We start from the raw sequence: 55,324 nt of genomic DNA, 5'->3' as shown, positions 1-55,324 counted from the left end.
GACGAGTATGCCGCGCATGCCGCCAAGTACGGCGCCAAGGGCCTGGCCTACATCAAGATCGGCGACACCGGCGAAGTCAGCTCGCCGATCGCCAAGTTCTTCAGCGAAGAGGCCTTCGCCGCGCTGGTGGCCCACGTCGGCGCCGGTAACGGCGACATCGTGTTCTTCGGCGCCGGTGGCTACAACAAGGTGTCCGACTTCATGGGCGCGCTGCGCCTGAAGGCCGGCAAGGACTTCAACCTGGTCGCTGCCGGGTGGGCGCCGCTGTGGGTCACCGACTTCCCGATGTTCGAGTACGACGACGAAGCCCAGCGCTACGTCGCCCTGCATCACCCCTTCACCGCTCCGGCGGTGGACGACATCGCCGACCTGCGCGCCAACGCCAAGACCGCCGTGTCGCGCGGCTATGACATGGTGCTCAACGGCAACGAGATCGGCGGCGGTTCGATCCGTATCCACCGCTCGGACATGCAGAGCACGGTGTTCGACCTGCTGGGCATCGGTGCCGAAGAGGCCGAGGCCAAGTTCGGCTTCCTGCTCGATGCGCTGCGCTTCGGCGCGCCGCCGCACGGTGGCATCGCCTTCGGCATCGACCGCATCGCCGCGCTGATGGCCGGCACCGAGTCGATCCGCGACGTCATTCCGTTCCCGAAGACCACCGGCGCGCAGTGCCTGATGACCGGCGCCCCGTCGCCGATCCCGGACGAGCAGCTGGCCGAAGTGCACATCCAGGTTCGCCCGCGCAAGGCCTGACCCCGCTAACGTAGTGCCGGGCTCTGCCCGGCACGCCCCACCAAACCCCGGAGATCCTGCAATGAGCGAATTCGCGTTTTCGTTGGAATGGGAAAAGCTGGGCAATGAAGGCGCCGACGCCGCCCTGGTAACCGAACGCGCCCGCGTGTTCGGTGGCTGGCTGGTGCGCGTGGGTACCAGTCCCGCCGCGATGGCCCTGACCTTCGTGCATGACGGCGAAGGTCGCTGGGATGGCGAGGACTTCGGCGTGGAAGACTACGAAGAAGACGAAGAAGACCTCGACGAGGAAGACGACGAGGAAGAGGAAGAAGAAGGCGAAGAGGACGAGGAAGAGTACGAGGACGAGGACGAAGAGGAGGGCGACGAGGAAGAAGACGCCCCCCACGGAGCGCAGGCCTGAGGCCTGCCCGGACGCCCGCCATGTACACCATCCGCCGCGCCACCGTTGACGATGCACCGACCCTGTCGGTGCTGGCCACGCGTACCTTCGTGGAAACCTTCGGCCACCTCTATCCTGCGCAGGACCTGCAGAATTTCCTCGACGAGGCCTATGCGGTCGACCGCCAGCACACGATCCTGGCCCACCCGGACTACGCGGTGTGGCTGCTGGAACGGGACGGGGTGGCCGTTGGCCATGCCGCGGCCGGTCCCTGTGGCCTGCCGCACCCGGACGTGCAGCCGGGCGATCGCGAACTCAAGCGCCTGTACCTGATCAAGGACGAGCAGAGCTGCGGCTGGGGCAGCCGGTTGCTGGAAACGGCGCTGGACTGGCTCGAACGCGACGGCCCGCACACCCTATGGTTGGGCGTGTGGTCGGAGAACTTCGGCGCGCAGCGTTTTTATGCCCGCTACGGCTTCAACAAGGTGGGTAGCTACGAATTCCCGGTCGGCAGCGTGCGCGACCTGGAATTCATCCTGCGCCGACCGGCCGGCCCGGCGCGCTGAGCGCCCGGCCCATTTCCGCCTCCATCGCACTGGACCGCAACGGCTTCACCCGCCGTTGCACGGTCTATTCGTCTAATGGCCGTGTTTTCTCCCGCAGGTCCCAAGCCAACCGGCTAGGCTGAGTGCATGAATCCCCCTGTTTTACTGCTTCATGGCATCTGGAATGCCCGCGCGTGGGTTGGCCCGTTGGCCTGGCGGCTGCGCGCGCGTGGCTTCAGCGTGGACACCTTCGGCTATTCCAGCGTCTTCGGCGGTCCCGACGTGGCGGTGCCGCAACTGCTGGAACGTCTCAAGGACAGCGGCCCGGTGTCGCTGGTCGGGCACAGCCTGGGCGGGCTGGTGGCGCTGGAGGCATTGCGCCAGCAGCCGGACCTGCCGGTGTCGCGGGTGGTCTGCCTGGGTTCGCCGTTGCGCGGCAGCGGCACCGCCCGGTCGCTGGCCGAGCATGGCTGGTCGCTGGCGCTCGGCCGCAGCAGCGACCTGCTGCTCGATGGCCTGCCGGCCTGGGAGGGCAGGGCGCAGGTGGGATTGATTGCCGGCTCGGTCCCGCATGGCCTGGGCAGCCTGCTGGGCGCCATCGGCGAGGCCTCCGACGGCACCGTGGCACTGGATGAGACCCACCTGCCGGGCCTGGCCGACCATTGCGTGGTCCCGGCGAGCCACAGCGGGCTGGTGTTTTCCCCCGAGGCCGCGCGCCAGACCGCCGCGTTCCTGCGCGATGGCCGCTTCCGGCCCGACCGCGCCGCCCACGCCGCCTGAGCCCGGGCGGCCCCCCCCGGCCACGACTAACACGGTCGCGGCGGGCGATCAGGTAGAATCCGCGCCCTGTTCCTCATGCAAGCACGGTAATACCCATGGGTAGAGGTCCCTCGATCGAGAACCGCAAAAACGCGTCTGACGCGAAACGCGGCAAGATTTTCACCAAGATCATCCGCGAGATCGGCGTTGCCGCGCGCGGCGGTGGAGGGGACCCCAACAACAACCCGCGCCTGCGGGTTGCCATGGACAAGGGCCTGGCCTCGAACATGTCCAAGGACGTGATCGAGCGCGCCATCAAGAAGGCCACCGGCGAACTGGAAGGCGTGGAATACGAAGAGATCCGCTACGAGGGCTATGCCCCCGGTGGCGTGGCCGTGATCGTGGACTGCCTGACCGACAACCGCGTGCGCACCGTGGCCGATGTCCGCCACGCGTTCAGCAAGTGCGGCGGCAACATGGGCACCGAAGGCTCGGTGGCCTTCATGTTCAAGCGCGTGGGCGTGCTGCATTTCGCCGCCGGCGCCGATGAAGAGACCATCACCGAGGCGGCCATCGAGGCAGGCGCGGACGACATCGTGGTGTACCCGGAAGACGGCGCGATCGACGTGTTGACCGCCGCCGACAGCTACCACGCGGTCAAGGACGCCATGGAAGCGGCCAAGCTGACCCCGGACCACGCCGAACTGACCTTCCGCGCCGACAACGACATCAAGGTCGAAGGCGACACCGCCCTGCAGGTCAAGAAGCTGCTGGACATGCTGGAAGACCTGGACGACGTGCAGGACGTGTTCTCCAACGCCGACCTCGGCGCGGACGCCTACGCCTGACCGGACGCGCTGCCGGTCGCCTTTGGCGACCGGTGGGCGGACAATGCGGACCATGATGACTCCCGCCGTTCCCTGCCATCGCCGCCGCACTGCTCCGTTCCGGGTCCTGCCCGGCCGCGTGCGTGCCGCATGACCCGCATCCTCGGCATCGACCCCGGTTCGCAACGCACCGGGGTGGGCATCATTGACGTGGATGCCACCGGCAAGGTCGTGCACGTGCACCACCTGCCGCTGGTGTTGCTGGGCGCCGACGATTTCCCGCAGCGCATGAAGCTGCTGGTGCTGGGCCTGAATGCCCTGGTCGAGGAATACCGCCCCGACGAAGTGGCGATCGAAAAAGTGTTCATGGCGCGCAACCCCGACTCGGCCCTGAAGCTGGGCCAGGCCCGCGGCGCGGCCATCTCGGCCGTGGTCATGCGCGACCTGCCGGTCAGCGAGTACGCGGCCACCGAAATCAAGCTGGCCGTGGTCGGCCGCGGTGGCGCGGAAAAACAACAGGTCCAACACATGGTCGGGCTCATGCTCAACCTGAAAACCAAGCTGCAGGCCGACGCCGCCGATGCGTTGGCCGTGGCCATCACCCACGCCCACGTACGGGCAACGGCGCAGCGCCTGGGCGTCAACGCCCGCATGGCCTGGAGCCGCAAATGAGGAAAGCTGCATGATTGGTCGTCTGCGCGGGATCGTGGCCTACAAGGCGCCGCCGTGGCTGCTCATCGACGTCAATGGCGTCGGTTACGAGCTGGAGGCGCCGATGAGCACCTTCTACGACCTGCCCGAGCTGGGCCGCGAGGTCACCCTGTTCACCCACTACGCGCAGAAGGAAGACAGCGTGTCGCTGTATGGCTTCCTGCGCGAGGGCGAGCGCCGCCTGTTCCGCGACGTGCAGAAGGTCAGCGGGATCGGCGCCAAGATCGCGCTGGCGGTGCTGTCGGGGGTGAGCGTGGACGAGTTCGCGCGCATGCTGCAGGCCGGTGACATCACCGCGCTGACCCGCATTCCCGGCATCGGCAAGAAGACCGCCGAGCGCATGGTGCTGGAGCTGCGCGACCGCGCGGCCAACTTCGGCGGGGGCGGTGCGCCCCTGGCCGGTGCAGCGCCGGCCACCGACCCGGTCTCCGAGGCCACCGTGGCCCTGCAGCAGCTGGGCTACAAGCCGGCCGAGGCGGCGCGCATGGCGCGCGATGCCAACGCCGAGGGCGACGATGTCGCCACCGTCATCCGCAAGGCCCTGCAGGCCGCGCTGCGCTGACCCGCGCGCTGCCTTCTTCCTGATACCGACCGCGTCCGCCCGGAGCACCATGTCCACCTCTTCCACCCAGCACGACAACGGCCACGCCGCGCACGGCCACGCGCCGGCGGCCGGCGGCATGGCCCTGATGATCGGCGCCATCGGCGTGGTGTTCGGCGACATCGGCACCAGCCCGCTGTACACGTTGAAGGAAGCGTTCTCGCCGCATTACGGCCTCAACAGCGACCACGACACCGTCCTGGGCGTGCTGTCGCTGGCGTTCTGGGCGCTGAACATCGTGGTCACGCTCAAGTACGTCACCATCATCATGCGCGCCGACAACGAGGGCGAGGGCGGCATCATGGCGCTGATGGCGCTGACCCAGCGCACCCTGCGGCATGGCTCGCGCTCGGCCTACGTGGTGGGCATCCTGGGCATCTTCGGGGCCTCGTTGTTCTTCGGCGACGGGGTGATCACCCCGGCCATCTCGGTGCTGGGTGCGGTCGAAGGCCTGGAGGTCGCCGCGCCCGGGCTGCATGCGTTCATCGTGCCGATCACGGTGGTGGTGCTGCTGGCGGTGTTTGCGGTGCAGCGCTTTGGCACCGAGAAGATCGGCAAGCTGTTCGGGCCGATCACCTCGATCTGGTTCATTTCGCTGGCCGCGATCGGCATCTGGAACATCGTCGATGCGCCGGAAGTGCTCAAGGCCTTCAACCCCATGTGGGCGCTGCGCTTCTTCATGGAGCACGGCTGGCACGGCATCTTCATCCTGGGCGCGGTGGTCCTGGCGGTCACCGGTGGCGAGGCGCTGTACGCCGACATGGGCCACTTCGGGGCGAAGCCGATCCGCCATGCCTGGTACTTCTTCGTGCTGCCGTGCCTGGTGCTGAACTACCTGGGGCAGGGCGCGCTGGTGCTCAACAACCCCGAGGCAGTGAAGAACCCGTTCTTCGAGGCCGTGCCCGACTGGGCGCTGTACCCGATGATCATCCTGGCCACCATGGCCGCGGTGATCGCCTCGCAGTCGGTGATCACCGGCGCCTTCTCGGTCTCGCGCCAGGCCATGCAGCTGGGCTACATCCCGCGCATGCGCATCACCCATACCTCGCACGACACCATCGGCCAGATCTACATCCCGGGCATCAACTGGGGCATCGCTGTGATGGTGATCGGGCTGGTGCTGGCCTTCCGCAGCTCGTCCAACCTGGCCGTGGCCTACGGCATCTCGGTGTCGGCGACCATGCTGATCGATACGCTGCTGCTGGCGCTGGTGGCCCGCGCGCTGTGGCCGACCTCGCGCTACTGGATCATCCCGCTGTGCGTGGTGTTCTTCATCATCGACCTGGGCTTTGTGATCGCCAACGGCGCCAAGCTACTGCAGGGCGCCTGGTTCCCGGTGGTGCTGGGCATCGTGCTGTTCACGATGATGCGCACCTGGCGGCGCGGCCGCGAGCTGCTCCGCGATGAGATCCGCAAGGACGGCATCCGCATCGACACCTTCCTGCCCGGGCTGATGCTTGCCCCGCCGGTACGGGTGCCGGGCACCGCGGTGTTCCTCACCGCCGACCCCACCGTGGCCCCGCATGCGCTGATGCACAACCTCAAGCACAACAAGGTGCTGCACGAGCGCAACGTGTTCCTGCACGTGGTGACCCTGCCGGTGCCGTACGCGCCGGAGGGCCAGCGCCTGAAGATCGAGTCGGTGGGCGATGAGTTCTACCGCATCTACGTGCGCTTCGGCTTCATGGAAACCCCGGACGTGCCGCTGGCGCTGATGCGCTCGTGCGACCACGGCGGGATCTACTTCGACCCGATGGACACCACCTTCTTCGCCAGCCGCGAGACCATCGTGGCCACCGCCAACCGGGGCATGCCGATCTGGCGCGACAAGCTGTTCGCGCTGATGCACCGCAACGCCGCCCCGGCGACCGGGTTCTTCCGGATTCCGGGCAACCGGCTCGTGGAGCTCGGGGCGCAGGTGGAGATCTGACTGCGTCAGATCGCCACCTGCGCCCCAAGGTTTGCTGCGCAAACCTTGGGACCCGGGCGCATTCCACCTGATCCCCGCGCCTTCGGCGTGCCCCTCCGACGCGTTCCCGGTAGTGCCGGCCGCTGGCCGGCTCCCCATGACCCCTGCATCGCGTGGAGCCGGCCAGCGGCCGGCACTACCGGGAGCGTGGAGCGCGTGGAGCCGGCCAGCGGCCGGCACTACCGGGAGCGTGGATCGCGTGGAGCCGGCCAGCGGCCGGCACTACCCGGGGCGCGGATCGCGCCCCTTTTGCCGCATAATTGCCGCATGACAGACGACCGCATCATCGGTGCCGGTGCCACCCGTGAAGACGAGGGCACCGACGCCAGCATCCGCCCCAAGCGCATGGCCGACTACCTGGGCCAGGCGCCGGTGCGCGAGCAGCTGTCGATCTATATCGAGGCGACCAAGGCCCGTGGCGACGCGCTCGACCACGTGCTGATCTTCGGCCCGCCCGGGCTGGGCAAGACCACCCTGAGCCACGTGATCGCCAATGAGCTGGGCGTGGCCCTGCGGGTCACCTCCGGCCCGGTGATCGAAAAGGCCGGCGACCTGGCCGCGCTGCTGACCAACCTGCAGCCGCACGACGTGCTGTTCATCGACGAAATCCACCGCCTCTCGCCCGTGGTCGAGGAAGTGCTGTACCCGGCGATGGAAGATTTCCAGATCGACATCATGATCGGCGAGGGCCCCGCCGCCCGCTCGATCAAGATCGACCTGCCGCCGTTCACCCTGATCGGGGCCACCACCCGTGCCGGGCTGCTGACCGCGCCGCTGCGCGACCGCTTCGGCATCGTGCACCGGCTGGAGTTCTACACCCCGGAAGAGCTGACCAAGATCGTCCGTCGCTCGGCCGCCATCCTCAACATCGACTGCACCGCCGAAGGCGCGGCCGAAATCGCGCGGCGCTCGCGCGGCACCCCGCGTATCGCCAACCGCCTGCTGCGCCGCGTGCGCGATTACGCCCAGGTCAAGGCCGCCGGCCATATCGACCAGGACGTGGCGCAGGCGGCCATGCAGATGCTCAAGGTGGACCCGGAAGGCTTCGACGAGCTGGACCGCCGCATGCTGCGGACCATGGTCGACTACTTCGACGGCGGTCCGGTGGGCATCGAGTCGCTGGCCGCGGCCCTGTCCGAAGAGCGCGGCACGCTGGAAGACGTGGTCGAGCCCTACCTGATCCAGCAGGGCTTCCTGATCCGCACCGCGCGCGGCCGCATGTGCACCCACAAGGCCTACCGGCACATGGGGCTGAAGCCGAAAAACCCGCCGGCCGATCTGTTTGCCGAGGCCATTGATGGAAATTGAGCCCCGGTTCAGTTGGCCGACACGCATTTACTGGGAAGATACCGACGCTGGCGGCGTGGTCTACCACGCACGCTACGTGGCCTTCATGGAGCGGGCCCGGACCGAATGGATGCGGGCATTGGGCTTTGGCCAGGAGCGCACGCGCACCGACCATGGCCTGGTATTCGCGGTCCGCGCGATGACCATGGACTTCCTCAAGCCGGCGCGGCTGGACGATGCGCTGGAGGTGACCGCCACGCTGGTGCAGTGCAAGCGCGCCAGCATGGTGTTCGACCAGCGCGTGTGTCGCGGCGATGAAACGCTGCTGACCGCCCAGGTCAGGATCGCGGCATTGGATGCCTCCACTTTCAAACCGCGCGGCATGGACGATGTCCTCCTTGCCGCGTTGAAACCCTACGAACTTCAAGTATCCGCACAGTGAGGAACAACGGATGATCGCAATGCTCCTGGCCCTGCAGGCCACGGTGACCGAGGCGCTGCCGCAGGAAGTGACCAGTGCTGCGGCGCAGACGGTTGCGCAGGCCGCGCATGGCGGTGGCATCAATTACCTGGACCTGATGGTCAAGGCCAGCCTGCCGGTGAAGATCATCGTGCTGCTGCTGCTGGCCGGGTCGTTCATCAGCTGGGTGATCATCTTCCGCAAGGCGCGCGTGTTCAACGCCGCCAACCGCGAAGCCGACGAGTTCGAAAGCCGCTTCTGGTCCGGCGCCGACCTGGGCAAGCTGTACAGCTCGGCCACGGACCGCAACCGCAAGGTGGGCGGCCTGGAAGCGATCTTCGAAGCCGGCTTCCGCGAGTTCACCCGCCTGCGCGACAAGCGCCGGCTGGACGGTCGCGCGCAGCTGGAAGGTGCCCAGCGCGCCATGCGCACCACCTACACCCGCGAAGTGGACCAGATGGAACGCAGCCTGGAGCTGCTGGCCAACATCGGTTCGACCGCCCCGTACGTGGGCCTGGTCGGCACCGTGTTCGGCATCATGGTGACCATGCACGACATGATCAACAGCGGTGAGCAGGCCGGTATCGCCTCGGTGGCCCCGGGCATCTCCGAAGCCCTGTTCGCCACCGCCATCGGCCTGTTCGTGGCCATCCCGGCGGTGTGGGCCTACAACCGCTTCACCACCCGCGTGGAGCGCATGTCGGTCCGTTTTGAAACCTTCGCAGAAGAGTTCAGCTCGATCCTGCAGCGCCAGAGCGCCGGCGACGAGTAAGCGCCCCGCACCAAGGACCCTGCCATGACTGCTGCCATCGGCCGCCGCAAGCGCCGCAAGCTCAAATCCGAAATCAACGTCGTGCCGTACATCGACGTCATGCTGGTGCTGCTGATCATCTTCATGGTCACCGCGCCGCTGCTGACGCTGAGCTTCGAAGTCGACCTGCCCAGCTCCCAGGCCAAGGCCCTGGAAAGCAAGCAGGACCCGGTGATCGTGTCGGTGCGCCTGGACGGCCAGCTCAGCCTGAAGCTGCCCGACGCCAAGGAACCGGCCCCGATGGACCCCGGCCAGCTGCAGGCGCAGCTGGGCGCGTTGGCCGCACAGGACAAGAACCTGCGCGTCATCGTGGCCGCCGACAAGGCCGTGGCCTATGAAAAGGTGGTCGCGGCGATGGACGTGATCAAGCGCGCCAACGTGGAAAAGGTGGGCCTGGCGACCGATGCACGCTGAAGCCCTGCCACCGCAGCGCCAGCCGGAAGAAAAGTGGGGTCTGCCGATCGCGCTGGCGCTTGGCGTGCACCTGCTGCTCGCGCTGGTGTTCATCGGCGCCTGGCTGTGGTCGCCGCAACGCACCACCGAGGCCGCCGCCGGCGACCCGGCGATCGAGGCCAGCCTGCAGTTGTCCGCGTCTGAGGCCGCCGCCGCGCGCCAGGCGCTGCGTGCCTCGGAAAAGCTGCCCGACCTGCCCGAACCGGTCGCCCAGCCCGAGCCCATTCCCGAAGACACCATGCCGCCGCCGCAGCCGATCGAGGAGCCGCGCCCGCAGGACGCGCCCACCCCGCAGCAGCAACAGGCGCAGGAGCGCGTGGCCCAGCCCGACAAGATCGACCAGGACGCGGTCAACGCGCTGGCGATCTCGGCCGAGAAGGCCAAGCAGGAACAGGAAGCCAAGCGCCGCCAGGAACAGATCGACCTGACCGAGCGCCAGCGCCAGGAGCAGGCCGAGCAGAAGCTGCGCCTGGCCAAGCAGCAGGAAGAGGCCGAGAAGAAGAAGCTGGCCGACCAGCAGCAGAAGGCCAACGACACCAAGGCCGAAGCCGAGCGCCAGCAGAAAATCGCCGAGATCCGGCGCAAGCGCGAGCAGGCCGAGAAGGAAGCCAAGCTGGCCGAGCAGAAGCTGCGCCAGGTCGCAGCGGCGCGCGCGGCCAGCGGCACCGCGGCCACCACCGGCGCGACCGGCGTCGCCAAGCCGGCGGCCGGCGCGGGCGGCACCAGCGACGACCTGCAGGCCAAGTACGCCGCCGCGATCCAGCAGAAGGTGCTGGCCTCGTGGACCCGCCCGGACAACGTGCCGTTCGGCCAGCGCTGCAAGATCGTCATCCAGCAGCTGCCCGGTGGCACCGTGAACAGCGCCAAGGTCAGCCCGGACTGCCCGTTCGACGAGGCCGGCCGCCGCTCGATCGAGGCCGCCGTGCTCAATGCCCAGCCGCTGCCGTACCGGGGCTTCGAGACGGTCTTCCAGCGCACCATCAACTTCACCTTCACCGCGCAGGACTGAGCCCGGGCCGTTGGCCTTGGGCCCTGCCTGCGCAGAGCGCCGCATGATGACGATGCTTCCCCGGATGGCCGTGGCCCTGTTGCTGCCCCTGCTGCTGCCGGCGCTGGCCCATGCCGCGCCGGTGCCGGGCCAGGTCAGCCTGCGCACCGCCTATGCGGTGGCGATCCGGGACCGGATCATCGCGTCCTGGTTGCCCCCGGCGTCGATGGCATCGGGCCAGCACTGCCGGGTGGCCATCACCCAGCTGCCGGGCGGAACAATCGTCAGCGTCAAGCTGGATGCGGCCTGCCAGTTCGATGCGGCCGGCAAGGCGGCGCTGGAGCGGGCGGTATTGCGCGCCCAGCCGCTGCCTTATAAAGGTTTCGAGGCCGTGTTCGACCGCAGCCTCACCATCGGTTTTACCTCGCCCTGATCCTGCAGGGGCACTGGCAGGGATGCCAATCGTTAATGCAATGTGAGTTTTGTACCGCGGTGACTCTGCTTTCACGTCCCTTTGGTTCATGATTGCGAAACGGTTCACCGCCGTCCTGCTATCCCTCGTTCCGGTTTTCCTTCCCTTGAGTGGTCCATGAAGAAAATGCCTCGTTGGCTTGCCGTTGTTGCGGCCCTGTTGTTGCCCTTTGCTGCCTTGGCGCAGCAGAAGGGGCTGGATATCGACATCATCGGCGGCAATGCGTCCGCAACCCCGATCACCGTGGTCCCGATGCCCTACCAGGGCTCGGCGGGTGCACCGCAGACCGACGTCGCCGCCGTGGTGCGCGCCGACCTGGAGCGTTCGGGCCAGTTCCGCACCCTGCCGGAAGCGCAGATCGTGGAAAAGCCGACCCGGGGCAGCGAGATCCAGTTCGCCACCTGGCGCGCGCTGAAGCAGAACTACATCGTGGTGGGCCGGGTCATGGACGCCGGTGCCGGCGCCTACCGGGTCGAATACGAACTGTATGACGTGCCCAAGGGCGAGCGCCTGCTGGGCCTGGCGATGACCGCCCGTGGCAATGCCATGCGCGACGTTGCCCACCAGATGGCCGACGCCATCTACGAAAAGATCACCGGCGTCCGCGGCGCCTTCTGGACCCGTATCGCCTATGTCACCGCCAGCGGCAAGGGCGATGCCATGCGCTATGCGCTGATGGTGGCCGATTCGGACGGCTTCAACCCGCAGACCATCGTGCGCTCGGCCGAGCCGCTGCTGTCGCCGTCGTGGAGCCCGGATGGCAACCGCCTGGCCTACGTCAGCTTCGAGCGGGGCAATTCGGCGATCTACATCCAGAACATCTCCACCGGCGCCCGCGAACTGGTCACCAGCTTCCGCGGCATCAACAGCGCCCCGTCGTTCTCCCCGGATGGCCGCCGCCTGGCCCTGTCGCTGTCGCGCAGCGGCAACCCGGAGATCTACGTGATGGACCTGGGCAGCAAGCAGCTGACCCAGCTGACCAACCACTTCGCCATCGACACCGAGCCGACCTGGAGCGCCGACGGCTCCAACGTCTACTTCACCTCCGACCGTGGCGGCCGCCCGCAGATCTACCAGGTGCCCTCCAGTGGCGGCAGCGCCTCGCGCGTGACCTTCCAGGGCAACTACAACGCCACGCCCAGCCTGTCCTTCGACGGCAAGAAGCTGGTGGTGGCCCAGGGCAGCGGCAATACCTACAAGATCGCGATGATGGACAGCAGCCTGGGTTCGGCGCGCTGGAGCACGCTATCCCCGGGGTCGCTGGATGAGTCGCCGAGCTTTGCGCCCAACGCGAGCATGGTGCTGTACGCCGCCCGTGAGGGTGGACGCGGCGTGTTGTACGCCGTCTCGGCCGATGCGCGCGTGCGCCAGCGGCTGGTGTTGGCCGACGGTGACGTCCGTGAGCCTTCTTGGTCGCCTTACCGTACAAAGCGCTAACAGAGTGTTAAGATTTCCACCGTATTCATCCCACATCCGGCTTTAGGAGCCTCAAAGGTATCGCCATGAACAAGACCACCCGCGTTCTGCTTGTCTCCCTGTTGTCCGTGGCCGCCCTGGCCGGTTGCTCCAAGAAGGTGAAGGAACAGCCGGCAGCCCCGGTTGACACCGGCTCCTCGACCACCACCCCGAGCGGCCCGTCGACCTCCGGCCTGTACGGCCCGGGCGACCTGGACACCGATTCCTGCCTGCGCCAGCGCGTGGTGTACTTCGACCTGGACAAGGAAGAAGTGAAGCCGGAATTCCAGGCCATCATGGCCTGCCACGCCAAGTACCTGCGTGACCGTCCGTCCTCGCGCATCACCCTGCAGGGCCACACCGACGAGCGCGGTTCGCGCGCGTACAACCAGGCCCTGGGCGAGCGTCGTGGCAACGGCGTCAACTCCGCTCTGCAGGCCAACGGTGGCTCGGCTTCGCAGCTGACCGTCGTGTCCTACGGCGAAGAGCGTCCGGTCTGCACCGAGTCGGGCGAGTCCTGCTGGTCGCAGAACCGTCGCGTCGAGATCGTGTACACGGCTCAGTAATAGATGCGCTTTCGATTTCTATCGATGATCGTTGCGGCAGCCCTCGTGGCTGCCGCACCGGCCAATGCGCAGCGCCAGAGCCTGGCCGACCGCGTTGGCGCGCTTGAGCAGCAGGCCCAGAACAACCAGTCCAACATGGACATGCTCAACCAGCTCACCCAGCTTCGCACCCAGGTGCAGGCCCTGCAGTCGCAGGTGGAGCAGTTGCAGCATGACAACGAGCAGCTGAAGCAGACCGCCAAGGACCAGTACCTGGACCTGGACAGCCGCTTGAACCGACTGGAAGGTGGCGCCCCGCTGCTGCCTGCCGCACCCGCTGCGAGCGCACCTGCGCCCGCCGCTGCAGCACCGAAACCGGCAACGGCCGCTTCCGAGCGGCCGCCCTCCGTGCATGGCGATGCCGGCAGCCTGGCTGCCAATGGTGACGAGCGTACCGCTTACAACGTCGCCTTCAATTCGCTCAAGGCCGGCAAGTACGACGACTCGGCGCAGCTGTTCCTGAGCTTCCTTGAGTTGTACCCCAACGGCGTCTACGCCCCCAATGCGCTGTACTGGCTGGGCGAGAGTTACTACGCCACCCGAAATTTCCCGCTGGCTGAGGCGCAGTTCCGCGACCTCATCTCGCGCTACCCGACCCACGACAAGGCGTCGGGCGGCCTGCTCAAGATCGGCCTCTCGCAGTATGGCGAAGGCAAGGTCGACCAGGCCCAGGCCACCCTGGAACAGGTGGTGTCCACCTATCCCGGCAGCGATGCCGCGCGTACCGCGCAGGACCGCCTGCAGTCGATCCGGCTGGGCCAGCAGATCCGCTGAACCGCCGTCCGGGCACCGCCAAGGCCGCCCCGCTATAATGATCCTTCGTAGAGCCGGGCTCTGCCCGGCTGCATGAACCGCCGGGCACGTCCGGCTGTTGTCGTTTCCGATGCCGCATTCCCAAGAATCACCGCCATGACCGTTTCCCTGTCCGCCGCCGCCGCGCTCCCCAGCGAGATCGTGCAGTCACCCCTCCCGCGCCTGAAGATCACCGAGATCTTCACCTCGCTGCAGGGTGAAGCCGATACCGCCGGCTGGCCGACCGTGTTCGTGCGCCTGACCGGCTGCCCGCTGCGCTGCACCTATTGCGACACCGCCTACGCCTTCCATGGCGGCACCTGGTGGGACATCGATGCGATCGTGGCCGAGGTGCTGGCCCAGGGCGTGCACCACGTCTGCGTGACCGGCGGCGAGCCGCTGGCGCAGAAGCGTTGCCTGGTGCTGCTGGAGAAGCTGTGCGACGCAGGCCTGGACGTGTCGCTGGAAACCTCCGGCGCGCTGGACGTCAGCGCGGTTGACCCGCGCGTATCGCGCGTGGTGGACCTGAAGACCCCCGGCTCCGGCGAACTGGCCCGCAACCGCCTGGAGAACCTGCCGTTGCTGACACGCCGCGACCAGATCAAGTTCGTGCTGTGCAGCCGCGAGGACTACGAGTGGGCGCGCGGCATGGTCGCCGAGCACCGCCTCAACGAACGCAGCATGGTGCTGTTTTCGCCCAGCAAGGACCAGGTGAGCCCGCGCCAGCTGGCCGACTGGATCGTCGAAGACCGCCTGCCGGTGCGCTTCCAGATGCAGCTGCACAAGCTGCTCTGGAACGACGAACCCGGCCGCTGAGGTCGGCTATCGAGCGCGCGACGCCCGCTCGCCACGCCTCATTTTCCAGTTTTCATCCCGGCGCGGGACAGCGTGCTGGCTCCCGCAACCCACCGGAAACACCCCCTCATGAAAAAAGCAGTCGTCCTCCTGTCCGGCGGCATGGACTCCGCCGCCGTCATCGCCATCGCCCAGGAACAGGGTTTCGCCGTGCATGCGCTCAGCGTGCGCTATGGCCAGCGCCACACCTCTGAACTGGATGCGGCCGCCGCGGTTGCCCAGGCGCTGGGCGTGGTGGCACACAAGACCGTCAACGTGGACCTGCGCAGCATCGGCGGCTCGGCCCTGACCGATGACATCGACGTACCCGAGGCGGGCGGGGAGGGCATTCCGGTCACCTACGTGCCGGCGCGCAATACCATCATGCTGTCGGTCGCGCTGGGCTGGGCCGAAGTGCTGGGCGCCAGCGACATCTTCTGCGGCGTCAACGCCGTGGACTATTCCGGCTACCCCGATTGCCGCCCCGAGTTCATCGCCGCCTTCCAGGCCCTGGCCAACCTGGCCACCAAGGCCGGCGTCGAAGGCGCGGGCATCCAGGTGCACGCGCCGCTGCAGTTCCTGAGCAAGGCCGACATCGTGCGTGAAGGCGTGCGCCTGGGCGTGGACTTCGGCCTGACCGTGTCCTGCTACAACGCCGACGACACCGGCGCGGCCTGCGGCCACTGCGATGCCTGCCGCCTGCGCGCGCAGGGCTTCACCGATGCCGGCGTGGCCGACCCGACCCGTTACGCCTGAGCGATAAGTGGTTTCGCCTGAGCGCCTTGTGGGTTAGAATGCGCACCCCCGGCAGCGATGCCGGGGCATGCAATGGGCCGTTAGCTCAGTTGGTAGAGCAGAAGACTTTTAATCTTTTGGTCGATGGTTCGAATCCATCACGGCCCACCATTGCAGCAACGAATCAGGCGCCCATCGGGCGCCTTTTTTGTGGCCTGGGGCCATCACTGCCCGCTCGGCAATACCGCCGCGCGACGACCCGGTCAGGGATCCAAAGCGTGCCGCCGCTACCGCAGCGCAGCTCATCCCCGCTACCAGCCAGATGGCTCGCCATCCTCATCGTCCACCGACATCCCGGTGCGGGCGCGGACCCAGGCAAACAGCCGCGCAAGATCCGCTTCGATGATGGTCGGGTGAGCGCTGATCTCAAGAAACACACGTTCCTCTTCCAGGAACACGCGTACGTCGTAGCACCACGCATCCGCGTCCCTCGGCTCGGTGCCTACCAGCCGGAACTCGTGCGCGCCAACACAGCGGGAAAACGTCTCAAGCTGGGTGATCTGCTGCTTCACCTCGTCACGATGGGACGCATACCACCCCCTATCTTCAAACGACAGCACGAACTCCGCTGACATCTCCATCTCCTTGCTGCTGTGATGCATCCCGCTGGGAGCACGTCGCGCCCCCGCAACTCTATGCCGCGCCTTCCTGGGTGGCCTGATGGGCGCTGAGCACGCGTGGACGCAGGTCTTCCACCAGCCGCTTCCTGCTGCTGCGCGCGTACTCGGCGGGCGAGAAGGGCATGGCGGAGTCGGCGTAATCATCGATCAACGTCAGCAGTTCGCCAGCGGCGATGCCGGGCGGCGCGGGGTCGCTTCCGTTGCAGGTCAACGCAACCAGGGTTTCCTGCAGCACCTCTTTTTGCACAATGCCCCTGCCACTGGACGGATCGGCGACGCACAGGCCGAATGTGCCATTGAAGAAGTGGGGAAGCAGCGCTGCTACCTTTGCGTCCACCCGGTGCGCGTCGTCGCCGCAGGTGCGCAGATGCGCCGCCAGTTCGCCCGCCAACGTCGAGACCACTGCCGCGCGCTCCTCGCCTGCGGCGGCGTCTGCGGCGATGCGGACCCAGCGTGTGCACTCGGGGCGGAAGAACGCACCGGATACCCGCGAATCGGTGTCGATCGATCCGAACGCGGCGGAGTGGATCGTCCCCGCGTTACAGCGGTACGTCGGCGCGGGAATGGCCTCTGCGGCGATCAGCGCATCCAGACGCTGCACGGTGATGCCTGCCAGCGCTGCGCAGGTGGATCTGTCGACAAAGTAATCGCGCAGGTACGCATCCAGCAGCATGGGATCTCCATCAGGAAAAAGTTGCAGCGTACGGAGGGTAGCCCAACACGCGCGCGCACGGAGGGCACCCGCCGCCTGCCCCCTGCCGCATCGGCGGGCAACGCGTATCCATGGCGTATCGCTGAGCGCCGCACGGCACGCTTTCGTGGGGGTGGCCGGAGCCCGTTTACCGCCACGGCCGGACCATCCTTCGTCTTCCACGGGGATTATGTATAGTCGGTTTTGTGATCAAGCGCGCGGTTTGGTGTTCAATCGGCGTGATAAAGCAGTAGATGATTATTCGCTCCATTTACTCTGACGAATCCAAGGATGGCGCCATGGCACGGAACTGGATTGTGATGGGAGACCCCACCAGCAGTGGCGGGCAGGTCATCACGGCATCGAACGAAACCGACATCATGGGAATGGGCGTTGCGCGGATAGGCGACAAGGCCACTTGCCCGAAGCTGCACAAGGGTATTTTCCCCATTGTCGATGGGGATATCACGATCCTGGTGGATGGACAGCCCGTGGCCTTGCACGGTTGCGCGCTGGCCTGTGGGTGTCGCGTACTGTCTGGCCAGCAGGCCAACGTCTTCGCTGAAAGTGGTGCGGCCGCGGGAGGCGCCGCCGCCGCTGGCGCAGGCACCGCTGCCGCCGCCGGGGCGGGCAGTGCGGCGGCTGGCGCAGCAGGTGTCCTGAAAGCGGTGTTGGCCTCGGCGGCGACGTTCGATCAGGCAATCCGCTTCGTCGGCAAGGGAGGCACGCCGTTGGCCGAGGTGCCGTACACCCTGCACCTGGCCGATGGCCGCACGGTGTCTGGAACCACCGATGCCCAAGGAGAAACCACGCGCGTCTCGACAGAGCAGAGCCAGTCCATCATGCGCGCGGAACTGCGCGCACCTGCACAGCCGGTCGGTTGCTGCGCGCGCGTGGCGCCGGACGACGCCGATGACGTGGAGGTCTTCGACGTCGACGGCGTGGTGACCACATCGGAGGCGCTGGGCACCTCGATAGCCCCGGTCACCGCACCCGGCCACGAGCGCGGCCTGACGCCGGGAGAGATCGACATGGCCCGCCTGGTCTTTGGCGATGCGGTCGACTACGCCCAGGTGAAGGTCCACGACCATGGCTACTGGATGTTCTTCGGGTTCCAGAACAAGGACACCGCAGTGACACCCAACGGGGAGATGTATTTCCCCAAGGGTATCTACAAGGACGATTATTCGACCGACAGCGTCGGTTTCCAGCAGTTCTTCATCCATGAAATGACGCATGTCTGGCAATACCAGCTCGGTTACAACGTCAAACTGGTTCGTGCCCCGCGCCCCAACATGAGCTACGACTACGTGCTGGATGAGATCCGCCTGTTCCCCGACTACAACATGGAAGCGCAGGGCGACATGCTGGCCGACTATTTTCTGGTGGCTTTCCGCGGCTCCCAGTCACGCATGAATAATGTGCGTTACCGTACCGTGCCCGATATCGGTGCGCAGCTCGAGCGTACCCTGCAGCCCTTCCTTGCCGCGCGCAGTGACAAAAACAACCTGCCCAGGACGACGCAATGAGCCGTTTGCATGTTTCCCTGCTGTTGATCGGTGTGCTGGTGCCGGGCCTGGCAAGCTGCGCCTCGCCCGCCGGCCGGTATCAGCAGGCGCTGGTCAAGGAACAGCAGGGCGTGCCCTGTTTTGGCTTGCCGGCAATCCGCACGGGCGACGCGCCTGCGAAGATAACCGGGGTGTCGGTGATGGAGGTCGGCTCGGGCGGCGCGGCGATCTGGGAACGTGATTTCCTGCGGGATGGCCAGGCCGAACCCACGCTCGCCCCGGATCAATGCCTGCGTTACGGCGACGGTGGTACGTCGCCACCGCCGCGCCTGCAGCCTGGCAAGCGGTACCAGGTGGAAATGTGGGGCAGTGCGCCGGCACAGCGCGGGGCGCCCCAGTCGCGCTGGTTCAACGGCTACTTCTGCGTAGTTGACGCAGGCGGCGCACCGAAGATCAACGCGGTCCAGCAGGGAAAGGACGGCGCGCTGCGTTGGGACACCTGCGGGTCCACTGCACAGCCGGTAGGCCAGGCCGGGCGCTGAGCACGCGCAGGTTGCAACGATTCCGACGCCTGGCCGGCCGCAGCCGTGGACGCCCGGGCGCCGACTCTGGCTACAATCAAATCATCCCGGTAGCTCCCGGGCGCTGACCAAGTGCCACACAGTGAAGATTCTCCTGACAGGAAGTTCAGGCCGGGTGGGGCGCGCGATCTTCGGCGCGCTGTCCGCACGGCACGAGGTGGTCGGGGTTGACCGCAGCCCCTTCAACACCACCCGGCACGTGGCCGATATCACCGATATGCGCACGCTGCGCACGGCGCTGGTGGGCGTGGATGCGGTGATCCACTGCGCGGCGCTGCACGCCCCGCACGTGGGGCTGATGCCCGACACCGAATTCCATCGCATCAATGTCGAAGGCACCCGCACCCTGGCGATGCTGGCCCGCGATGCCGGGGTGTCGCGCTTCGTGTTCACCAGCACCACCGCGCTGTACGGCCATGCGATCGTGCCGGGCCGTTGCACGTGGGTCGACGAGCGCACCCCGCCGCAACCGCGCACGGTCTACCACCGGTCAAAACTGGCGGCCGAGCACTGGCTGGAGGAGGCCGCCAGCCCCGCGTTCCAGGTGCGGGTGATCCGGATGTCGCGGTGCTTCCCTGAAACCGCCCAGCGCATGCTGCTGTATCGCCTGCACCGTGGCATCGACGTGCGCGATGTGGCCGATGCGCATGCGGCGGCCCTGCGTAACACCGGGCCGATGTTCCAGCGCTACATCGCCAGCGGCGCCACGCCGTTTGGCCCGGAAGACTGCGAACGGCTGGTCAGTGACCCGCGCGCGGTGCTGGCGCGGCGCTGCCCGCAGTGGCTGGCCGAGTACGACCGCCGCGGCTGGGCGCTGCCGGTGATCGACCGCATCCACGACGCCACTGCGGCCAGCATCGGCCTGGGCTGGCGCAGCCAGCGCGGGCCGGAAGCGGTGCTGGCGCAGTTGGCCGAGCACTCCATCGAAGTGCTGCCGCATCCGATGCGCGACGCAGACTGCACGGTGGACTGACCGCTGCAGGTCAGTGCCGGGCCAGGTCCATGCTCACCGCATCCAGCACCCGCTGCGCGCGGGCGCGGGCCGATTCATTGGCGCGCATGTCGATGGGCAGGTCCGGTGAGATGCCGGCCACTTCGTCGCTGCCATCGGCGCGCAGGCGCACGCAGTTCGGGATGCGCATGCGCAGCTGCGCGTGCGGCAAGGTGCGCGGTGGCGGCGGGCTCATGAAGCCGCAGCCATAGCCGCCGGTGGTGCTGCCGACCACGCGTGCGATGCGGTTGTCCTGCAACCGTGCGGCGAACATTTCCGCCGAAGAGGCGGTCTTCGCATCGGTGAGCACATACACCGGCCCCTGCCAGGCGGCCCAGTGCCGGCGCAGGTCCTGCGCCCAGTCCAGGCGGTGGGCAATCAGGAAATCGGGGATCGCGTCCACCGCCGGGGTGGCAAGGGGGCCGCCCGAACTACCGGCGGCGACCAGGTGCCGACAGGGCAGCGCCTGCCAGTCGCGCGGCGACTGCCACACCCACGTCATGTCGCAGGGCGGCGACTGCGTTGCGCGCAGGGACGCGGCGAAGCGGTCGCGCTGCTGGACCAGCAGCGGCCGTGCGGTGGCGTCGGGATGATGGTGGCGCAGGGCATCGTCGATGCGCTCGTACTGCTCCTGCAGGTAGTCGCGGCCGGCCGCCGACTGGCTGACCCACAGTGGCGCCGACTGCACCGGTGCGCCAGTGAACAGGCGCGTGAGCGTGTCGCCGCTGTCGTCGCCGCCCGGGTTGGTGCCCACATCCACCAGCACCGCATCCACGCCCTGCTGCTGGAAGCGCCGCAGCGTGGCGGCGATCTCGGCCACCCACGCATCATTCAACGTGGCCCGCATGTCGTTCACCGCGTCGGCATGCCGCAGTTGACCCCACAGGCGGTGGCACAGGCCGGGGTAACGCAGCGCATCGAATTCGTGCAGGCGCAGCAGACCCAGGCGGTGGCCATCGGCCAGCGCGATCACGCCGCTGCGCAGCGCCGGGTCAGCCCCACCGGCTGTGGCGTGGTAGCCGGGCAGGGCCTGCAGCGGCACGCTGTAGTCGTGCCGGCCTTCGTCCAGCACGCCCAGCGCCGCGCAACCGGTGGACGCATCCAGCGTGCGCGGGTCCACCGCGGCAGGGGCGGGTGCGGACGCGCCGGCTGCCTGCCGATCCAGCAGTTTCAGGTGGCCATCGTGAAACCCGGCCAGGAACGTGCGCAGCGCCTGTTCCGCCTGCGCATCGCTGCTGGCGGTGGTGATGGCCTGCTGCGCATCGCGTTCGAGCGCGGGCAGGTCCACGCCGCTCTGCGCGGAGGCCACCCACGCCAGGTGCGCATAGTCGTCCTGCAGGGTCTGCTTCAGTACCGCCAGATCGCCGCGCCAGGCATCGCGATCAATGCCGGGGGCGGCGTGGCTGGCAAACGCCATCGACAGCGCCATGGCCGTCAGCGCCCCTGCCTTCGGTGTGTGTCCTGCCGACATCGCCGTGCTCCCTGCCAAGGCGCTGCCTGCGCCTGCGAACCCCGATCCTAGCCAACCCGGCCCGGTGGCGAAAGCGCGCAGGGGCGCGGCATAACATTGGCCTCACATTGCCGTTCCACTGCCGGGCGCAGGTTGGAGGCGATGGAAAAGCTGGGGCCGTACTCCAGCGGAGCCGTGTGATGTCGACGCACACCGTGAGCCGCCAACACTACATCCGCCTGCTCAACCGCATCATCGCGGTGGCGCACGACGGCCACGCCCTGCATGCCCGTGCCGTGGCCCGGACGCAGGGCGAGGATGCTCCGCTGTGCGCGGTGATGATGCGCATGGCCGGCTCAAGCGCGGCCATCATCGGTACGCTTGGCAGGCACGTGCGTCAGGCCGGCGGGCGCCCCGCACGGCATGGCACCCTGCTCGGTGGCGTGCGCGCGGGCTTCGGCTGGTTGGGGACGGTGCTGGGGGATGCCGGCATTCAGTACGTCAGCGAGGGGCAGGCGTCACGGGCTCGGCTGATCCGCGTCCTGCAGGCTGCGTTGCACGACCAAACACTGCCGGGTGATGCACGGCAGGTGCTGGAAGAGATGGAGCGTCATGCGCAGCACGACTGGCAGCAACTGCATGGTCGGCTGAACGGTCTTCGCGCGCGCCAGGTGTAGCGCTGCTCACCAGAAGGTGCCGGGAAGCGCCACCGGCAACATGAGGCTGCGCGCAGCGCGCAGCCCCACTATGTGCGCCGCGGTTACTTCTGCTGCGGGTTCTTCGGGGCGTCTTTGTTGTCCTGTTGCTGCTTCTGCTGCTTGGCCAACGTGTCCTTGCGCTCCTGCTCCTTCTGCTGGTCGGTCTGCGCGGCGGCATTTTTCTGGACGTTGTTTTCGTTGTTCTGCATGGTGGACATTGCGGTACTCCAGGACGACGTGATGTCGTGCGATCCACACTGGACCGGGTGCTGTTACGCAGCGGTCGCACTCGCATGAGGGTAGGGTCAGGGTGGCCGTGAGCATTGCCTGGCGTTCATGCGCGGTGTCGTGTTCATGTCCACGATCGATCTGTTTGTGCACACCCAACACGCGGCGGCGGGCGCACAATAGCGCGTCTTTTGCTGACTGTTGTTGGAGGTGCCATGAACCGATTCGTCCTGCTGGGTGTGGGGGCGCTTGCGCTCGCGGCCTGTTCCAAACCGGCCCCGTCCGATACCGCCGCGCCGGCGCAACCGCCCGCCGCCGCTACGGCTGCGCCGACGCCAAGCGCGCCGGCCGCCGCGACCGATGCCACGTTGCAGCCGCCGTCGTTTGATTGCGCCAAGGCGCAGTCCGAGTCGGAGAAACTGGTCTGCGGTGACGCCCGCCTGGCCGCGCTCGACCGTCAGCTGGCCGCGCTCTACAAGCGCGTGCAGACCAGCCCGGATGAACTGGATATCGCCGCCGAGCAACGGGGCTGGGTCAAAGGCCGTGACGCCTGCTGGCAGGCGGTCGACCGGCACCGGTGCCTGATCGAGTCCTACCAGACCCGCATCGTTGAACTGAACATCGGCAATGGCGGCGTGCCCACGCCCACGCCGGTGCACTACCAGTGCGATGACGCCAGCAAGCCGGTCAGCGTGGTGTTCTACAACGAACTGGACCCGCAGGCCGCGGTGGTCAGCCTGGGCAAGGACCAGGCCATCGTGTTTCCGGCCCAGGCCGCAAGCGGCAGCCGCTACACCCGCGAAGGCGTGGAGTTCTGGGAACACCAGGGCGAGGCAACGCTGGACTTCTACGGCACCACGCTGAGCTGCAAGGCCGGCGGTTGAACCCGGTGCGCTACCGCACCCGGCGGTAGCGCACTTCGTTCTGGCGGTCGCCCACTTCGGTGGTGACAAAGCCGTCCCGGCTCTGGTTGATGTCGAACACGCTGCTGCCCACGTTGAGCTGGCCGCCGTTGACCCAGCCGCTCAGGTTCTGCCCGCGGGCCTGGGCAGACATGCGCCCGTCGCTGTCGATGCGCATGCGGATGTCGGCGCCGTAGATGGGGTTGTAGCCTTCGAACTCGCCCACCATCCAGCCCGGCACATAGGAGCTGTGGCGCGGCCCCTGGTAGGAGTCGTCGTCGTAGCGGTCGTCCTGCTTGTTGGCGTTGTGCACCAGCGCGCCAAGGATGGCCGCGCCGATCAGCACACCGGCGGCCACTTTGGCATCGTGGTTGTCGCCATGGTCGTCGCCGTCGTGCGAACCGCCGTCGTGTACGCGGAAGGTGGCGCGGCACCCGTCATCCACCCACACCTGGCGGCGGTCGTAGTCCCAGCTTCGGCCTTGACGGCAATCGGCCCCGGACAAGGTGCGCTCCAGGCTGACGTAGCCGGCGCGGGGCAGCGTGCACGACTGGTAGCGGTTGTTGCGGCTTTCGCAGGTCACCACATCATCGGCGCGCGCGTCGGCCATCGACGCGGTAAACAACAGCGGAGCGGTCAGCAACAGGCGGATCTGCATGGTGTCGGTTCCGGTGGCAGGGAAGCTGTGCACCGCTGGCCCGGGCGGGCGCGACAGCGGGCTGTCGAGCCGGACGATGACAGTTGCCGATGAAAACCGGATGAAGACCCGCCGATCAGGCAGCCTGGCCGACGTCCTGCTGCTGGAAGCAGGCACGGATGGCGTCCAGCAGTTCGCTCATCGAATACGGCTTGGGCAGGAAGTGGATGCCCGGGCGCAGCTGCGGCAGGACGTCGGACGGTTCCAGTCCCGAGGTCACCAGCACCGGCAGGCTGGGCTGGTACTGCTTTATGCGGTGCGCCGCTTCGATGCCGCTCACCCCGCCCAGGCACACATCGGTGAAGACCAGGTCGAACCGTTCGCCAGCCTGCAGCAGGCCGAGCGCGGCTTCTGCCGAACTGACGGCGGCGACATCACAGGCCTGGCTTTCCAGCACCATGCGGCTGAGTTCGCGGGTTTCTTCGGTGTCTTCGATCAACAGCACGCGCGGTGCAACGTGGCGCTTGGACAGCAACATGACGCAGTGTTCCCTGGCAGTGGTTCGGAATGGCGCGCAAGTATGCGGCGGCACCGGGTGAGGGGATCGTGCACGTCAGGCGCGGCGGCATTCCGCGCGCTGCCGCAAGCGTCGCAGTGCCAGCAGGCCCAGTACCGCCAGCAGCGCGGCGGACAGCCGCAGGCTGTTGCCCTGCCAGCCGATCGCCGTGGTTTCGCTGACCTGCATGACGTTCCAGGCCATGTTCAGTGAGTCGTGGGGCATAGGTCTGGGGGGACCCCGGTCATGCGCACGTTGCGCGGCGCTCAGGCGCGGCAGGGTAGAGTCGGGGTTTGAACCATGGAGCCGCGACGATGCAATGCCCCGTATGCAAGACCCAGGCGCTGGTGATGTCCGAGCGCCAGGGCATCGAGATCGACTACTGCCCGCAGTGCCGCGGCGTGTGGCTGGACCGCGGCGAACTGGACAATATCATCGAGCGCTCGACCGATGCGGCCGCCCCGGTACGGGCCGCCACGCCGCCACCGCCGCCGCAGGCCGTGCAGCATCGCGATACCCGCCACCTGGGCCAGCAGCAGTACGGCGACCAGCACGGCTACCGCAAGAAGAAGAAAGAGGGCTTCCTGTCGGACCTGTTCGATTTCTGAGCCGGGTGCCGGCCCTGTCTGATCAGGGCCGGCGCAGGATGAATTCCAGGTCGCGGCTGTCGCCCACCACAAAGTAGTAGGTGCCGACCTGGACGCAGCCGTAGCGCGCATAGAAGCGCTGCGCGCCGAAGTTCTCCGACCACACGCCCACCCACAGGGTGCGGCGTGCCGGGTGATCCAGCCACTGCAGGAACGCCTCCATCAGGCGTGCACCGTGGCCACCGGACTGGTGGCTGGCCAGCACATACAAACGTTTGAGTTCGACGTCACCGTCGACGGCATCGGCGTGCGCGAGGGTATTCGCACCGGCGGCCAAGTAGCCCACCGCGCGCCCGTCCTCTTCCAGCAGCCATACCGCACTGCGGGGATCCTCCAGTTCGCGCCGCTGCGGTGCGGGGCTGTAGTGCTCTTCCAGGAACGCGTGCAGGTCCTGCGGCGGGTAGGAATCGCCGAAGGTTTCGGTGTAGGTGGCGATGGCGATCGCCGACACAGCCTGTGCATCGGCCGGGGTGGCGCGACGGATCTGCAGGGACATGGCAGGGGGAGAACTGAAGGGGGTGGCAGCGTACGCCATCCGGGGTGCCCCGGACAAAAACCGGGCGGGGATGGCGGAACCCTGGCCCCGGCGCATCACATCACTATCCGGGAGCGCCGCTGAGCACGGCACCCGGGTGTCGGGCAGGGCGCGCCGCTGTACGCGCGCGTCCTGTGACGCCCCGTTCGGGCCCGTCGGATCCGGCTTGCACCATCCCTGTTGTGTTGTCCCGGGCGCATGCCGCGCCCGGGACTTTTTTACGCCGGTGCCGGCCTCAGAACCAGACGCGCACGCCGGCCACCCAGCGGGTATCACGCGCACGCTCGCCGGCGGCCTGGTGGTAATCGGCGGTATCGCCGAAGAGGCGTTCGTGGCTGATGCCGATGTACGGCGCGAAACGCCGGTTGAACTCGTAGCGCAGGCGCAGCCCGGCTTCCACTTTGTTCAAGCCGCTGCCGGTGCCATGGCGCGGATCGTCCTTGGCCGCGAGCGTGGCCTCCAGCAACGGCTGCAGGATCAGGCGGTTGGTCAACAGCAGTTCGTACTCGATCTCGGCGCTGGCCATCACCTGACCCCCTTCGCCCACATAGGCGGTGGCCGAGGTCTCGAACTTGTACGGTGCCAGGCCCTGGATACCCAGCGCCGCCCACGTGCGCGAATCGCCGGGGCCGAGGTCCTGCTTGACGCCCACCAGCACATCCCACCACGGTGACACGCTGCGCCCGTACAGCACTTCGACATCGGCCGCTTCCGTACGCCCGCTGCTGCGCTCGCCTTCGCTGCGCACCCACACCCGGTGGATGTTGCCGCCCACCCAGCCGCTGGCTTCCCACGCCTGGCCGTTGCCGTGCTGGCCATCCCACTGCTCCAGGCGGTTGACCAGCAGCATGCTGTGGATCGTCGGGGGGTGTTCCATCGCACCATGTTCGATGGGCGGGAACGCGGCGAGGCGGTCGGCGGCGGTGACGGCGGGAATCGGCTCCCGCGGTTCACTCGGCGCGGCCGTCTTGTGCGCGGCGTGGTCCATGCTCCCGTGATCCATTTTTGAATGGTCCATCTGGCTGTGATCCATGCTGCCGTGGTCCATTTTCGAGTGGTCCATCTGGCTGTGGTCCATGCTGCCGTGGTCCATTTTCGAATGGTCCATCTGGCTGTGGTCCATGCTGCCGTGGTCGACCGGCGGATCCACCGGCATTTCTTTGGTGGCCGTGGGTGCAGCAGCGGTGCCGTGCGCATGCGACTGCGCCCAGGCCGGGATGGTCAGCGCGATCAGCAGCGCGGCGGTGAGCAGGCGGCGGGTTGGCGTGGGGAAGCGGCTCATTCTTCGATCCTCACTTCGCGCATCATGCCCGCTTCCATGTGGTACAGCAGGTGGCAGTGGTAGGCCCAGCGGCCCAGCGCGTCGGCACGCACGCGGTAGGTGCGGCGGGTACCCGGGGGCATGTCGATGGTGTGCTTGCGCAGGTGGAACTGGCCGTCGGCATTTTCCAGATCGCTCCACACGCCGTGCAGATGGATCGGGTGCTGCATCATGGTGTCGTTGACCAGCACGATGCGCATGCGCTCGCCGTAGTTCAGGCGCAGCGGTTCGGCGCTGGCGAACGGGATACCGTCGAACGACCAGCTGAATTTCTCCATGTGGCCGGTCAGGTGCAGCTCGACCTCGCGGCTGGGTTCGCGGCCGTCCGGGTCATCGAACAGGCTGCGCATCGCGCCGTAGGTCAGCACGTTGCGGCCGTTGTCGCGCAGGCCGATGCCGGGGTCATCCAGCTTGGGCTCGGTGGCCATGCTCTGCATGTCGATCAGCGGGTTGCCTTTCTCGCTGGCCGGGTGGCGCGGGGCCTTGTCGCTGCCGCCGTGTGCGGCATGCCCCATGCTGGCACCGCAGCCGCCTTCCATGCCCTTCATGTCGTGGCCCATGCCGGCCATGTCATGGCCCATGCTGCCCATGTCGTGACCCATGTCGCCCATGGTCAGCAGTGGTCGCGGATCGCGGGCGGGAATCGGCGCCTGCAGGCCATGCCGCACCGCCAGGGTGCCGGCAGCGAAGCCGGTGCGGCCCATGTCCTGGCAGAAAATGGTGAACGCGTCCTGGCCGGTGGGCTCCACGATCACATCGAAGGTTTCCGCCGGCGCGATGCGGAACTCATCAATGCTGACCGGATGGATGTACTGTCCATCAGCGGCCACCACGGTCATCTTCAAGCCGGGGATGCGCACGTCGAAGTAGGTCATCGAGCCGCCGTTGATGAAGCGCAGCAGCACCTTCTCGCCGCTGCGGAACAGCCCGGTCCAGTTGCCGGCGGGCGCGGTGCCGTTGAGCAGGTAGGTGTAGGTGTGCGCGTTGATGTCGGAGATGTCGGTGGGGGTCATCCGCATCCGGCCCCACATGCCGCGGTCGGCGGTGGCCGCGCCCCAGCCGTCACGGCGCACGTCGCGCAGGAAATCGGGCAGGGTGCGCTTGTAGTAGTTGTCGAACTCGGCCAGCTTTTTCATGCGCCGGAACAGGGCGCCCGGGTCCATGTCGGTCCAGTCCGAGAGCATGATCACGTGCTCGCGGTCGAAGCGGTACGGAGCCGGCTGCAGCGGATCGATGATCAGCGCACCGTACAGGCCGGCCTGCTCCTGGAACATCGAATGGCTGTGGTACCAGTAGGTGCCAGACTGTTTGAGGGTGAAGCGGTACTGGTAGGCCTCGCCCGGGGCGATGCCGTTGAAGCTCAGGCCCGGCACGCCGTCCATGTTGGCCGGCAGCAGGATGCCGTGCCAGTGGATCGAGGTGGGGTGGGCCTGCAGGCTGTTGGCCACGCGCACGCTGACGGTGTCGCCTTCGCGCCAGCGCAGGATCGGGGCGGGCAGGCTGCCGTTGACGGTGATCGCCGGGCGGGTGCGGCCGGTGAAGTTGGCCAGCGATTCGCCGATGCTCAACTGGACGTCGGGTCCGCTGAGCACCTGCGGGGCGGTGGCCACGACCGGGCCGGCGGCAGCGAAGGCGCGGGCGGGCAGGCCGCTGGCCACCAGGCCGGCGACCACGCCACCGGCGGCAGCGCCCTGCACGAACAGGCGGCGCGACGGCATGGGCGGTGCGCCCGGGCCGGGGGGAGGGGAAAAGGACATTGCAACTCCGCATCGGATTCGAAAGGCACGCAGGTGCCATCAAGACGCGTACGCACGGGGGCGCACGGCATCGCTTCGCACAGGCGCTCGCAGTGAGCGCAGGCTCAGCCGATCGGAGGGCGGGTGATGCGGTCCAGGGGCGGCATCGGCAATGCCGCGCGGGTGTGGCCCAGGGGCGCCAGCGCGGGCGGCGGCGGGCTGGGCAGCCACGCGACGGACACGGTCAGGCTGGGCTGCTGCGCACAGCTGCGCAGGCAGTCCTTGATCTTGCAGTGGTCGCCATCGTGCGGCGCCTGCGTGCCGGCGGTGTCGGCAGCGGCGTGGTCGTGATGGGCGGGCATGGCAGGGGCCGGAGCATCGCCGTGGCAGGGCGCTGCGGGCTCGGCGCTGGTGGCATGCGCCATGGCCAAGGTCATCGGGCCGGCCATGGCGGCGTTCAGCCCGTTGAGCAACAGGCTGAGCATCAATACCACGCGCAGGAGCAGGCCACCGGGGGTCATGGGCGCCACCCTAGCGCCAAACCGGGGCGTGCGCACCTGTGGCTGAACGCGGCGTTCAACTCTGGAGGCGTATCCGTGGGGGCGCAGGTGGGCATCAGCCTTCCTCGCGGACGATCTCGACCAGGCGCTCGCCGTAGCGGGCGAGCTTGGTGCCGCCGATGCCGCCGACCTTGCCAAGCGCGTCGATGCTGGTAGGGCGCTGTTCGGCGATGTTGCGCAGGGTGCTGTCGTGGAAGATCACAAAGGCCGGTACGTTCTGTTCCTTGGCCAGTTCGGCGCGCAGGCTGCGCAGCGCGTTGAACAGGACCAGGTCTTCGGGCAGCACGGACAGGCCGGTACGCTGGCCGCTGCGGTCGCGCTCGCGGGTCTTGGGGCTTTCGCGGCGCATCATGACCTTGCGCTGGCCCTTGAGGACCTCGCGGCTGCCGTCGGTGAGGCGCAGGCCGCCGTAGGCCTCGGTGTCCACTTCGAGCAGGCTGGCGGCCACCAGCTGGCGGAACACGCTGCGCCAGGTGCGGGCGTCGAGGTCCTTGCCGATGCCGTAGGTGCTGAGCTCGCTGTGGCCGAACTGGCGGATCTTGTCGTTCTCGCCGCCGCGCAGGATGTCGATCAGGTGGCCCACGCCGAAGCGCTGGCCGCTGCGGTAGACGCAGCTGAGCGCTTTCTGGGCGGCCACGCTGGCATCCCAGGCGTCGGGGGGTACCAGGCAGTTGTCGCAGTTGCCGCAGGGCTGGGGGTAGGTTTCGCCGAACCCGGCCAGCAGCACCTGGCGCCGGCACTGCATGGATTCGCAGTAGCCGAGCAGGTGGTCGAGCTTGTTGCGTTCGAGGCTTTTGCGTTCTTCGCCGGCCTCGGACTGTTCGATCATCTGCTTGAGCAGCACCACGTCGCCCAGGCCGTAGCAGAGCCAGGCTTCGGCGGGTTCGCCGTCGCGGCCGGCACGGCCGGTTTCCTGGTAATACCCTTCCATGGACTTGGGCAGGTCGGTGTGGGCGACGAAGCGGACGTCGGGTTTGTCGATGCCCATGCCGAAGGCGATGGTGGCGCACATGACGATGCCATCCTCGCGCAGGAAGCGGCGCTGGTTGGCGGCACGCACTTCAGCGGGCAGGCCGGCGTGGTAGGGCAGGGCGTTGAGGCCTTCCTTGCACAGGAATTCGGCGGTTTCCTCGACCTTGCGCCGCGACATGCAGTAGACGATGCCGGCTTCCTGGCGGTGGACTTTGAGGAAGTCGAGCAGCTGGCGCTTGGCGTTGTCTTTCTGGACGACGGTGTAGCGGATGTTGGGGCGGTCGAAGGAGCTGACGAAGTGCTGGGCGCCGGTGAGGTCGAGGCGTTCGGCGATTTCGCGCTGGGTGGGCGGGTCGGCGGTGGCGGTGAGGGCGATGCGCGGGACGTCGGGCCAGCGTTCATGCAGGACGGTAAGCTGGCGGTATTCGGGCCGGAAGTCGTGGCCCCACTGGGAGACGCAGTGGGCTTCGTCGATGGCGAACAGGGCGATGCGGCTGCGCGAGAGCAGGGACAGGAAGCGGCCAGTGAGCAGGCGCTCGGGGGCGACATAAAGCATGTCGAGCTCGCCGGCGAGCAGGTCGCGTTCGACCCGGGCGGCGGTGTCGCCATCGAGGGTGGAATTGAGGAATTCGGCGCGCACGCCGAGCTGGCGCAGGGCTTCGACCTGGTCCTGCATGAGGGCGATGAGCGGGGAGATGACGATGCCGGTACCCTCGCGGAGGAGGGAAGGCACCTGGTAGCACAGCGACTTGCCGCCGCCGGTGGGCATCAATACGAGGGCGTCATTGCCGGCAGCGACATGTTCAACGATCGCCTGCTGCGGACCGCGGAAATCGTCGTAACCAAAAATGCGGCTGAGCAGGTCGTGCGCGGGGCTGGAAGGCATCGCACTAGTTTACCCCGCGACGCGGGCCGGCCGTGTCCTCCAACAGCGGATCAGTGGGTAGGGGCTTGCCCACTGGCCTCCCCAAGCCGAATCTCAAGCCAAGGCCGGAGCCAGAGCCAGAGCCGAAGCCCATGGTTTCACTGCCGATGGTTGGCGCGGGGTGGGTGGGTTGGCGGGACACGCCGTAAATCCATCCCTGGAGGCTCGTGGGCGCCATCCATGGCGCCCAACGGTCCCGCCAACCCACCCACCCCACGCCCCGACAGTCTTCCGGCGCGTATGGGGGTAGAGCTGAAGGCAAAGGCGGAGCCGAGGGCAGAGGCTGAGCCAATGGCAAAGGCAAAGGCAGAGGCAAAGGCAGAGGCAAAGGCAGAGGCAGAGGCAAGGGCAAAAGGCAGAGGCAAAGGCAAAGGCAAAGGCAAAGGCAGAGCAGAAGCCAGAGCCAGAGCCAGAGCCGGATTTCTTTCGCCAATCGCTGGAAAAGGGGCCCAAAACGCAGAACAGGCGCCACCGGGCGCCTGTTCTGCATGCTTCTATCTCTTCCCAACCGCCGGATGCACAAATCCATCTGGGCGAGGGTTCCAGCCCCTTGCCGGGACCGTTGGGCGCCATGGATGGCGCCCACGAGCCTCCAAGGATGGATTTACGGCGTGTCCCGGCAAGGGGGTGGAACCCTCGCCGCGCGCAGATAACAGAAGCGCCAGCGAGACTTACTGCAGCAACGACCGCAACATCCAGGCGTACTTCTCGTGCGTCTGCAGGCGCTGGGTCATCAGATCTTCGGTGGGTGCGTCGTCGGCGTCGTCGGCCACGTCCAGCACCTTGCGCGCCGTCCGGCACACCGCCTCGTTGGCGGCCACCAACTGGCGTACCATCTCACGCCAGTCCGCACTGTCGGTCAGGCCCGGTTCCTCGGCGATCGAGGTCAGGGCCGCGAACTCGCGGTAGGAGCCCGGGGCATTGAAGCCCAATGCGCGGATACGTTCAGCGACGTCGTCCAGGGCTGCCCACTGCTCGGTGTACTGGGTCTCGAACATGGTGTGCAGCGAGTTGAACATCGACCCGGTGACATTCCAATGGAAGTTGTGCGTCTTCAGGTAGAGCGTGAACGCATCGGCCTGGAACGATGCCAGCCCATCGGCAATCTTCTTGCGATCGCCTTCCTTGATCCCGATATCAATATTCGGGGCCGAAGGGGCGGCCGACGCCAGCTTCTGCTTACCGGTCTGGGTCTTCTTCACCGGTGTCTTGGTCTTCGCCATGGGGGGATTCTCCTTGTGGAATGGATGGCCTTCACAATAGATCAGACTAACCTTTCAGTAGTAATCAAAGTTCTAACCGATTCGATTGATGAGCACTATCGACAAACAATCTGCTTCCCGCCTGCGCCAACAGCGCGCCGCGATCGACGCTGGCATGAGCCGTGACCGTGGTCGCCTGCTCGGCCTGCTCTCGCGTTGCCAGTCCAAGCCCAACGATGCCGGCGTGGCCGCCGCGTTCGAACAGGCCCTGCAGGCCTCGGTGCAGCGGCGCGAAAGCCGCGCCCGCCACCTGCCATCAATCAGTCTGGACGACAGCCTGCCGATTGCGCGTGAAGCCGAACGCATCACCGCCCTGATCCGCGACCACCAGGTCGTGGTGATTGCCGGTGAAACCGGCTCGGGCAAGACCACCCAGCTGCCCAAGTTGTGCCTGGCCGCCGGTCGCGGCGTGGCCGGCATGATCGGCTGCACCCAGCCGCGACGGATTGCCGCACGTGCGGTGGCCACCCGCGTCGCGCAGGAACTGAAATCCGAACTGGGCACGGTGGTGGGCTACCAGGTGCGCTTCACCGACCGCGTCGGCGACGAAACCCGCATCAAGTTCATGACCGACGGCATCCTGCTGGCTGAAATCAGCAGCGACCGCTATCTGTCCCAGTACGACACCCTCATTGTCGACGAGGCGCACGAGCGCAGTCTCAATATCGACTTCCTGCTGGGCTATCTCAAGCAGCTGCTGCACAAGCGCCCCGACCTGAAGCTGATCGTCACCTCGGCGACCATCGACACCTCGCGCTTCGCCGAGCATTTCAACGATGCGCCGGTGATCAGCGTCGAAGGCCGCACCTTCCCGGTGGAGGTGCGCTACCGCCCGCTGGAAGGCGAGGGCGGGGGTGACAAGGAGGGCGGGCGCGATGGCGAGCGCACCGTCAACGAGGCCATCGTGGCCGCGGTGGACGAGATCACCCGCATTGATCCGCGCGGCGACATCCTGATGTTCTTCCCCGGCGAACGCGAGATCCGCGACGCGCACCAGGCGCTGGAACGGCGCAAGTACCGCGAAACCGAGGTGCTGCCGCTGTATGCGCGGCTGTCGGTGAAGGACCAGGACGAAGTCTTCAACCCCGGCAGCAAGCGCCGCATCGTGCTGGCCACCAACGTGGCCGAAACCTCGCTGACGGTGCCGCGTATCCGCTACGTGGTCGATCCCGGCCTGGCCCGGGTCAAGCGCTACAGCCCGCGCCAGAAACTGGACCGGCTGCATATCGAACCGGTGTCGCAGGCCAGCGCCAACCAGCGCAAGGGCCGTTGCGGGCGCGTGTCCGAAGGCATCTGTTACCGGCTGTACTCGGAAGCCGATTTCCAGTCGCGCGATGCATTCACCGATCCGGAAATCCGCCGCTCCAGCCTGTCCGGGGTAATCCTGCGGATGCTGCAGCTGGGCCTGGGCCGGATCGAGGATTTCCCGTTCCTGGAGGCGCCCGATGAGCGCGCCATCGCCGACGGCTGGCAGCAGCTGGGCGAGCTGGGCGCGGTGGACGACCAGCGCCGGCTGACGCCGGTCGGGCGGCAGATGGCGCGGTTGCCAGTGGACGTCAAGCTGGCGCGGATGCTGGTGGCCGCGCAGGCCCAGGGCTGCCTGCGGCCGATGCTGGTGATCGCCTCGTTCCTGGGCATCCAGGAACCGCGCGAGCGCCCGCCGGAAGCCCGTGGCGCGGCCGATGCCGCGCACGCGCTGTTCGCCGATGGGCGGTCGGAATTCGTGGGCGTGCTGCGCCTGTGGGATGGCTACCGGCAGGCCCACGAGGACCTCACCCAGTCCAAGCTGCGGGGCTGGTGCGAGCGGCATTTCCTGGGCTTCCTGCGCATGCGCGAATGGCGCGAGCTGCATCGCCAGCTGCGCGTGCTGTGCGAGGAACTGGGCTGGACCGAAGAACCGGCCGCCAGTGCGCTGGACCCGTTGCTGGCCGGTTCGTCGGCGCCGGCCCCGGCGCGCGATGACGAAGCCAAGGCCAAGGTGACGCGCGGCCAGCAGCACCGCGCCGCGCGCCTGGCCCGCGAGGGCAAGAGCGAGCCGGCCGCCCCGGCGCCAGCCACTGCGCCGGTCGTGGAGGGCCGCGAGGCGCGCAGTGCCTTCAGCGAGAAGGTGCGTGCCGCGGCCTATCAGACCCTGCACCGTGCGCTGATTGCCGGGCTGCCCACGCAGATCGGCCATCGCAGCGACAAGGGTGATTTCCTTGCGCCGCGCCAGCGCCGCTTCCTGCCGTTCCCCGGCTCGGTGCTGGCCAAGCGGCCGCCCCCGTGGCTGCTCACCGCGACGCTGCTGGACACGCAGAAGATCTGGGGCCTCACCAACGCAGCGATCGAACCGGACTGGGTGATCGCCGAGTTGCCGCACCTGCTGCTGCGCAAACACTTCGACCCGCATTGGTCGCGTGCGCAGGGCCAGGTGCTGGCGTCGGAGCAGATCAGCCTGTTCGGGCTGGTGCTGGCACCGAAGAAGCCGGTGCACTACGGTCGCATCGCCCCCGGCGAGGCGCACGACATCTTCGTCCGCCAGGGTTTGGTGACCGGCGAGATCAACACCCGCGCCAGCGTCATCGCCGACAACCTCACCGTGCTTGAACAGGCGCGCGAGGAGGAGGCCAAGCTGCGCCGGGCCGGTATCGTCGCCGACGAAGCCTGGCAGGCGCGCTGGTACCTGGACCGGGTGCCGTCGGAGATCCACTCGGCCACCGCGCTGGATACCTGGTGGAAGGGCCTGACCCCGGAGAAGCGGCATGGCCTGGCCTGGTCGCTGGCCGACCTGTTGCCCGGCGAAGGCAGCGATGCCGAGCGCTATCCCAAGTACCTGCCGCTGGGCGACGCACGCCTGGCGCTGCATTACCGCTTCGAGCCGGGCAGCGACGACGATGGCGTCAGCCTGGACGTGCCGCTGCACCTGCTCAACGCGCTCGATGCCGCGCGCCTGTCGTGGCTGGCCCCGGGCTTCGTCGCCGACAAGGCATCGGCGTTGATCCGCAGCCTGCCCAAGGCGATGCGTCGCAACTACGTGCCTGCGCCGGATTTCGGGCGTGCCTTCGCCGAAGCGTTCCCCGACCCGAGTGCCGACGACATCCGCGGTGAGCTGGCGCGGTTCCTGTCGCGGGCCACCGGTGCCCAGGTGGCGGCCACCGATTTCGACCTGGCTGCGCTGGACACCCACCTGCACATGAACCTGCGGTTGTTCGACGCGCAGGGCAAGCTGCTGGCCAGTGCCCGCGACCTGGATGCACTGCGCGCACGCTTCGGCGGGCAGGCCGGCGAGGCGTTTGCCGCCCGCGCCGGGCGCGCGCTGGCGGTGGAAGGCCTGCGCGATTTCCCGGCCACGCCGATCCCGGTGCAGGTGCCCGGCGAAGCCGGCGTTCCCGCTTACCCGGCGCTCGTGGATACCGGCGAGAGTGCGGCGCTGCGGATCTTCGCCGACCGCAACGAAGCGGCCGAGCAGCACCCACACGGGGTCCGTCGCCTGTTCGACATTGCCCTGGCCGACAAGGCCAAGCAGGCACGCAAGCAGCTGCCCGTGCCGCCCAAGACCGGGCTGCTGTACGCCGCGATCGAATCACAGGAGCGCCTGCGTGGCGACCTGGTGGATGCCGCCTTGAACGCGGTGCTGGCCGACGGCCTGGGCGATATCCGCGACCCGGCCGCCTTTGCACAGCGCCGCGATGCGGCCGGCAAGGGGTTGTTCGCCGAGGCGATGGCGCGGCTGAAGCTGGCCGAGAACATTCTGGCCCACGTGGCCGAGCTCAAGCCGTCGCTGCAGTCCACGCTGATGGGCTGGGCGCGCGGCAACCTGGACGACCTGGAGCAGCAGCTGGCCGGGTTGGTCCACCCCGGGTTCCTGCGGGATACCCCGGCCGATGCACTGGCCCAGTATCCGCGCTACCTGCGCGCGATGATCCTGCGCAGCGAACGGGCCAAGCGCGACCCACCGCGTGACCAGGCACGCATGCTGGAACTGCGGCCGTTCATCGACGCATTGGACGAGGCCGAGCGCCGCGGTCTGCGCCAACGCCCGCAGTGGCAGGCGCTGCGTTGGGACCTGGAGGAACTGCGGGTGTCGTTGTTCGCGCAGGAACTGGGGGCCAAGACCGGCATTTCGGCCAAGAAGCTGGCGCAGCGGATGGACGCATTGCGCCAGCTCTGAGAACGCCCCGCGCCCGGGTCGACGCCTCGCCTACTTGGTGCGGTGGACCTTGGCGCGGGTGTTCACACCTTCCACGCGCAGGTACCAGACGCCCATGACGCCGGGGCTGATGGACACCGCCGGATTGGTCTTGCGCACGCCGGAGAGCACGGTGTCGTCTTCCTGCTCCCATTCCTGGCCATTGGCCAGAACGAACGTGCGCGCCTTGCCAAAGCCGCGGAACTCGCCCTGCAGGGTGCTGGTGATCGGCTCGTTGCTGCCGAAGTCGAAGAAGCCGCGGTTCTTGACGATGACTTCCTGGCGGCCTTCCTCACGCGCCTGTTCGCGGACCTGCTCACGCACCTGCTCGCGCGTATCGGCGGCCACCGCCGCCACCTTGCCCTGCAGCCAGCCGTTGAGCGCGGTCAGTTCGGCCGGGCTGAGCTTGTCCAGGCCGGCGGCCTTGAACTCGGCCGGCGACATCTGCTGCTGCAGGTCACCGTCGACCACGCGCTGGGCAAGCGCCGGGCTGGCCAGGCTCAACAGGACGGCCGCACTGGCCAGCAGGCGAAGACGCGAAAAGCGCATGGCAGATCTCCTTGGGTTTGCCGCAGTGTAGGGCCAGCGGGGTGGTGTTGGCGCGGGCCCGGCATGACGACATGCCGGCCGATGCGGTGGTTTTGATTGTCCGCGACCGGCCTCGGCGCTAGTGTAGGGGTCTCTGTCTTGCCTGCACGATGCTGTGAACCGCGCTTCTGTCCCCGGCCTGGATGCCTTATTGAACCGACCCTCGGCGGCGTCGCTGCCGCCCGCCCTGCGCGAGGCGCTGCTGCAGCGCTGGCAGCTGCCCGATGCCGACGCGCAGATGCACTCCAGCTGGTCGGTGCTGGCCGATACGCTGGATGCGCTGGCGCTGCTGTCGGCCGATGAAAGCGCGCTGCTGGCCACGCTGCTGTTCGACCTGCCCGGGTTGCGCGCCGGGCTGGACACGCTGCCGCTGGGGACGCTGAAGCCGGCGGTGGCTGGCCTGCTGGACGGCCAGGATGCGGCCGACCAGGTCTGGGCGCTGCACGCCGGGCGCGATGCCGGGCGCAACAGCGAAGGCCTTCGCCGGCTGCTGTTGTCGATCATCCAGGACCTGCGGGTGGTGCCGATCCTGCTGGCGCGGCAACTGGCGCGCATGCGCGGCGCCGACCGCCTGCCCGAAGAAGAGCGCCGGGCACTGGCCCAGCTGACCCGTGACATCCATGCCCCGCTGGCCAACCGGTTGGGCATCTGGCAGCTCAAGTGGGAACTGGAAGACCTGGCCTTCCGCCACCTGGAACCGGACACCTACCGCCGCATCGCGCGTGAAGTGGACGAGACCCGGCTGGCGCGCGAGCGCTACGTCGAGACGGTCAAGAAGGTGCTGTCGCGCGAACTGCTCGCCCAGGGCATCAACGCGGAGGTCAGTGGCCGCCCGAAGCACATCTACAGCATCTGGCGGAAGATGCAGAAGAAGAAGCTCGCCTTCGAGCAGCTCTACGACATCCGCGCGGTGCGCGTGATGGTGCAGGACGTGGCCGCCTGCTACGCCGCGCTGGGCGTGGTGCATTCGCTGTGGGCGCCGGTGCCGAGCGAGTTCGACGATTACATCGCCCGGCCCAAGGCCAATGACTACCGCTCGCTGCATACGGCGGTGATCGGTCCGGACGGGCGCACCATCGAAGTGCAGATCCGCAGCCACGACATGCATGCCCAGGCCGAGCTTGGCGTGGCCGCGCACTGGCGCTACAAGGAAGGCAGCAAGGGCGCGGAGAAGGCGTTCGACCGCAAGATCACCTGGATGCGGCAGCTGCTGGAACACGCCCAGGACAGCCCCGCCGGTGAACTGGCCGGTGCCCTGGATGCCGAGCTCACCGAAGACCGGGTGTACGCGCTCAGCCCCAAGGGCGAGGTGATGGATCTGCCGCAGGGCGCCACCCCGCTGGATTTCGCGTACCACGTGCACACCATGGTCGGGCACCGTTGCCGCGGGGCCAAGGTCAACGGCCGCATCGTGCCGCTGACCTACCGGCTGCGCAGCGGCGACCGCGTGGAAATCCTGACTTCCAAGGAAGCCGATCCACGCCGCGACTGGCTGCTGGCGTCCAACGGTTTCCTGGCCAGCAACCGTTCGCGCGAAAAGGTGCGCGGCTGGTTCCACAAGCTCGATCGCGCCCGCAATGTGCAGGCCGGTCGCGACCTGCTCGACCGCGAACTGAAGCGGCTTGGCCTGCAACATGCCGACCTTGCCGTGGCGGCGAAGAAATTCCATGCCGACAGCGTGGACGACCTGTACATCCAGGTGGCGCTGGGCGACACCGGCCCCAACCAGGTCAGCCGTGCGCTGCTGGAAGCCGAGCGCGCCGCCAGCCAGCCTGCTGCCCCGGCGTTGCCGCGCCCGACCGCGCGCCGCGACAGCCTGGGCAAGTCCAAATTCACGGTGCAGGGCGTGGGCAACCTGCTGGTGCAGCTGGCGCGCTGCTGCCAGCCGGTGGCCGGCGAACCGATCGTCGGCTACCTCACCCGCACCCGCGGCGTGACCGTGCACCGCACCGACTGCGCCGCGCTGGCGCGGTTGTCGGCGGCCAGCCCGCAGCGGATCCTGCCGGTGGAGTGGGGCCAGGCCGGCGGTGGCTATGAGGTAGACGTGGTGGTCGATGCGGTAGACCGCCGCTGGCTGCTCAAGGACATCACCAACCTGATCGCCCAGGAAGACGCCTACGTGCTGGATATCCACAGCGACAACGTGCGCAACAGCGGGCGCGCGCATCTGCGCCTGCGCCTGAAGGTCAGTGACTACGGCCAGCTCTCCACGCTGCTGGGCAAGCTGGATGCGCTGCCCGGTGTCAGCGATGCCCGGCGTCTAGGCTGACATCACGTGACAGCCGCTAGGCTCAGCGGATGAGCCGTCATTCCGACCGCGAGGACGCCGTCCACCCCGCGCTGCGCCGGGTGCGCCGCGAAGGACGCTGGTGGTGGCTGCAGGCGCGGCATGCACGCCGCGTGTGGCGCTGGGCGCTGCTGGTGGCCGTGCTGCTGTTCGTGGCACTGGTGCTGCTGCGGCGTCCCTTGGCCAACTGGTTCTGGAACGAACCCCAGATCGAACAGTTGCTGGACCAGGGCGATCGTGCGCTGGCCGCCGGCCGCCTGAGCGCAGCCGACGGCAGTGGCGCGCGGGAGTGGTACCAGGCCGCACTGGCGCTGGACGGGGACCGCAGCCAGGCCCGTACCGGCCTGGCGCGCACGGCGCAGGCGGCGCTGCAGCAGGCCCGCGATGCGCTGGACGCGGGCGACCTGGACGCCGCACGGCGTGCGCTGGCGCTGGCGCGCGAACTGCAGGTGCCACAGCGCGATGCCGATCAACTGGCATACCAACTGCAGCAACGCGGCAGTGCCCACGCCGGCATTGCGGTGCTGCTGGGGCGCGCCGAGGCGGCGCTGCAGGCACAGCGCCTGGATGACGGCCCGGACAGTGCGCTGCCGTTGTTCCAGCAGGTGCTGGCGGTGGCGCCCAACCAGCTGCGCGCGCTGGAGGGGCGCGAAGATGCGTTGTCCGACCTGCTGCTGCAGGCACGCAGCGCCTGCGCCAGCGGTGACCTGGCCTTGGCGGCGACACTGCTTGGCAGCGCCCGCCGCTACGACCCCGGGCATGTGGACCTGCCGCAGACCGAGGCGCAGTTCAATGCGGCGCTGGAACAGGCCCTTGGCCGTGCCGACCGCGATCTGGCACGCGGGCGTGCGGACGCGGCCTGGGCGGGCTACCGCGCGGCAGCGGCAGCGGCGCCCGGGCATGCCCGCGCCCAGGCCGGACTGCGCGAACTGGCCGATCGCCAGGCCCGCCACGCCACGCGCCTGGCGGGTGATTTCCGCTTTGCGCAGGCCAGCCAGGCCCTGGATAAAGCGATGGCGATCGACCCGCAGGCACCGTCGCTGGCCGCCGCGCGCACTGCCATCGAGCAGGCCCGGCATGCCCAGCAGGCGTTGCGCGTTCCGCCGTCGACCCACACCAAGGGCGAATTGCGCGTGCTGCTGGCGCGTTTCGAACAGGCGCAGGCGCGCGGCGACTGGCTGCTGCCGCCGGGCCGCAGCGCATTCGATGCCTTGCGCGCCGCGCAGGCGCTGGCGCCGACCGACCCGGCCGTGCTGGCGGCCGCGCATCAGCTGTTGCCGGTGCTGGTGACGTGTTTTGACGACGAACTGCGGCGCAACCGGGTGCGCGCGGCGGGCGATTGCCTGCAGGCCTGGCAGGCATTGGCCGCACGCGACAACGAACTGGGCGAGGCGCGACGGCGGTTGGGGCGGCGCTGGCTGGCCATCGGCAGCGAGCGGCTGGGGGCAGGGGACGCGCGCTACGCCCGCGAGGCGTTGCAGCAGGCGCAGGCGTTGGGTGTGCCGGCCAGCGAGATCGAACCGCTGCAGGCGCGGCTGCGCGACGCGGCCACGCTGGAACGCTGAACGCAGCGCACCACCGTGGTCGGGCGGGTCGGCTATAGTGCGGGCGCGTTTTTGCCTGCCTTGTCCTTGGTATGACCCCTCCAGAACCCGCTGCCACCCGCACCCTTCCATCGGCCAGCGGGCGCCCTGCCATCGCCGCCGCCGACATCTGTGCGGTGATCGTCACCTACGCGCCCGAACCGGACCTGCTGACCCAGGTGCTGGACAGCGTGCAGCCCCAGGTGGGCCATGTGGTGGTGTTCGACAACGGCAGCCCCGGCATGGATGTCGCTGCGGGACTGTCAGGGAGGGCGGCGGTCAGCGTGGTCGCCTCGGCCTCCAACGTGGGGCTGGCGGCGGCGTTGAACCGTGCGATCGAACGCGCACGCGCGCTGGGTTTCGGCCATGTGCTGTTGATGGACCAGGACAGCGTGCTCGATGCGGGCATGGTGGCCACCCTGGCGCAGGCCCTGGCCACGCTGTCGCAGCAGGGGCCGGTGGCAGCGGTGGGGCCGCAGTTCGTGGATGCGCGCAGCGGCCGGCCGGCGCCGTTCGTGCGGATGGGCTTTCCGCTCAACGACAAGGACTACGGCGGGCCGGGGCAGACGGTCTCCTGCGATTTCCTGATCACCTCCGGCTCGCTGATTCCGCTGACGATGCTGGACCGGGTCGGTGGCATGGACGAATCGTTGTTCATCGACAACATCGACATGGACTGGTGCTTCCGGGCCAAGGCGGCGGGGCTGGCCCTGTATGGCGTGTGCGACGCGCAGATGCACCATCGCATCGGCGAACAGCTGCGTGCCTCGCGGGTCAAGCGCGATGGGGTGGTGGTGCACAAGCCGTTCCGGCTGTACTACATCATGCGCAACCGGGTGCTGCTGTACCCGCGCGCCAGCACGCCGCGGGTGTGGGTGGCCCAGGACCTGCCGCGGCTGGTGCTCAAGCTGATCGGCAATGGGCTGTTCATCGCGCCCCGCTGGATTCGGCTGCGGTTCATGTGCCGGGGGCTGTGGGACGGCGTGCGCGGTCGCAGCGGTCCCATGCCAACGCCCTAACGCTTGCTGTAGTGCGCCCGAACGGGCGCCGCCGCGATACCGCTGGCGCTGGTGTGCTGCGTTAGACTGCGCCGAGCCCACTGCTTCCCGATGCCCGTGCCCCGACGCTACGATACCGACGACACCGACGAGTTCGAAGACGACACCGACAGCCGCGGCCCGCTGTGGCGGCGTCGGCTGATCACCTGGGGGATGGCCGCAGTCGCGCTGTCCCTGGGCTTCCTGATTCCCTATACGGTCTATCTGAACAAGCAGGTCACCCAACGTTTCGGTGAGCTGCGCTGGCAGATCCCGACCCGGGTGTATGCCCGCCCCCTGGCCTTGGCGCCGGGCGTGGCGATGGATGCCTCCACGCTCAAGACCGAGCTGGCCGCCGCGGCCTACCGCGATGACGGCACCGGAAAATCGGCCGCCACCTACCAGCAGGAAGGGGGCCGCTTCGTCATTGCCAGCCGTGGGTACAGCGACGTCGATGGCCCGGTGGCGCCGCGCCGCGTCGAGCTGAGCCTGTCCGGCGGGCAGATCGCTTCGCTGCGCGATGCCGACAGCCGCAAGGCACTCAAGGCCGCGCGTCTGGATCCGGCGCGTATCGCCACCCTGTACGGACAGAAGCAGGAAGAACGCCGGCTGGTGCGGATCGAGGAAACCCCCGAACTGCTGGTCACCGGCCTGCAGGCCGTGGAAGACAAGGATTTCAACCGCCACCACGGCATCGACCTGAGCGGCATCGCCCGCGCGATCTGGGTGACCGTGCGTTCCGGTGGCCAGAGCCGCCAGGGCGCGTCCACGCTGACCCAGCAGCTGGCCCGCAGCGGCCTGCTGGGCATCGGCAAGGAACAGACCGTCACCCGCAAGTTCAATGAAGTGCTGTACGCGCTGATCATGGAAGCGCGCTACGACAAGCGCACCATCCTGGAGGCCTATCTCAACCAGGTGTACCTGGGCCAGCGTGGCAGCCAGGCCATCCACGGCATGTCGTCCGGTGCCGAGTTCTGGTTTGGCCGCGATCTGTCCTCGCTCAACACCGAACATGTCGCGTTGCTGATTGGCCTGGTGAAAGGTCCGTCCTACTACGACCCGCGCCGCAATCCCGAGCGCGCGCTGGACCGCCGCAACTTCGTGCTGGGCAAGCTGCACGAAAGCCAGCTGATCGACGACGCCGAATACCAGCGTGCGCTGAAGGCGCCGCTGGGCGTGCCCAAGACCCCGGGCCTGATCGCCGCCAACCGGTTCCCGGCCTATGTGGACCTGGTGCGTCGCCAGCTGGGCCACGACTACCCCGAATCGGTGCTGCAGGGCGCCGGGCTGAGCGTGATGACCGGCATGGCGCCGTCGGCCCAGGCCTACGCCGAAGGCGCGGTCACCAAGACGATCAAGTCGCTGGAAAGCAAGAAGCGCCCCGAGCTGCAGGCCGGCATGGTGCTGACCGACGTGCACAACGGCGACGTGCTGGCCGTGGTGGGCAGCCGCGATTTCGCCGAGCCCGGCTTCAACCGTGCCATCGAGGCGCAGCGCCCGGTTGGCTCGCTGCTCAAGCCGTTCGTGTACCTGCTGGCACTGGCCCAGCCGGATCGCTATTCGCTGGCCAGCTGGGTGGACGATTCGCCGGTGACGGTGCAGCTGTCGCGTGGCCGCAACTGGTCGCCCGGCAACGCTGACAACCGCAGCCACGGCACCGTGCGCCTGATCGACGCGCTGGCCCATTCCTACAACCAGGCCACGGTCCGGGTAGGCATGCAGGTCGGCCCGGAGCGCGTGACCCAGCTGATCCACGTGCTGGCCGGAATCAAGGCCGAGCCCAATCCGGCGGTCATCCTCGGCTCCACCGACCAGAGCCCGTATGCGATGGCCCAGCTGTATCAGTTCCTCGCCTCCGGCGGTGAGATCCAGCCGCTGCATGCCGTGCGTGGCGTGCTGGACCCGCAGGGCAAGCTGATGAAGCGCTACGACAAGTCGCCCGCACCGGCCCAGGAAGGTGACTCGATCGCCGCCAACCTGATCAGCATCGGCCTGCAGCAGGTGGTGGCCAGCGGCACCGCGCAACGCTTGAATGCCGACGGCCTGGGCCGCCTGCAGCCGGCCGGCAAGACCGGCACCACCAACGATGGCCGCGACAGCTGGTATGCCGGCTACACCGGCGACCACCTGGCCGTGATCTGGATGGGCAACGACCAGAACGAGCAGGCCGGGCTGTATGGCGCCACCGGTTCGATGCGCGTGTGGTCGAGCATTTTCCAGCGCCTGCCGAGCGCGCCGTTGAAGGTCAGCAGCAAGGGCCTGGACTGGCAGTACGTGGAAGCCAGCGGCACGTCCAGCACCGATGAAAGTTGCCCGGGCGCCCGGCGCTTCCCGTTCGTGGTGGGCTACGCACCGGCGTATGCGCCGTGTGCTCCGCCGCCGGCCGCCCTGCCCGAGGAAGAGGGCGGCGAAGGCAGCACCGAAGGCGGTGGCTGGCGCAGCTGGTTCGGCATGGGCAAGAAGCCGGAGCCGGCCGCCGAGCCGGCACCGGCGCCTGCCACCACTCCCCCAGCGCGATGATTCCGGAGCGAGGCCGGCCCGCATGACTACCCGAACCCTGATCCGTTCCGCCTGCCTGCTCAGCCTGGGCCTGGCACTCACCGCGTGCGTCACCCCGGCAGCGCCGGTGAAGGCGCCCGTGGACACCACCACCCCGGCCCAGCGCATGGCGGCCGTGGAGGCGGTGGCCGTGGGGGCCGATGACAAGGAACTGGCCGTGCAGCCGCTGCGCGACGCCGAGATCGAAGACCTGCGCATGACCGCGCAGGTGCGCCGCCAGGCCAACGACCTGCCCGCCGCCGCCGAGGCGTTGAACCAGGCGCTGCTGATCTCCGAAGGCGATCCGTCTATCCTGCAGGAACGCGCCGAAATCGCCTTGCTGCAAGGCGACTGGCCGCGTGCCGAATCGCTGGCGCGCAAGGCGGTCGACCTGGGCTCGAAGACCGGCCCGTTGTGCCGTCGTCACTGGGCCACCATCGAACAGTCGCGCCTGGCGCGGGGCCAGAAGGAAAACGCCGCCTCCGCGCACGCCCAGCTGGAAGGCTGCACGGTGCCGGGCATCAAGCGGTACTGACCGCAGGCATCCCCGTAGAGCGGGGCTCTGCCCCGCTGCCCCGGATTCAGGGCAGCGGGGCAGAGCCCCGCTCTACGTGGGGTTTGCGTTCCGCCCGCGCAGTCCATGGGGGGGTTACGTTCCGCGCGCGCAGTCCACATGGGGTTTGCGTTCCGCACGTGCGCCCGATCCATGGGGCGGGTGGCAGCCTTTATCATGGGCGCATGTCACGCCTTGCCCATGCCAGCAGCGAAGCCCTCAGCGAGGGTGGGACGCTTGCCAGCCAGTTGGATGCCTTCGTTGCTCGCCCGGCGCAGCTGCGCCTGACGGTTGCCATCGCCGAAGCCTTCGACCAGCGCGACGTGCTGCTGGCCGAGGCCGGTACCGGCACCGGCAAGACCTATGCGTACCTGGTGCCGGCGCTGTTGTCGGGGCTGAAGATCATCATTTCCACCGGCACCCGCGCGCTGCAGGACCAGCTGTACCACCGCGACCTGCCGCGGGTGCGCGCGGCGCTCGGGGTGGGCCACAGCAGTGCGTTGCTCAAGGGCCGTGCGAACTATCTGTGCCGCTACCGCCTGCAGCAGGCCCGTGGCGAACCCCGCTTCAGTTCGCCTGAGCAGGTGGCGCAGTTCCAGCGCATCCTGGCCTGGTCCGGGCGCAGCCGCTTCGGCGACATGGCCGAGCTGGAAGCCTTGCCGGAAGACTCGCCGCTGTACCCGATGGTCACCTCCACCGTCGACAACTGCCTGGGCAACGAGTGCCCGTTCTGGGACGACTGTTTCGTGGTGCAGGCGCGCCAGCGTGCACAGGCGGCCGACGTGGTGGTGGTCAACCATCACCTGCTGCTGGCCGACCTGGCGCTCAAGCAGGAGGGCTTCGGCGAGATCCTGCCGGGCGCGCAGGCCTTCGTGATCGACGAGGCGCACCAGCTGCCGGAACTGGCCGCCAACTTCTTCGGCGAAGGGTTCGGCATGCGGCCGTGGCAGGAACTGGCGCGCGACTGCCTGGCCGAAAGCCGCAGCGTGGCCGGTGCGCAGGCCGCGCTGCAGGTACCCGCTGCCGCGCTGGAACAGACCCTGCGCGACCTGCGCACCGCCATGGACGGGCTGCCACCGCGCGGCACCCAATGGCGCGCGCTGGCGGTGCCGCAGGTGCGCGATGGCTTCGATGCGGCGATGTCGGCCCTGGTGTCGCTGCGCGACGCGCTGGTCGGCGTGCGCGAGGCGTCGCCGGGCCTGGACGCCTGCCACGCACGGGCGCTGGAAGCGGTGGCGCGGTTGTCGCGCTGGCTCGGCGAAGACGCCCCGATGCTCGATTTCGACGCCGACCCGGAACTGGCCGCGGCCCCGGCGGACGTGCTGTGGTACGAACTGACCCCGCGCGGCTTCCGCTGCCAGCGCACCCCGATGGACGTGTCCGGGCCGCTGCGCGAGCATCGGCAGCGCTCGATGGCGGCCTGGGTATTCACCTCGGCCACGCTGACCGTGGACGGTGGGTTTGCGCATATTTCGCAGCGGCTGGGGCTGGACGATCCGGTCACCCTGCTGCAACCCAGCCCGTTCGACTGGGCAACGCAGGCGCTGTGCTACCTGCCCACCGACCTGCCCGACCCGGCGGCGCGCGGGTTCGGCACCGCCCTGATCCGGGCACTCACCCCGGTGCTGGAGGCATCGCAGGGCAGGGCGTTCCTGCTGTTTGCCTCGCACCGCGCGCTGCGTGAAGCGGCCGAAGCGCTGCGTGATGCACCGTGGCCCCTGTTCGTGCAGGGCGAGGCGCCGCGCGCGACCCTGTTGCAGCGCTTCCGCGAATCGGGCAACGGCGTGCTGCTGGGCTCGGCCAGTTTCCGCGAAGGCGTGGACGTGGTGGGCGATGCGCTGAGCGTGGTGGTGATCGACAAGCTGCCGTTCGCCGCACCGGATGATCCGGTGTTCGAGGCGCGGCTGGACGCGATCCGGCGCGATGGCGGCAATCCGTTCCGCGATGAGCAGCTTCCGCAGGCGGTGATCGCACTCAAGCAGGGCGTCGGGCGGCTGATCCGCAGCGAGACCGACCGCGGCGTGCTGGTGCTGTGCGACCCGCGGCTGCTCAGCCGCAGCTACGGGCGGATCTTCCTGGATTCGCTGCCACCGTTCCGGCGCACCCGCGCGCTGGACGATGTGCGCGGCTTCTTTGCGCCACAATGGCCGCCTGAAGCGCTGCCGGCACCGCGCGCGGTAACGGCGGCGCCCGCTGCAGCCCCTGTGTCACCCGCGGCACCCGATGACTTCCCCACTTCCCTGTTCTGACCGCCATGAAACTGCTCGCCTTTGAAACCGCCACCGAAGCCTGTTCCGTCGCCCTGTATGTGGATGGGCAGGTGCGTGAGCGGTTCGAGATCGCCCCGCGCCGCCACGCCGAGCTGAGCCTTCCGTGGGCCGAGGAACTGCTGGCCGACGCCGGCATCGCGCGTTCGCAGCTGGATGCCATCGCGCTCGGGCGCGGCCCCGGCGCGTTCACGGGCGTGCGCCTGGCCATTGCCATCGCGCAGGGCATCGCCTTGGCGCTGGACCGCCCGCTGGTGCCGGTGTCCACGCTGCAGGTGCTGGCGCTGCGTGCGCCGGCCGGCGCCGACCAGGTGCTCAGCAGCATCGACGCCCGCATGGGCGAGGTGTACGCGGCGCGCCAGGTGCGCGTGGACGGCCAGTGGCAGCTGCAGGGCGAAGAGATCGTGTGTGCGCCCGAGGCGGTGGTCCTGCCCGAGGGCAGCCGCTGGTTCGGCGTGGGCACCGGCTTCGGCGCTGCCGACGGTCTGCTGGCCACGCGCCTGGCCGATCAGCTCGACGGCGTCGATGCGCAGGCGCTGCCGCGTGCATCGGACCTGCTGACGCTGGCAGTGCCGGCGTTCGCGCGCGGCGAAGGCGTGGCCCCGGAACGTGTCGAACCGGCCTACCTGCGCAACAACGTGGCGCTGACGCTCGTGGAACAGCAGGCCGCCCGCGCCGCCAAGGCCGCCCGGTAGAGCCGACCGTTGGTCGGCTGCCCCCAACCTTACCGATCGTCGCGCAACGTACCGCCGGGCAGGAACGCCCAGGTCCGGGTTACCTGCAGGATCTCCACGCCGTCGTCGGTCTTGGGCAACGGCGGGAACGGCTGGGCCAGGCGGACCACGCGCAGGGCGGCCTCATCCAGCAACGGGGTGCCGCTGCTGCGCAGGATCCGCGCACTTTCCACGCTGCCGTCGCGGCGCACGCCGACGGTGATCACCACCTGCCCACCGAGGCGGCGCTGGCGGGCTTCGTCGGGGTAATTGAGGTTGCCCACGCGCTCGGCGCGGTCCACCCACGCCCGCAGGTAGTTGGCGTAGGCGTATTCCTTGGTGCTGGCCGACACGAACTTGCGGTTCGGGCGCTTGGCGTACTGTGCCGAGCGCAGGTGCACCTCGGCGGCCAGCCGCGCCATTTCGGCGTCGCGCTGCTCGCGCGCATTCAGCGGGGCCTCCGGCTGCGGGTGCTCGGGCAACGGCTGCGGCTGTGCGCTGGCGACCTGCTCGGTGCTGTTGCGGCTGGACACCACCCGTGTCTGCGGGGGCGGTGGGCTGGCCGCGTCCTGGCGCTGCTGCGGCACCGGCGACAGCCCGGCCTGCGGCTGCGGCACGATCCCGGCCTGGTTGTCGCGCGGGCGCTGGGCCTTGTCGTGGTCGCCGCCGCCCTGCTGGTTGGCCTGGGCCAGGAAATCGGCCTGCTTGGGCGTCAGCGCGGTCTGGGTCTGGCTGAAGATCACCTCCAGGGTGGGCACCAGCGCGGCCTTGTCGGTCACCGCAAAGCCCACCCCCAGGATCAGCAGCGCATGCACCAGCAGCGACAGCGCCAGGGTCGCGCCCAGGCGCTGCGATTCGCGCGCCTGCAGCGGCGTCAGCGGTGCAACCGTCGCACTCATCGCGGCAGGCTGGCCTCGATGGCGTCGAACAGCGTGCCGGCGATGTTCAGCCCGAACTGGGCATCCAGCTCGCGCACGCAGGTGGGGCTGGTGACGTTGACTTCGGTCAGGTAGTCGCCGATCACGTCCAGGCCGACAAAGCGCATGCCGCGGCGCTTCATCTCCGGCCCGACCTGGGCGGCGATCCAGCGGTCGCGGTCGCTCAGCGGGCGGCCTTCACCGCGGCCACCGGCGGCCAGGTTGCCGCGGAATTCGTCGCCCTGCGGGATCCGCGCCAGGCAGTAATCCACCGGCTCGCCGTCGACCAGCAGGATGCGCTTGTCGCCGGCGGTGATGTCCGGGATGAACTTCTGCGCCAGGGCCAGCGTGCGCTCGCCGTCGGTCAGGGTTTCCAGGATCACGTTGAGGTTGGGGTCGCCGGTGCCGCTGCGGAAGATCGAGCGCCCGCCCATGCCGTCCAGCGGCTTGAGCACGGCCTGGCCGTGTTCGAGCACGAAGGCTTTCAGGTCGGCGTTGCGGCGGCTGACCAGGGTCGGCGGGCAGCACTGCGGGAACAGCAGCGCGGCCAGCTTTTCGTTGAAATCGCGCAGTCCCTGGGGGTCGTTGACCACCAGGGCGCCGGCCTGCTGGGCCACGCTGAGCACATGGGTGTCGTAGATGAATTCGGCATCCACGGGCGGGTCCTTGCGCATCAGCACGACCTGGCCGGGGCCGAACACGGTCTGGCTGAATTCGCCCAGGGTGAACCAGTCGGCCTTGTCCTCGCGCACCTGCAGCGGCGCGGTGCGGGCGACCGCCTGGCCGTCGCGCAGGGCCAGCCCGCCGGGGCTGACGTAGTGCAGGGCATGGCCGCGGCGCTGGGCTTCCAGCAGCATCGCGAAGGTGGTGTCCTTGGCAATCTTGATGTGGGCGATGGGGTCCATCACCACGATGACGTTCAACGGCATGGTCGCAACCTGGCGGGCAGGGCGATGATGGTAGCCGCAACCGGGGCCGGTTGCCTGCCCGGCGGGGTGCAACGCTGCGTCCGCCCGGCCCCGGGTTTGCGCAAAACCGGCCGATCCGGCCCGGTCCGACCCGTCTGCGGCTTGGCTGAAGTGGCCGCGCTTGTAGCCTGCGCGGGAAGTGCGATATAGATACGCTTTCGCAGCGACGCCGGACCAAGCAGAAGCGTCGCGCGCCCGGGGAAAGGTAATGACTGAAAACATGGCTGCGGGTGGGGAACTCGCAGGGCTTAGGGTCATGGTCATCGATGATTCGAAGACCATTCGCAGGACCGCCGAAACACTGCTCAAGCGCGAAGGCTGCGAGGTGGTGACCGCGACCGATGGTTTCGAGGCGTTGGCCAAGATCGCCGACCAACAGCCGCAGATCATCTTCGTGGACATCATGATGCCGCGGCTGGATGGCTATCAGACCTGTGCGCTGATCAAGGGCAACCAGCTGTTCAAGTCGACCCCGGTGATCATGCTGTCCTCCAAGGACGGCCTGTTCGACAAGGCGCGCGGGCGCATCGTCGGCTCGGAGCAGTACCTGACCAAGCCATTCACGCGTGAAGAACTGCTGGGTGCCATCCGCACATACGTCAACGCCTGACCAGGGGGAAAGGCACAATGGCTCGAATCGTTCTGATCGAGGATTCACCGACCGACCGTGCGGTGTTCACGCAGTGGTTGACCAAGGCCGGGCACGAAGTACTGGAAGCGGACAACGCCGAGGACGGGCTGGTGCTCGTGCGCGAGCATGTGCCGCAGCTGGTGCTGATGGACGTGGTCCTGCCGGGCATGAGTGGCTTCCAGGCCACCCGTGCGATGGCGCGTGATGCGGCCATCAAACATATTCCGGTCGTCATCGTCAGCACCAAGGCGATGGAGACCGACAAGGCGTGGGGGCTGCGCCAGGGGGCGGCCGACTACATCGTCAAGCCGCCGCGCGAGGAGGAACTGATCGCGCGGATCAACCAGTTGGTGGTCTGATGCGTTCTCCTTTCGACATCCTCGAAGCCTACGAACGGCGCAGCCTGGCCCATGCCGTGCAGCTGCCCGAACGTCAGTTCGCGCAGGACCTGTGGCGTGGCGTCGGTTACCGCGTGGGCAAGCGCCACCTGGTGTCGGATTTCCGCGAAGTGGTTGAAATCGTGCCGATGCCGCCGATCACCCCGGTGCCCGGCGCACAGCCGTGGCTGCTGGGCGTGGGCAACCTGCGCGGCAACCTGTTCCCGGTGGTGGACCTGAAGTACTTCCTGGAAGGCGAGCGCACCGTGCATCAGGAAGGCCAGCGCGTGTTGATCATGCGCCAGGCCGGCGGCGACGTCGCGCTCACCATCGATGAACTGTTTGGCCAGCGCAGCTTCGACCAGGGCCAGGACATCGCCATTGGCGATCTCGCCAGCGGCCGCTACGCCCACTTCATCGACCGTGCCTTCCACGGCGATGGCCACGATTGGGGCGTGTTCTCACTGTCGCTGCTGTCGCGCACTCCCGAATTCAGGCAGGCCGCAGCCTGATTGCTGCCGCCTGTCTCACCGTATTTGATGATCGAGGTTGAACGATGAGTACTACTTCGGAATCCGCCAAGGCCGGCAAGCTCGGGTCGGTGGGAACCAATTTCTGGCTCGGCCTGCTGGCCCTGTCGATGATCGTGTTCGGCGTCAACACCGGCGTCGCCACCTGGCAGGGCAGTCGCCTGGCCGGCGCCAGTACCGGCGCGGCCGATCTGCAGGTGTTGTCCCAGCAGCTGGCCAACCAGGGCCGTGAAGCGGTCTCGGGCAACGCCCAGGCGTTCACCGCCTTCAAGGACACCAAGACCCGCATCGAGAGCACGGTGAGCAGCCTGCAGGGCCGCTACGGGTCCGAGGCCAACGTGTCCGGCCCGCTCACCCAGCTCAGCCAGACCTGGGAGCCGCTCGGCAAGAGCGCCGCCCAGCTGGTGGCCAGTGAGCCGGCGGTGCTGGCCTTGGCCGGCAACGCCAACAACTTCGTCAACGGCGTGCCGGCACTGCAGGCACAGCTGAACGAAGTGGTGCGCGCGATGTCCGCTGGCGGTGCGCCGGCCTCGCAGGTGTACAACGCGCTGCAGCAGGTGGTGGTGGTGGGCTCGATGGCCCGCCGGGTCACCGAAATGCGCGCCGGTGGTGCCAATGCCGCCGCGGCGGGCGACGCGCTCGCCCGCGACTCGGTGGTGTTCACCCAGGTGCTGGACGCCCTGCGCAACGGCAACGAAGAACTGGGCATCACCCCGGTGCGCAATGCCGGCGCGCTGGCCGCGCTGGAGCAGTCCCAGAAGCAGTGGGACACCATGAAGAAGGACGCCGACGCGATCCTGGCCAGTTCGCGCCAGCTGTTCTCGGCGCAGTCCTCGGCGGCCGCGCTGACCGGTGGTGCCACGCGCATGCTGGACGACAGCAAGAAGCTGTTTGAAGCCTTCTCCTCGTTCGGTTCGGTGCGCGACACGCGCCTGTTCCCGAACTTCTGGCTGGGTGTGATTTCCGGTGCGCTGTCGCTGATCGCCATCATCGGCTTCGTCAGCAGCACCGTGCGCAGCCGGTCGCGCGAGCAGGACCTGCGTTACCAGACCCAGGTGGAATTCAACAGCCGCAACCAGCAGGCCATCATGCGGCTGCTGGACGAAATCAGCTCGCTGGGTGAAGGCGACCTGACGGTGAAGGCCTCGGTGACCGAGGACATGACCGGCGCGATCGCAGACGCCATCAACTACGCCGTGGACGAACTGCGCCACCTGGTGACCACCATCAACGACACCTCGGCCAAGGTCGCGCTGTCCACCCAGGAAACCCAGGCCACGGCCATGCAGCTGGCCGAAGCGGCCGGCCACCAGGCCAACCAGATCACCTCGGCATCGGACCGCATCGGCGAAATCGCCTCGAGCATCGAACAGGTGTCGCGCAACTCGGCCGAGTCGGCCGACGTGGCACAGCGCTCGGTGGTGATCGCCGCCGAAGGCGCCGGCGTGGTCCGCGAGACCATCCAGGGCATGGACCAGATCCGCGACCAGATCCAGGAAACCTCCAAGCGCATCAAGCGCCTGGGCGAATCGTCGCAGGAAATCGGCTCGATCGTGGAACTGATCAACGACATTTCCGAGCAGACCAACATCCTGGCGTTGAACGCCGCGGTGCAGGCGGCCTCGGCCGGTGAGGCCGGCCGTGGTTTCGCCGTGGTGGCCGACGAAGTGCAGCGCCTGGCAGAACGCACCTCCGGTGCGACCCGACGCATTGAAGGCCTGGTCCAGGCCATTCAGGCCGATACCAACGAAGCGGTCAGCTCGATGGAGCAGACCACCGCCGAAGTGGTGTCCGGTGCGCGCCTGGCCGAAGACGCCGGTACCGCACTGACTGAAATCGAACGCGTGTCCAACGCGCTCAACAACCTCATCAAGAACATCTCGATCGCCGCCCAGCAGCAGTCGTCGGCCGCCTCGGACATCACCCGCACCATGGGCGTGATCCGTCAGATTACCGGCCAGACCTCGCAGGGTGCGGGACAGACCGCCGAGTCGATCGGTCATTTGGCACAGCTGGCGGCCGACCTGCGCCGCTCGGTTGCCGACTTCAAGCTGCCGGCGTGAGCCGCGGGCAGGGCGGAGAGGGAAGGAATCAGCAGATGATGCATCGCGATAAACCACAGCACGACACGCGCGCGCCCCTGCCGGGAGACCTGGCATGAGCACGCTGCGCGATGCCATGAGCCACGCCGCCCTGGGCTGGGTCAAGCCGGAACTGGACGAAACCCTGCGCCAGGTGCGCAACGAGGTGGAGTACTACGCCGAAGACCCCTCCGATGCCGGCCGCATGCGCTTCTGCGCCGGCTACCTGCACCAGGTGCAGGGCACCCTGCGCATGGTGGAGTTGTATGCCCCGGCGATGGTGGCCGAAGAACTGGAGCAGCTGGCCAACGCCATCGGCGCCGGCGAGGTGCCCGACCGTGACGAAGCCTGCGCCACCCTGATGCGCGGCAGCGTGCTGCTGCCCGACTATCTGGAGCGCCTGCAGAACGGTCACCGCGACATTCCCATCGTGCTGCTGCCGCTGCTCAACGACATCCGCTCGGCACGCGCCGCGCCGGGTATCAACGAGAGCGTGTTGTTCGCGTTCGCCCCGGACAGCGTGACCGCCACCGAGGCCGAACTCGACCACGCCCGTGGCAGCCTGAGCGGGCGCAACCGCGAGCTGCTCGATACCGTGGGCAATGCGGTCAAGGAAGAGCTGCTGCGGATCAAGGACGCACTGGACCTGCACCTGCGCACCGGTGGCGATCCGGTACAGCTGCAGACCCAGGTCAACGAACTGGGTGCGGTTGCCGACACCCTGGGCATGATGGGCCTGGGCGTGGCCCGCGGCGTGGTCGTGCAACAGCGCGATGCGCTGCGCGGCGTGGTACAGGGCGAACAGCAGATCGACGAAAGCCTGCTGCTGGATATCGCCGGGGCGCTGCTGTACGTGGACGCCTCGCTGGACGACCAGGTCGCCCATCTGGGCGCCGGCGGCAGTGGCGAGGACGATCCGAGCGCGGTGGAAAACCGGCGCACGGTGGAGGTGCTGGCGCATGAAGCCATCGCCAATTTCGCCGCCGCGCGCGAGCACTTCGTCGCCTTCATCGAAACCAACTGGAACCACCAGCAGCTGACGGAAGTGCCGCGCCTGCTGGGCGAGGTGTCCGGTGCGTTGCGCATGCTCGACCTGGCCACGCCGGCCGACTACCTGCAGGGTGTGCGCCAGTACATCACGGTGGAACTGATCGGCCGCCAGCGCGTGCCGAGCGGGCGCCAGCTGGATACGCTGGCCGATGCCATGGCCAGCCTGGAGTACTACCTCGAAGCCCTGCGCGAACGCCGCCCGGGCCGCGAGGAGATCCTCGATATCACCCGCACCAGCCTGGAAACGCTGCGTTACTGGCCGTTGCCGGACGTCAATGCCGTCCAGCCGGATACCACCGCAGAGGCCCTGCCGGTAGCCGCCGAGCCGATCGAGTTGACGCAGTGGGATGCGCCGTCGGTTGAGCCGATCGCCGTGGCCGTCACCCCGAGCGCACCGCCGCCGGGCAGCGTGCCGCCGTCGTTCCCGGACCTCACCTTCGACCCGCTGCCTGACACCGCCCTGGCCGCCACCGCGGCAGCAGGTGCGTCGCTGGTGTTCGACGCATCGACTGCGCCCGCGCCGGAGGCCCCGCAGTGGACGCTGTCCGCCGAGGCCGATGCGGCCGCCGACCACACCGAACCCAGCTTCGCCCGTTTCGACCCGGTGATTGCCGAGGACAACCCCGCGGTGCGCTGGGACGCGCTGCCGCCGATGCATGTCGCCCTGGATACGCTGGACGCCACCGAGACGGTGTCCGCGCAGGCCGACGCGCACGTGCA

The 55,324-nt window shown here is 68.2% G+C and carries 54 protein-coding genes and 1 tRNA gene (2 of these 55 only partly in view); 39 read left to right on the top strand and 16 right to left on the bottom strand.

The window, feature by feature from the left end; all coding sequences use genetic code 11:
- The 20 genes from aspS to AC6CHL_RS05275 form a co-directional block, all read left to right on the top strand.
- A protein-coding gene (gene aspS / locus AC6CHL_RS05370; RefSeq protein ID WP_498293675.1) for an aspartate--tRNA ligase crosses the window boundary here: on the top strand, window positions 1-753 show its 3' portion. 999 nt of this gene lie to the left of the window's left edge; the window shows 753 of its 1,752 coding nt (coding positions 1,000-1,752); its start codon lies beyond the left edge, outside the window; the stop codon is at window positions 751-753.
- Window positions 754-814: 61 nt separating this feature from the next.
- The gene (locus tag AC6CHL_RS05365) at window positions 815-1,153 is read left to right on the top strand and encodes a DNA primase (protein WP_498293674.1); all 339 of its coding nucleotides are present in this window, start codon (window positions 815-817) and stop codon (window positions 1,151-1,153) included.
- Between the two features lie 20 nt (window positions 1,154-1,173).
- Entirely contained in the window at window positions 1,174-1,698 is a 525-nt protein-coding gene (locus AC6CHL_RS05360) for a GNAT family N-acetyltransferase (protein ID WP_038686701.1), read from the top strand.
- Between the two features lie 126 nt (window positions 1,699-1,824).
- On the top strand, window positions 1,825-2,457 hold the full coding sequence (locus tag AC6CHL_RS05355; RefSeq protein WP_038686702.1) for an esterase/lipase family protein: 633 nt from the start codon (window positions 1,825-1,827) through the stop codon (window positions 2,455-2,457).
- A gap of 95 nt (window positions 2,458-2,552) precedes the next feature.
- On the top strand, window positions 2,553-3,284 hold the full coding sequence (locus AC6CHL_RS05350) for a YebC/PmpR family DNA-binding transcriptional regulator (RefSeq protein WP_038686704.1): 732 nt from the start codon (window positions 2,553-2,555) through the stop codon (window positions 3,282-3,284).
- Between the two features lie 129 nt (window positions 3,285-3,413).
- A complete protein-coding gene (gene ruvC, locus AC6CHL_RS05345) occupies window positions 3,414-3,935 on the top strand; it encodes a crossover junction endodeoxyribonuclease RuvC (RefSeq protein ID WP_038686707.1) in 522 nt (173 codons plus the stop codon).
- Between the two features lie 10 nt (window positions 3,936-3,945).
- Window positions 3,946-4,536 carry a Holliday junction branch migration protein RuvA gene (ruvA, locus tag AC6CHL_RS05340; RefSeq protein WP_038686709.1) on the top strand — a complete coding sequence of 197 codons (591 nt, stop codon included), beginning with the start codon at window positions 3,946-3,948 and terminating at the stop codon, window positions 4,534-4,536.
- 49 nt (window positions 4,537-4,585) lie between these two features.
- The gene (locus AC6CHL_RS05335) at window positions 4,586-6,505 is read left to right on the top strand and encodes a potassium transporter Kup (protein ID WP_038686710.1); all 1,920 of its coding nucleotides are present in this window, start codon (window positions 4,586-4,588) and stop codon (window positions 6,503-6,505) included.
- A gap of 306 nt (window positions 6,506-6,811) precedes the next feature.
- Complete coding sequence (gene ruvB, locus AC6CHL_RS05330) at window positions 6,812-7,852, top strand: Holliday junction branch migration DNA helicase RuvB (protein ID WP_038686712.1); 1,041 nt, start codon at window positions 6,812-6,814, stop codon at window positions 7,850-7,852.
- Window positions 7,842-8,273, top strand: coding sequence for a tol-pal system-associated acyl-CoA thioesterase (ybgC, locus tag AC6CHL_RS05325; RefSeq protein WP_141057541.1), 432 nt, complete (start codon window positions 7,842-7,844; stop codon window positions 8,271-8,273). The genes ruvB and ybgC overlap by 11 nt, the downstream gene beginning before the upstream one ends.
- Before the next feature lie 10 nt (window positions 8,274-8,283).
- Entirely contained in the window at window positions 8,284-9,063 is a 780-nt protein-coding gene (gene tolQ / locus AC6CHL_RS05320) for a protein TolQ (protein WP_038686716.1), read from the top strand.
- A 24-nt stretch (window positions 9,064-9,087) separates the two neighbouring features.
- Window positions 9,088-9,516 (top strand): protein TolR, encoded by a 429-nt coding sequence (gene tolR / locus AC6CHL_RS05315; RefSeq protein WP_038686719.1) that lies wholly within the window; start codon window positions 9,088-9,090, stop codon window positions 9,514-9,516.
- Window positions 9,506-10,564: a cell envelope integrity protein TolA gene (gene tolA, locus AC6CHL_RS05310; RefSeq protein WP_498293672.1), complete on the top strand. Its 1,059-nt coding sequence runs from the start codon at window positions 9,506-9,508 to the stop codon at window positions 10,562-10,564. The genes tolR and tolA overlap by 11 nt, the downstream gene beginning before the upstream one ends.
- Before the next feature lie 43 nt (window positions 10,565-10,607).
- A complete protein-coding gene (locus AC6CHL_RS05305; protein WP_498293671.1) occupies window positions 10,608-10,976 on the top strand; it encodes a TonB C-terminal domain-containing protein in 369 nt (122 codons plus the stop codon).
- Between the two features lie 156 nt (window positions 10,977-11,132).
- Window positions 11,133-12,452 (top strand): Tol-Pal system beta propeller repeat protein TolB, encoded by a 1,320-nt coding sequence (tolB, locus tag AC6CHL_RS05300; RefSeq protein ID WP_038686725.1) that lies wholly within the window; start codon window positions 11,133-11,135, stop codon window positions 12,450-12,452.
- 65 nt (window positions 12,453-12,517) lie between these two features.
- Complete coding sequence (gene pal, locus AC6CHL_RS05295; RefSeq protein ID WP_038686727.1) at window positions 12,518-13,036, top strand: peptidoglycan-associated lipoprotein Pal; 519 nt, start codon at window positions 12,518-12,520, stop codon at window positions 13,034-13,036.
- 3 nt (window positions 13,037-13,039) lie between these two features.
- Complete coding sequence (ybgF, locus tag AC6CHL_RS05290; RefSeq protein ID WP_038686729.1) at window positions 13,040-13,849, top strand: tol-pal system protein YbgF; 810 nt, start codon at window positions 13,040-13,042, stop codon at window positions 13,847-13,849.
- A gap of 135 nt (window positions 13,850-13,984) precedes the next feature.
- Complete coding sequence (queE, locus tag AC6CHL_RS05285; RefSeq protein ID WP_038686731.1) at window positions 13,985-14,683, top strand: 7-carboxy-7-deazaguanine synthase QueE; 699 nt, start codon at window positions 13,985-13,987, stop codon at window positions 14,681-14,683.
- Window positions 14,684-14,791: 108 nt separating this feature from the next.
- The gene (gene queC, locus AC6CHL_RS05280; protein ID WP_038686732.1) at window positions 14,792-15,457 is read left to right on the top strand and encodes a 7-cyano-7-deazaguanine synthase QueC; all 666 of its coding nucleotides are present in this window, start codon (window positions 14,792-14,794) and stop codon (window positions 15,455-15,457) included.
- A 74-nt stretch (window positions 15,458-15,531) separates the two neighbouring features.
- Window positions 15,532-15,607 (top strand) — tRNA-Lys (locus AC6CHL_RS05275).
- Window positions 15,608-15,747: 140 nt separating this feature from the next.
- Here the strand turns inward: AC6CHL_RS05275 and AC6CHL_RS05270 are convergent.
- Both AC6CHL_RS05270 and AC6CHL_RS05265 read right to left on the bottom strand, forming a co-directional pair.
- Window positions 15,748-16,071: a hypothetical protein gene (locus AC6CHL_RS05270; RefSeq protein ID WP_498293669.1), complete on the bottom strand. Its 324-nt coding sequence runs from the start codon at window positions 16,069-16,071 to the stop codon at window positions 15,748-15,750.
- Window positions 16,072-16,129: 58 nt separating this feature from the next.
- Window positions 16,130-16,789, bottom strand: a complete 660-nt coding sequence (locus AC6CHL_RS05265) for a DUF6058 family natural product biosynthesis protein (RefSeq protein ID WP_498293667.1) — start codon at window positions 16,787-16,789, stop codon at window positions 16,130-16,132.
- Between the two features lie 272 nt (window positions 16,790-17,061).
- Here AC6CHL_RS05265 and AC6CHL_RS05260 point away from each other — a divergent pair, with 272 nt between their 5' ends.
- From AC6CHL_RS05260 to AC6CHL_RS05250, 3 genes are all read left to right on the top strand, one after another.
- A complete protein-coding gene (locus tag AC6CHL_RS05260; protein ID WP_498293665.1) occupies window positions 17,062-18,336 on the top strand; it encodes a PAAR domain-containing protein in 1,275 nt (424 codons plus the stop codon).
- A complete protein-coding gene (locus tag AC6CHL_RS05255; RefSeq protein ID WP_498293663.1) occupies window positions 18,333-18,857 on the top strand; it encodes a hypothetical protein in 525 nt (174 codons plus the stop codon). Before AC6CHL_RS05260 ends, AC6CHL_RS05255 begins: the two co-directional genes overlap by 4 nt.
- Before the next feature lie 121 nt (window positions 18,858-18,978).
- Entirely contained in the window at window positions 18,979-19,869 is an 891-nt protein-coding gene (locus AC6CHL_RS05250) for an NAD-dependent epimerase/dehydratase family protein (protein ID WP_498293661.1), read from the top strand.
- A gap of 10 nt (window positions 19,870-19,879) precedes the next feature.
- Here the strand turns inward: AC6CHL_RS05250 and AC6CHL_RS05245 are convergent, their stop codons facing one another.
- Complete coding sequence (locus tag AC6CHL_RS05245) at window positions 19,880-21,358, bottom strand: S41 family peptidase (protein WP_498293659.1); 1,479 nt, start codon at window positions 21,356-21,358, stop codon at window positions 19,880-19,882.
- Between the two features lie 179 nt (window positions 21,359-21,537).
- Here AC6CHL_RS05245 and AC6CHL_RS05240 point away from each other — a divergent pair, with 179 nt between their 5' ends.
- The gene (locus tag AC6CHL_RS05240) at window positions 21,538-22,014 is read left to right on the top strand and encodes a ferritin family protein (RefSeq protein WP_498293658.1); all 477 of its coding nucleotides are present in this window, start codon (window positions 21,538-21,540) and stop codon (window positions 22,012-22,014) included.
- 83 nt (window positions 22,015-22,097) lie between these two features.
- On the opposite strand, the gene AC6CHL_RS05235 is transcribed toward AC6CHL_RS05240, so the two are convergent.
- Window positions 22,098-22,253, bottom strand: coding sequence for a hypothetical protein (locus AC6CHL_RS05235; protein WP_185753461.1), 156 nt, complete (start codon window positions 22,251-22,253; stop codon window positions 22,098-22,100).
- A 225-nt stretch (window positions 22,254-22,478) separates the two neighbouring features.
- Between AC6CHL_RS05235 and AC6CHL_RS05230 the strand changes: the two genes are divergently transcribed.
- Window positions 22,479-23,147, top strand: a complete 669-nt coding sequence (locus AC6CHL_RS05230) for an MliC family protein (protein ID WP_498293656.1) — start codon at window positions 22,479-22,481, stop codon at window positions 23,145-23,147.
- A 10-nt stretch (window positions 23,148-23,157) separates the two neighbouring features.
- Here the strand turns inward: AC6CHL_RS05230 and AC6CHL_RS05225 are convergent, their stop codons facing one another.
- From AC6CHL_RS05225 to AC6CHL_RS05215, 3 genes are all read right to left on the bottom strand, one after another.
- On the bottom strand, window positions 23,158-23,823 hold the full coding sequence (locus tag AC6CHL_RS05225; protein ID WP_498293654.1) for a DUF3011 domain-containing protein: 666 nt from the start codon (window positions 23,821-23,823) through the stop codon (window positions 23,158-23,160).
- 115 nt (window positions 23,824-23,938) lie between these two features.
- On the bottom strand, window positions 23,939-24,340 hold the full coding sequence (locus tag AC6CHL_RS05220; protein ID WP_038686749.1) for a response regulator: 402 nt from the start codon (window positions 24,338-24,340) through the stop codon (window positions 23,939-23,941).
- A gap of 75 nt (window positions 24,341-24,415) precedes the next feature.
- A complete protein-coding gene (locus AC6CHL_RS05215) occupies window positions 24,416-24,562 on the bottom strand; it encodes a hypothetical protein (RefSeq protein WP_498293652.1) in 147 nt (48 codons plus the stop codon).
- 110 nt (window positions 24,563-24,672) lie between these two features.
- Here AC6CHL_RS05215 and AC6CHL_RS05210 point away from each other — a divergent pair, with 110 nt between their 5' ends.
- Window positions 24,673-24,966, top strand: coding sequence for a TFIIB-type zinc ribbon-containing protein (locus AC6CHL_RS05210; RefSeq protein WP_498293650.1), 294 nt, complete (start codon window positions 24,673-24,675; stop codon window positions 24,964-24,966).
- Window positions 24,967-24,988: 22 nt separating this feature from the next.
- On the opposite strand, the gene AC6CHL_RS05205 is transcribed toward AC6CHL_RS05210, so the two are convergent.
- The 6 genes from AC6CHL_RS05205 to AC6CHL_RS05180 form a co-directional block, all read right to left on the bottom strand.
- Window positions 24,989-25,501 carry a GNAT family N-acetyltransferase gene (locus AC6CHL_RS05205; protein ID WP_463601504.1) on the bottom strand — a complete coding sequence of 171 codons (513 nt, stop codon included), beginning with the start codon at window positions 25,499-25,501 and terminating at the stop codon, window positions 24,989-24,991.
- Between the two features lie 274 nt (window positions 25,502-25,775).
- A complete protein-coding gene (locus tag AC6CHL_RS05200) occupies window positions 25,776-26,822 on the bottom strand; it encodes a copper resistance protein B (RefSeq protein ID WP_498293648.1) in 1,047 nt (348 codons plus the stop codon).
- A complete protein-coding gene (locus AC6CHL_RS05195) occupies window positions 26,819-28,618 on the bottom strand; it encodes a copper resistance system multicopper oxidase (protein ID WP_038686756.1) in 1,800 nt (599 codons plus the stop codon). Before AC6CHL_RS05195 ends, AC6CHL_RS05200 begins: the two co-directional genes overlap by 4 nt.
- A 104-nt stretch (window positions 28,619-28,722) precedes the next feature.
- The gene (locus AC6CHL_RS05190; protein ID WP_038686758.1) at window positions 28,723-29,118 is read right to left on the bottom strand and encodes a CopL family metal-binding regulatory protein; all 396 of its coding nucleotides are present in this window, start codon (window positions 29,116-29,118) and stop codon (window positions 28,723-28,725) included.
- 94 nt (window positions 29,119-29,212) lie between these two features.
- The gene (gene recQ / locus AC6CHL_RS05185) at window positions 29,213-31,015 is read right to left on the bottom strand and encodes a DNA helicase RecQ (RefSeq protein WP_038686760.1); all 1,803 of its coding nucleotides are present in this window, start codon (window positions 31,013-31,015) and stop codon (window positions 29,213-29,215) included.
- 710 nt (window positions 31,016-31,725) lie between these two features.
- Window positions 31,726-32,277, bottom strand: a complete 552-nt coding sequence (locus AC6CHL_RS05180) for a Dps family protein (protein ID WP_038686762.1) — start codon at window positions 32,275-32,277, stop codon at window positions 31,726-31,728.
- A gap of 88 nt (window positions 32,278-32,365) precedes the next feature.
- Here AC6CHL_RS05180 and hrpA point away from each other — a divergent pair, with 88 nt between their 5' ends.
- Complete coding sequence (gene hrpA / locus AC6CHL_RS05175) at window positions 32,366-36,466, top strand: ATP-dependent RNA helicase HrpA (protein WP_498293645.1); 4,101 nt, start codon at window positions 32,366-32,368, stop codon at window positions 36,464-36,466.
- A 30-nt stretch (window positions 36,467-36,496) separates the two neighbouring features.
- On the opposite strand, the gene AC6CHL_RS05170 is transcribed toward hrpA, so the two are convergent.
- Entirely contained in the window at window positions 36,497-37,033 is a 537-nt protein-coding gene (locus AC6CHL_RS05170) for a hypothetical protein (protein ID WP_498293644.1), read from the bottom strand.
- Window positions 37,034-37,187: 154 nt separating this feature from the next.
- Between AC6CHL_RS05170 and AC6CHL_RS05165 the strand changes: the two genes are divergently transcribed.
- From AC6CHL_RS05165 to tsaB, 7 genes are all read left to right on the top strand, one after another.
- Window positions 37,188-39,341 (top strand): RelA/SpoT family protein, encoded by a 2,154-nt coding sequence (locus AC6CHL_RS05165; protein WP_038686768.1) that lies wholly within the window; start codon window positions 37,188-37,190, stop codon window positions 39,339-39,341.
- A gap of 29 nt (window positions 39,342-39,370) precedes the next feature.
- Entirely contained in the window at window positions 39,371-40,924 is a 1,554-nt protein-coding gene (locus AC6CHL_RS05160) for a hypothetical protein (RefSeq protein WP_498293642.1), read from the top strand.
- 71 nt (window positions 40,925-40,995) lie between these two features.
- Window positions 40,996-41,961, top strand: a complete 966-nt coding sequence (locus AC6CHL_RS05155) for a glycosyltransferase family 2 protein (RefSeq protein ID WP_498293641.1) — start codon at window positions 40,996-40,998, stop codon at window positions 41,959-41,961.
- Window positions 41,962-42,057: 96 nt separating this feature from the next.
- A complete protein-coding gene (mrcB, locus tag AC6CHL_RS05150) occupies window positions 42,058-44,499 on the top strand; it encodes a penicillin-binding protein 1B (RefSeq protein WP_498293639.1) in 2,442 nt (813 codons plus the stop codon).
- Between the two features lie 22 nt (window positions 44,500-44,521).
- Window positions 44,522-45,052 (top strand): tetratricopeptide repeat protein, encoded by a 531-nt coding sequence (locus tag AC6CHL_RS05145; RefSeq protein ID WP_498293638.1) that lies wholly within the window; start codon window positions 44,522-44,524, stop codon window positions 45,050-45,052.
- A 203-nt stretch (window positions 45,053-45,255) separates the two neighbouring features.
- The gene (yoaA, locus tag AC6CHL_RS05140; protein WP_498293636.1) at window positions 45,256-47,319 is read left to right on the top strand and encodes a DNA repair helicase YoaA; all 2,064 of its coding nucleotides are present in this window, start codon (window positions 45,256-45,258) and stop codon (window positions 47,317-47,319) included.
- 5 nt (window positions 47,320-47,324) lie between these two features.
- Window positions 47,325-48,032: a tRNA (adenosine(37)-N6)-threonylcarbamoyltransferase complex dimerization subunit type 1 TsaB gene (gene tsaB / locus AC6CHL_RS05135; RefSeq protein WP_498293634.1), complete on the top strand. Its 708-nt coding sequence runs from the start codon at window positions 47,325-47,327 to the stop codon at window positions 48,030-48,032.
- Window positions 48,033-48,061: 29 nt separating this feature from the next.
- On the opposite strand, the gene AC6CHL_RS05130 is transcribed toward tsaB, so the two are convergent.
- Window positions 48,062-48,949, bottom strand: a complete 888-nt coding sequence (locus AC6CHL_RS05130) for an energy transducer TonB family protein (protein ID WP_447595218.1) — start codon at window positions 48,947-48,949, stop codon at window positions 48,062-48,064.
- The gene (gene gshB, locus AC6CHL_RS05125; RefSeq protein WP_038686781.1) at window positions 48,946-49,896 is read right to left on the bottom strand and encodes a glutathione synthase; all 951 of its coding nucleotides are present in this window, start codon (window positions 49,894-49,896) and stop codon (window positions 48,946-48,948) included. Before gshB ends, AC6CHL_RS05130 begins: the two co-directional genes overlap by 4 nt.
- 247 nt (window positions 49,897-50,143) lie before the next feature.
- Between gshB and pilG the strand changes: the two genes are divergently transcribed.
- From pilG to AC6CHL_RS05100, 5 genes are all read left to right on the top strand, one after another.
- Entirely contained in the window at window positions 50,144-50,545 is a 402-nt protein-coding gene (gene pilG, locus AC6CHL_RS05120) for a twitching motility response regulator PilG (protein WP_017356958.1), read from the top strand.
- Between the two features lie 17 nt (window positions 50,546-50,562).
- Window positions 50,563-50,925 carry a response regulator gene (locus AC6CHL_RS05115; protein WP_141057568.1) on the top strand — a complete coding sequence of 121 codons (363 nt, stop codon included), beginning with the start codon at window positions 50,563-50,565 and terminating at the stop codon, window positions 50,923-50,925.
- Window positions 50,925-51,455, top strand: coding sequence for a chemotaxis protein CheW (locus AC6CHL_RS05110; protein WP_038686785.1), 531 nt, complete (start codon window positions 50,925-50,927; stop codon window positions 51,453-51,455). Before AC6CHL_RS05115 ends, AC6CHL_RS05110 begins: the two co-directional genes overlap by 1 nt.
- A 44-nt stretch (window positions 51,456-51,499) precedes the next feature.
- Window positions 51,500-53,536 carry a methyl-accepting chemotaxis protein gene (locus AC6CHL_RS05105; protein WP_038686787.1) on the top strand — a complete coding sequence of 679 codons (2,037 nt, stop codon included), beginning with the start codon at window positions 51,500-51,502 and terminating at the stop codon, window positions 53,534-53,536.
- A 94-nt stretch (window positions 53,537-53,630) separates the two neighbouring features.
- Window positions 53,631-55,324: the start of a hybrid sensor histidine kinase/response regulator gene (locus tag AC6CHL_RS05100; RefSeq protein ID WP_498293631.1), read on the top strand. Its footprint extends 5,176 nt past the window's final position; only the first 1,694 of its 6,870 coding nucleotides appear in the window; its start codon is at window positions 53,631-53,633; its stop codon lies beyond the right edge, outside the window.

The sequence above is a fragment of the Stenotrophomonas sp. GQ19 genome, from assembly GCF_059758695.1.
Note: the sequence above shows the minus strand (reverse complement) of the source record. Positions and strands in the feature narration are given on the sequence as shown.

Excerpts from the sequence above, each read along its gene's own strand:
- AC6CHL_RS05365 (WP_498293674.1), top strand. The coding sequence starts at position 815 with ATGAGCGAATTCGCGTTTTCGTTGGAATGGGAAAAGCTGGGCAATGAA.
- AC6CHL_RS05360 (WP_038686701.1), top strand. The coding sequence starts at position 1,174 with ATGTACACCATCCGCCGCGCCACCGTTGACGATGCACCGACCCTGTCG.
- AC6CHL_RS05355 (WP_038686702.1), top strand. The coding sequence starts at position 1,825 with ATGAATCCCCCTGTTTTACTGCTTCATGGCATCTGGAATGCCCGCGCG.
- AC6CHL_RS05350 (WP_038686704.1), top strand. The coding sequence starts at position 2,553 with ATGGGTAGAGGTCCCTCGATCGAGAACCGCAAAAACGCGTCTGACGCG.
- ruvC (WP_038686707.1), top strand. The coding sequence starts at position 3,414 with ATGACCCGCATCCTCGGCATCGACCCCGGTTCGCAACGCACCGGGGTG.
- ruvA (WP_038686709.1), top strand. The coding sequence starts at position 3,946 with ATGATTGGTCGTCTGCGCGGGATCGTGGCCTACAAGGCGCCGCCGTGG.
- AC6CHL_RS05335 (WP_038686710.1), top strand. The coding sequence starts at position 4,586 with ATGTCCACCTCTTCCACCCAGCACGACAACGGCCACGCCGCGCACGGC.
- ruvB (WP_038686712.1), top strand. The coding sequence starts at position 6,812 with ATGACAGACGACCGCATCATCGGTGCCGGTGCCACCCGTGAAGACGAG.
- ybgC (WP_141057541.1), top strand. The coding sequence starts at position 7,842 with ATGGAAATTGAGCCCCGGTTCAGTTGGCCGACACGCATTTACTGGGAA.
- tolQ (WP_038686716.1), top strand. The coding sequence starts at position 8,284 with ATGATCGCAATGCTCCTGGCCCTGCAGGCCACGGTGACCGAGGCGCTG.
- tolR (WP_038686719.1), top strand. The coding sequence starts at position 9,088 with ATGACTGCTGCCATCGGCCGCCGCAAGCGCCGCAAGCTCAAATCCGAA.
- tolA (WP_498293672.1), top strand. The coding sequence starts at position 9,506 with ATGCACGCTGAAGCCCTGCCACCGCAGCGCCAGCCGGAAGAAAAGTGG.
- AC6CHL_RS05305 (WP_498293671.1), top strand. The coding sequence starts at position 10,608 with ATGATGACGATGCTTCCCCGGATGGCCGTGGCCCTGTTGCTGCCCCTG.
- tolB (WP_038686725.1), top strand. The coding sequence starts at position 11,133 with ATGAAGAAAATGCCTCGTTGGCTTGCCGTTGTTGCGGCCCTGTTGTTG.
- pal (WP_038686727.1), top strand. The coding sequence starts at position 12,518 with ATGAACAAGACCACCCGCGTTCTGCTTGTCTCCCTGTTGTCCGTGGCC.
- ybgF (WP_038686729.1), top strand. The coding sequence starts at position 13,040 with ATGCGCTTTCGATTTCTATCGATGATCGTTGCGGCAGCCCTCGTGGCT.
- queE (WP_038686731.1), top strand. The coding sequence starts at position 13,985 with ATGACCGTTTCCCTGTCCGCCGCCGCCGCGCTCCCCAGCGAGATCGTG.
- queC (WP_038686732.1), top strand. The coding sequence starts at position 14,792 with ATGAAAAAAGCAGTCGTCCTCCTGTCCGGCGGCATGGACTCCGCCGCC.
- AC6CHL_RS05270 (WP_498293669.1), bottom strand. The coding sequence starts at position 16,071 with ATGTCAGCGGAGTTCGTGCTGTCGTTTGAAGATAGGGGGTGGTATGCG.
- AC6CHL_RS05265 (WP_498293667.1), bottom strand. The coding sequence starts at position 16,789 with ATGCTGCTGGATGCGTACCTGCGCGATTACTTTGTCGACAGATCCACC.
- AC6CHL_RS05260 (WP_498293665.1), top strand. The coding sequence starts at position 17,062 with ATGATTATTCGCTCCATTTACTCTGACGAATCCAAGGATGGCGCCATG.
- AC6CHL_RS05255 (WP_498293663.1), top strand. The coding sequence starts at position 18,333 with ATGAGCCGTTTGCATGTTTCCCTGCTGTTGATCGGTGTGCTGGTGCCG.
- AC6CHL_RS05245 (WP_498293659.1), bottom strand. The coding sequence starts at position 21,358 with ATGTCGGCAGGACACACACCGAAGGCAGGGGCGCTGACGGCCATGGCG.
- AC6CHL_RS05240 (WP_498293658.1), top strand. The coding sequence starts at position 21,538 with ATGTCGACGCACACCGTGAGCCGCCAACACTACATCCGCCTGCTCAAC.
- AC6CHL_RS05235 (WP_185753461.1), bottom strand. The coding sequence starts at position 22,253 with ATGTCCACCATGCAGAACAACGAAAACAACGTCCAGAAAAATGCCGCC.
- AC6CHL_RS05230 (WP_498293656.1), top strand. The coding sequence starts at position 22,479 with ATGAACCGATTCGTCCTGCTGGGTGTGGGGGCGCTTGCGCTCGCGGCC.
- AC6CHL_RS05225 (WP_498293654.1), bottom strand. The coding sequence starts at position 23,823 with ATGCAGATCCGCCTGTTGCTGACCGCTCCGCTGTTGTTTACCGCGTCG.
- AC6CHL_RS05220 (WP_038686749.1), bottom strand. The coding sequence starts at position 24,340 with ATGTTGCTGTCCAAGCGCCACGTTGCACCGCGCGTGCTGTTGATCGAA.
- AC6CHL_RS05215 (WP_498293652.1), bottom strand. The coding sequence starts at position 24,562 with ATGGCCTGGAACGTCATGCAGGTCAGCGAAACCACGGCGATCGGCTGG.
- AC6CHL_RS05210 (WP_498293650.1), top strand. The coding sequence starts at position 24,673 with ATGCAATGCCCCGTATGCAAGACCCAGGCGCTGGTGATGTCCGAGCGC.
- AC6CHL_RS05205 (WP_463601504.1), bottom strand. The coding sequence starts at position 25,501 with ATGTCCCTGCAGATCCGTCGCGCCACCCCGGCCGATGCACAGGCTGTG.
- AC6CHL_RS05200 (WP_498293648.1), bottom strand. The coding sequence starts at position 26,822 with ATGAGCCGCTTCCCCACGCCAACCCGCCGCCTGCTCACCGCCGCGCTG.
- AC6CHL_RS05195 (WP_038686756.1), bottom strand. The coding sequence starts at position 28,618 with ATGTCCTTTTCCCCTCCCCCCGGCCCGGGCGCACCGCCCATGCCGTCG.
- AC6CHL_RS05190 (WP_038686758.1), bottom strand. The coding sequence starts at position 29,118 with ATGACCCCCGGTGGCCTGCTCCTGCGCGTGGTATTGATGCTCAGCCTG.
- recQ (WP_038686760.1), bottom strand. The coding sequence starts at position 31,015 with ATGCCTTCCAGCCCCGCGCACGACCTGCTCAGCCGCATTTTTGGTTAC.
- AC6CHL_RS05180 (WP_038686762.1), bottom strand. The coding sequence starts at position 32,277 with ATGGCGAAGACCAAGACACCGGTGAAGAAGACCCAGACCGGTAAGCAG.
- hrpA (WP_498293645.1), top strand. The coding sequence starts at position 32,366 with ATGAGCACTATCGACAAACAATCTGCTTCCCGCCTGCGCCAACAGCGC.
- AC6CHL_RS05170 (WP_498293644.1), bottom strand. The coding sequence starts at position 37,033 with ATGCGCTTTTCGCGTCTTCGCCTGCTGGCCAGTGCGGCCGTCCTGTTG.
- AC6CHL_RS05160 (WP_498293642.1), top strand. The coding sequence starts at position 39,371 with ATGAGCCGTCATTCCGACCGCGAGGACGCCGTCCACCCCGCGCTGCGC.
- AC6CHL_RS05155 (WP_498293641.1), top strand. The coding sequence starts at position 40,996 with ATGACCCCTCCAGAACCCGCTGCCACCCGCACCCTTCCATCGGCCAGC.
- AC6CHL_RS05145 (WP_498293638.1), top strand. The coding sequence starts at position 44,522 with ATGACTACCCGAACCCTGATCCGTTCCGCCTGCCTGCTCAGCCTGGGC.
- yoaA (WP_498293636.1), top strand. The coding sequence starts at position 45,256 with ATGTCACGCCTTGCCCATGCCAGCAGCGAAGCCCTCAGCGAGGGTGGG.
- tsaB (WP_498293634.1), top strand. The coding sequence starts at position 47,325 with ATGAAACTGCTCGCCTTTGAAACCGCCACCGAAGCCTGTTCCGTCGCC.
- AC6CHL_RS05130 (WP_447595218.1), bottom strand. The coding sequence starts at position 48,949 with ATGAGTGCGACGGTTGCACCGCTGACGCCGCTGCAGGCGCGCGAATCG.
- gshB (WP_038686781.1), bottom strand. The coding sequence starts at position 49,896 with ATGCCGTTGAACGTCATCGTGGTGATGGACCCCATCGCCCACATCAAG.
- pilG (WP_017356958.1), top strand. The coding sequence starts at position 50,144 with ATGACTGAAAACATGGCTGCGGGTGGGGAACTCGCAGGGCTTAGGGTC.
- AC6CHL_RS05115 (WP_141057568.1), top strand. The coding sequence starts at position 50,563 with ATGGCTCGAATCGTTCTGATCGAGGATTCACCGACCGACCGTGCGGTG.
- AC6CHL_RS05110 (WP_038686785.1), top strand. The coding sequence starts at position 50,925 with ATGCGTTCTCCTTTCGACATCCTCGAAGCCTACGAACGGCGCAGCCTG.
- AC6CHL_RS05105 (WP_038686787.1), top strand. The coding sequence starts at position 51,500 with ATGAGTACTACTTCGGAATCCGCCAAGGCCGGCAAGCTCGGGTCGGTG.